Source organism: Enterococcus sp. HMSC061C05 (assembly GCF_001814765.1).
Classification (GTDB): Bacteria; Bacillota; Bacilli; order Lactobacillales; family Enterococcaceae; genus Enterococcus_B; species Enterococcus_B lactis.
Genome location: NZ_KV817751.1, coordinates 1 through 57,671, shown reverse-complemented (window position 1 = coordinate 57,671; position 57,671 = coordinate 1). Strand labels below are relative to the sequence as shown.

The 57,671-nt window shown below is 39.1% G+C and carries 50 protein-coding genes and 1 tRNA gene (1 of these 51 running past the window's edge); 38 read left to right on the top strand and 13 right to left on the bottom strand.

The genetic code is table 11. From position 1 onward, the window contains the following. The 7 genes from purL to HMPREF2988_RS10415 all read left to right on the top strand — a co-directional run. On the top strand, positions 1-361 hold the end of the coding sequence (gene purL, locus HMPREF2988_RS10445) for a phosphoribosylformylglycinamidine synthase subunit PurL (protein WP_070770609.1). 1,862 nt of this gene lie to the left of the window's left edge; the window shows 361 of its 2,223 coding nt (coding positions 1,863-2,223); its start codon lies beyond the left edge, outside the window; its stop codon occupies positions 359-361. Further along, the gene (gene purF / locus HMPREF2988_RS10440) at positions 346-1,785 is read left to right on the top strand and encodes an amidophosphoribosyltransferase (RefSeq protein ID WP_002292225.1); all 1,440 of its coding nucleotides are present in this window, start codon (positions 346-348) and stop codon (positions 1,783-1,785) included. Before purL ends, purF begins: the two co-directional genes overlap by 16 nt. Positions 1,786-1,807: 22 nt before the next feature. Then, entirely contained in the window at positions 1,808-2,860 is a 1,053-nt protein-coding gene (purM, locus tag HMPREF2988_RS10435) for a phosphoribosylformylglycinamidine cyclo-ligase (protein ID WP_180363532.1), read from the top strand. Beyond that, entirely contained in the window at positions 2,857-3,435 is a 579-nt protein-coding gene (gene purN / locus HMPREF2988_RS10430) for a phosphoribosylglycinamide formyltransferase (protein ID WP_070770608.1), read from the top strand. The genes purM and purN overlap by 4 nt, the downstream gene beginning before the upstream one ends. Next, on the top strand, positions 3,432-4,967 hold the full coding sequence (gene purH / locus HMPREF2988_RS10425; protein WP_070770607.1) for a bifunctional phosphoribosylaminoimidazolecarboxamide formyltransferase/IMP cyclohydrolase: 1,536 nt from the start codon (positions 3,432-3,434) through the stop codon (positions 4,965-4,967). The genes purN and purH overlap by 4 nt, the downstream gene beginning before the upstream one ends. Positions 4,968-4,982: 15 nt before the next feature. Next, positions 4,983-6,257: a phosphoribosylamine--glycine ligase gene (gene purD / locus HMPREF2988_RS10420; protein ID WP_070770606.1), complete on the top strand. Its 1,275-nt coding sequence runs from the start codon at positions 4,983-4,985 to the stop codon at positions 6,255-6,257. 122 nt (positions 6,258-6,379) lie between these two features. Continuing rightward, positions 6,380-7,294 carry an aldo/keto reductase gene (locus HMPREF2988_RS10415; RefSeq protein ID WP_070770605.1) on the top strand — a complete coding sequence of 305 codons (915 nt, stop codon included), beginning with the start codon at positions 6,380-6,382 and terminating at the stop codon, positions 7,292-7,294. A gap of 128 nt (positions 7,295-7,422) precedes the next feature. On the opposite strand, the gene HMPREF2988_RS10410 is transcribed toward HMPREF2988_RS10415, so the two are convergent. Genes HMPREF2988_RS10410 through HMPREF2988_RS10400 form a run of 3 tightly spaced genes read right to left on the bottom strand, consistent with a single transcriptional unit; the run spans position 7,423 to position 11,462 of the window. After that, on the bottom strand, positions 7,423-8,988 hold the full coding sequence (locus HMPREF2988_RS10410) for a response regulator transcription factor (RefSeq protein ID WP_070770604.1): 1,566 nt from the start codon (positions 8,986-8,988) through the stop codon (positions 7,423-7,425). Next, positions 8,981-10,432: a sensor histidine kinase gene (locus tag HMPREF2988_RS10405; RefSeq protein ID WP_002342667.1), complete on the bottom strand. Its 1,452-nt coding sequence runs from the start codon at positions 10,430-10,432 to the stop codon at positions 8,981-8,983. Before HMPREF2988_RS10405 ends, HMPREF2988_RS10410 begins: the two co-directional genes overlap by 8 nt. A gap of 13 nt (positions 10,433-10,445) precedes the next feature. Continuing rightward, entirely contained in the window at positions 10,446-11,462 is a 1,017-nt protein-coding gene (locus HMPREF2988_RS10400) for an ABC transporter substrate-binding protein (RefSeq protein ID WP_070770603.1), read from the bottom strand. Positions 11,463-11,681: 219 nt separating this feature from the next. Between HMPREF2988_RS10400 and chvE the strand changes: the two genes are divergently transcribed. From chvE to holA, 26 genes are all read left to right on the top strand, one after another. Next, positions 11,682-12,770 (top strand): multiple monosaccharide ABC transporter substrate-binding protein, encoded by a 1,089-nt coding sequence (chvE, locus tag HMPREF2988_RS10395; protein WP_070770602.1) that lies wholly within the window; start codon positions 11,682-11,684, stop codon positions 12,768-12,770. Between the two features lie 53 nt (positions 12,771-12,823). After that, the gene (mmsA, locus tag HMPREF2988_RS10390; RefSeq protein ID WP_070770601.1) at positions 12,824-14,350 is read left to right on the top strand and encodes a multiple monosaccharide ABC transporter ATP-binding protein; all 1,527 of its coding nucleotides are present in this window, start codon (positions 12,824-12,826) and stop codon (positions 14,348-14,350) included. 1 nt (position 14,351) lies between these two features. Continuing rightward, positions 14,352-15,557: a multiple monosaccharide ABC transporter permease gene (gene mmsB, locus HMPREF2988_RS10385; protein WP_070770600.1), complete on the top strand. Its 1,206-nt coding sequence runs from the start codon at positions 14,352-14,354 to the stop codon at positions 15,555-15,557. Positions 15,558-15,813: 256 nt separating this feature from the next. Further along, a complete protein-coding gene (guaC, locus tag HMPREF2988_RS10380; protein WP_002287992.1) occupies positions 15,814-16,791 on the top strand; it encodes a GMP reductase in 978 nt (325 codons plus the stop codon). 134 nt (positions 16,792-16,925) lie between these two features. Then, positions 16,926-18,350, top strand: coding sequence for an aminotransferase-like domain-containing protein (locus tag HMPREF2988_RS10375; RefSeq protein WP_070770599.1), 1,425 nt, complete (start codon positions 16,926-16,928; stop codon positions 18,348-18,350). A 460-nt stretch (positions 18,351-18,810) separates the two neighbouring features. Next, entirely contained in the window at positions 18,811-19,920 is a 1,110-nt protein-coding gene (gene pdhA / locus HMPREF2988_RS10370) for a pyruvate dehydrogenase (acetyl-transferring) E1 component subunit alpha (protein WP_002292209.1), read from the top strand. 2 nt (positions 19,921-19,922) lie between these two features. Beyond that, positions 19,923-20,900, top strand: coding sequence for an alpha-ketoacid dehydrogenase subunit beta (locus tag HMPREF2988_RS10365; RefSeq protein ID WP_002292208.1), 978 nt, complete (start codon positions 19,923-19,925; stop codon positions 20,898-20,900). Between the two features lie 24 nt (positions 20,901-20,924). Beyond that, complete coding sequence (locus HMPREF2988_RS10360) at positions 20,925-22,568, top strand: dihydrolipoyllysine-residue acetyltransferase (RefSeq protein WP_002315147.1); 1,644 nt, start codon at positions 20,925-20,927, stop codon at positions 22,566-22,568. A gap of 7 nt (positions 22,569-22,575) precedes the next feature. Then, entirely contained in the window at positions 22,576-23,982 is a 1,407-nt protein-coding gene (gene lpdA, locus HMPREF2988_RS10355; RefSeq protein ID WP_002289686.1) for a dihydrolipoyl dehydrogenase, read from the top strand. Positions 23,983-24,143: 161 nt separating this feature from the next. Beyond that, entirely contained in the window at positions 24,144-24,419 is a 276-nt protein-coding gene (locus HMPREF2988_RS10350) for a UPF0223 family protein (protein ID WP_002292206.1), read from the top strand. 5 nt (positions 24,420-24,424) lie between these two features. Then, positions 24,425-25,192, top strand: coding sequence for an inositol monophosphatase family protein (locus HMPREF2988_RS10345; RefSeq protein WP_002315144.1), 768 nt, complete (start codon positions 24,425-24,427; stop codon positions 25,190-25,192). 166 nt (positions 25,193-25,358) lie between these two features. Further along, positions 25,359-27,188, top strand: a complete 1,830-nt coding sequence (gene typA, locus HMPREF2988_RS10340) for a translational GTPase TypA (RefSeq protein WP_002292204.1) — start codon at positions 25,359-25,361, stop codon at positions 27,186-27,188. Positions 27,189-27,447: 259 nt separating this feature from the next. Continuing rightward, positions 27,448-29,220 carry a DNA helicase RecQ gene (recQ, locus tag HMPREF2988_RS10335; protein ID WP_070770598.1) on the top strand — a complete coding sequence of 591 codons (1,773 nt, stop codon included), beginning with the start codon at positions 27,448-27,450 and terminating at the stop codon, positions 29,218-29,220. Positions 29,221-29,332: 112 nt separating this feature from the next. Then, positions 29,333-29,635, top strand: a complete 303-nt coding sequence (locus tag HMPREF2988_RS10330; RefSeq protein ID WP_002292202.1) for an Fpa/YlaN family protein — start codon at positions 29,333-29,335, stop codon at positions 29,633-29,635. A gap of 2 nt (positions 29,636-29,637) precedes the next feature. After that, positions 29,638-30,801 carry an FtsW/RodA/SpoVE family cell cycle protein gene (locus HMPREF2988_RS10325; protein ID WP_070770597.1) on the top strand — a complete coding sequence of 388 codons (1,164 nt, stop codon included), beginning with the start codon at positions 29,638-29,640 and terminating at the stop codon, positions 30,799-30,801. Between the two features lie 25 nt (positions 30,802-30,826). Continuing rightward, positions 30,827-34,255 carry a pyruvate carboxylase gene (locus tag HMPREF2988_RS10320; RefSeq protein WP_002315142.1) on the top strand — a complete coding sequence of 1,143 codons (3,429 nt, stop codon included), beginning with the start codon at positions 30,827-30,829 and terminating at the stop codon, positions 34,253-34,255. A gap of 20 nt (positions 34,256-34,275) precedes the next feature. After that, positions 34,276-35,400, top strand: coding sequence for a CAP-associated domain-containing protein (locus HMPREF2988_RS10315; protein ID WP_070770596.1), 1,125 nt, complete (start codon positions 34,276-34,278; stop codon positions 35,398-35,400). Beyond that, the gene (locus HMPREF2988_RS10310; RefSeq protein ID WP_002292198.1) at positions 35,381-35,821 is read left to right on the top strand and encodes a YlbF/YmcA family competence regulator; all 441 of its coding nucleotides are present in this window, start codon (positions 35,381-35,383) and stop codon (positions 35,819-35,821) included. Before HMPREF2988_RS10315 ends, HMPREF2988_RS10310 begins: the two co-directional genes overlap by 20 nt. Further along, positions 35,811-36,149: a YlbG family protein gene (locus tag HMPREF2988_RS10305; RefSeq protein WP_002292197.1), complete on the top strand. Its 339-nt coding sequence runs from the start codon at positions 35,811-35,813 to the stop codon at positions 36,147-36,149. Before HMPREF2988_RS10310 ends, HMPREF2988_RS10305 begins: the two co-directional genes overlap by 11 nt. A gap of 130 nt (positions 36,150-36,279) precedes the next feature. After that, positions 36,280-36,840 (top strand): 16S rRNA (guanine(966)-N(2))-methyltransferase RsmD, encoded by a 561-nt coding sequence (gene rsmD, locus HMPREF2988_RS10300; RefSeq protein WP_002292196.1) that lies wholly within the window; start codon positions 36,280-36,282, stop codon positions 36,838-36,840. Next, on the top strand, positions 36,837-37,328 hold the full coding sequence (gene coaD / locus HMPREF2988_RS10295; protein ID WP_070770595.1) for a pantetheine-phosphate adenylyltransferase: 492 nt from the start codon (positions 36,837-36,839) through the stop codon (positions 37,326-37,328). The genes rsmD and coaD overlap by 4 nt, the downstream gene beginning before the upstream one ends. Beyond that, positions 37,318-38,361 carry a SepM family pheromone-processing serine protease gene (locus HMPREF2988_RS10290; protein ID WP_070770594.1) on the top strand — a complete coding sequence of 348 codons (1,044 nt, stop codon included), beginning with the start codon at positions 37,318-37,320 and terminating at the stop codon, positions 38,359-38,361. The genes coaD and HMPREF2988_RS10290 overlap by 11 nt, the downstream gene beginning before the upstream one ends. A gap of 329 nt (positions 38,362-38,690) precedes the next feature. After that, a complete protein-coding gene (locus HMPREF2988_RS10285; RefSeq protein WP_070770593.1) occupies positions 38,691-39,368 on the top strand; it encodes a helix-hairpin-helix domain-containing protein in 678 nt (225 codons plus the stop codon). A gap of 180 nt (positions 39,369-39,548) precedes the next feature. Next, positions 39,549-40,088 carry a ComE operon protein 2 gene (locus HMPREF2988_RS10280; RefSeq protein ID WP_002292191.1) on the top strand — a complete coding sequence of 180 codons (540 nt, stop codon included), beginning with the start codon at positions 39,549-39,551 and terminating at the stop codon, positions 40,086-40,088. Further along, positions 40,081-42,354: a DNA internalization-related competence protein ComEC/Rec2 gene (locus tag HMPREF2988_RS10275; RefSeq protein WP_070770592.1), complete on the top strand. Its 2,274-nt coding sequence runs from the start codon at positions 40,081-40,083 to the stop codon at positions 42,352-42,354. The genes HMPREF2988_RS10280 and HMPREF2988_RS10275 overlap by 8 nt, the downstream gene beginning before the upstream one ends. 36 nt (positions 42,355-42,390) lie before the next feature. Continuing rightward, entirely contained in the window at positions 42,391-43,437 is a 1,047-nt protein-coding gene (gene holA / locus HMPREF2988_RS10270; protein WP_002335668.1) for a DNA polymerase III subunit delta, read from the top strand. Between the two features lie 88 nt (positions 43,438-43,525). Here the strand turns inward: holA and rpsT are convergent, their stop codons facing one another. From rpsT to HMPREF2988_RS10235, 8 genes are all read right to left on the bottom strand, one after another. After that, entirely contained in the window at positions 43,526-43,780 is a 255-nt protein-coding gene (gene rpsT / locus HMPREF2988_RS10265) for a 30S ribosomal protein S20 (RefSeq protein ID WP_002292188.1), read from the bottom strand. A gap of 399 nt (positions 43,781-44,179) precedes the next feature. Continuing rightward, positions 44,180-44,449: a hypothetical protein gene (locus HMPREF2988_RS10260; RefSeq protein ID WP_002289125.1), complete on the bottom strand. Its 270-nt coding sequence runs from the start codon at positions 44,447-44,449 to the stop codon at positions 44,180-44,182. A gap of 244 nt (positions 44,450-44,693) precedes the next feature. Next, positions 44,694-44,822, bottom strand: a complete 129-nt coding sequence (locus tag HMPREF2988_RS13915) for a hypothetical protein (protein WP_002292186.1) — start codon at positions 44,820-44,822, stop codon at positions 44,694-44,696. A gap of 80 nt (positions 44,823-44,902) precedes the next feature. Next, positions 44,903-45,358, bottom strand: a complete 456-nt coding sequence (locus tag HMPREF2988_RS10255) for a DUF441 domain-containing protein (RefSeq protein WP_002315133.1) — start codon at positions 45,356-45,358, stop codon at positions 44,903-44,905. A gap of 134 nt (positions 45,359-45,492) precedes the next feature. Next, positions 45,493-47,421: a heavy metal translocating P-type ATPase gene (locus tag HMPREF2988_RS10250; protein WP_070770591.1), complete on the bottom strand. Its 1,929-nt coding sequence runs from the start codon at positions 47,419-47,421 to the stop codon at positions 45,493-45,495. A gap of 196 nt (positions 47,422-47,617) precedes the next feature. After that, the gene (locus HMPREF2988_RS10245) at positions 47,618-48,451 is read right to left on the bottom strand and encodes an undecaprenyl-diphosphate phosphatase (RefSeq protein WP_002309434.1); all 834 of its coding nucleotides are present in this window, start codon (positions 48,449-48,451) and stop codon (positions 47,618-47,620) included. Positions 48,452-48,640: 189 nt separating this feature from the next. Next, complete coding sequence (locus tag HMPREF2988_RS10240) at positions 48,641-49,345, bottom strand: histidine phosphatase family protein (protein ID WP_002329133.1); 705 nt, start codon at positions 49,343-49,345, stop codon at positions 48,641-48,643. Positions 49,346-49,368: 23 nt separating this feature from the next. Further along, positions 49,369-49,995 (bottom strand): MBL fold metallo-hydrolase, encoded by a 627-nt coding sequence (locus HMPREF2988_RS10235; protein ID WP_002315130.1) that lies wholly within the window; start codon positions 49,993-49,995, stop codon positions 49,369-49,371. A gap of 325 nt (positions 49,996-50,320) precedes the next feature. On the opposite strand from HMPREF2988_RS10235, the gene HMPREF2988_RS10230 reads away from it, so the two are divergent. Further along, on the top strand, positions 50,321-52,696 hold the full coding sequence (locus tag HMPREF2988_RS10230) for an ATP-dependent DNA helicase (RefSeq protein ID WP_070770590.1): 2,376 nt from the start codon (positions 50,321-50,323) through the stop codon (positions 52,694-52,696). 24 nt (positions 52,697-52,720) lie between these two features. Here the strand turns inward: HMPREF2988_RS10230 and HMPREF2988_RS10225 are convergent, their stop codons facing one another. After that, positions 52,721-53,212: a YajQ family cyclic di-GMP-binding protein gene (locus HMPREF2988_RS10225; protein WP_002309430.1), complete on the bottom strand. Its 492-nt coding sequence runs from the start codon at positions 53,210-53,212 to the stop codon at positions 52,721-52,723. 184 nt (positions 53,213-53,396) lie between these two features. Here HMPREF2988_RS10225 and HMPREF2988_RS10220 point away from each other — a divergent pair, with 184 nt between their 5' ends. Together HMPREF2988_RS10220 and HMPREF2988_RS10215 are read left to right on the top strand one after the other, a co-directional pair. After that, positions 53,397-54,317, top strand: coding sequence for a YitT family protein (locus HMPREF2988_RS10220; protein WP_002316215.1), 921 nt, complete (start codon positions 53,397-53,399; stop codon positions 54,315-54,317). Between the two features lie 152 nt (positions 54,318-54,469). After that, positions 54,470-54,814 carry a metal-sulfur cluster assembly factor gene (locus tag HMPREF2988_RS10215; protein WP_002292174.1) on the top strand — a complete coding sequence of 115 codons (345 nt, stop codon included), beginning with the start codon at positions 54,470-54,472 and terminating at the stop codon, positions 54,812-54,814. A 187-nt stretch (positions 54,815-55,001) separates the two neighbouring features. Here the strand turns inward: HMPREF2988_RS10215 and HMPREF2988_RS10210 are convergent, their stop codons facing one another. Beyond that, entirely contained in the window at positions 55,002-55,502 is a 501-nt protein-coding gene (locus HMPREF2988_RS10210) for a GNAT family N-acetyltransferase (RefSeq protein WP_070770589.1), read from the bottom strand. A 296-nt stretch (positions 55,503-55,798) separates the two neighbouring features. Here HMPREF2988_RS10210 and HMPREF2988_RS10205 point away from each other — a divergent pair, with 296 nt between their 5' ends. Beyond that, positions 55,799-57,319 carry a hypothetical protein gene (locus HMPREF2988_RS10205; protein WP_070770588.1) on the top strand — a complete coding sequence of 507 codons (1,521 nt, stop codon included), beginning with the start codon at positions 55,799-55,801 and terminating at the stop codon, positions 57,317-57,319. A gap of 21 nt (positions 57,320-57,340) precedes the next feature. Next, positions 57,341-57,424 (top strand) — tRNA-Leu (locus HMPREF2988_RS10200). Positions 57,425-57,671 lie beyond the last annotated feature (247 nt).

Sequence of the window (57,671 nt, the reverse complement as noted above, 5' to 3'; positions counted from 1 at the left end):
CCAGGAGTTAGTATTGACAGCCATCCAAAACGGATTGATCGAAAGTGCCCATGACTGTTCAGAAGGTGGCTTGGCAATTGCACTGGCAGAATCAGCTTTCAAATATCAGTTAGGTTTATCTGTGCAGTTTGGCTTGCCCTCTGCACAATTGTTTGCAGAAACTCAATCAAGATTTGTATTGACAGTTGCACCGGAAAACCAGACACGATTCGAAGAAATGATGGGAGATGCTGCTTTTTTAGCAGGTGAGGTGACGGATGAAGCGATAATCGAAATTTCAGCAACTGACGGTCAAATCAAAATAGAAACAGCAGTAGCAAGAAAGTGCTGGGAGGATGCAATCGTATGTCTTATGAAGTGAAGAGTTTAAATGAAGAATGCGGGATCTTCGGTGTTTGGGGTCATCCAGACGCCGCTAGTGTGGCATACTTCGGGCTCCATAGTCTTCAGCATCGAGGACAAGAAGGTGCGGGTATCGTGTCCAATGATCGAGGAAAGCTCATGGGTCATCGAGACCTGGGTCTACTTTCTGAGGTATTCAAAGATCAAAGAAAATTGCAACAGTTAACAGGAGAAGCTGCAATCGGACATGTACGTTATGCAACAGCAGGCAATGGAAGTGTGGACAATATTCAGCCTTTTCTATTCAAATTTCATGATCAGTCGATCGGCTTAGCGCATAATGGTAACTTGATCAATGCTCGCTCCCTTAGAAAAGAGTTAGAGGAAAATGGGGCGATCTTCCATTCCAACTCCGATACGGAGATATTGATGCATTTGATCCGACGAAGTGAAGAAACAGATTTTTTAAATAAATTGAAAAGTGCTTTAAATGAAGTCAAAGGTGGCTTTGCCTATTTATTAATGACAGAAACGGCAATGATTGCCGCTTTGGACCCGAATGGTTTTCGTCCATTAGCAATCGGACAAATGAAAAACGGAGCATACGTGATTGCCTCGGAAACTTGTGCATTAGAAGTTATTGGGGCACGTTTTATAAGAGATGTCCAGCCTGGTGAGATAGTGATCATCAATGACAAAGGAATCCAGATTGATTGCTTTACGAAGGACACGCAGCTTTCTATTTGTTCGATGGAATATATCTATTTTGCCAGACCGGATTCAAATATCGCAGGGATCAATGTGCATACTGCACGGAAAAATATGGGACGGAATTTAGCGAAAGAATCGCCAGTAAAAGCAGACATGGTCGTTGGTGTACCTAATTCTTCTTTGTCAGCCGCAAGCGGTTATGCAGAAGCAAGCGGTATCCCTTACGAAATTGGATTAGTAAAAAATCAATACATTGCCCGAACATTTATCCAGCCGACGCCAGAACTAAGAGAGCAAGGTGTCCGAATGAAATTATCTGCTGTACGCGGGGTAGTGGAAGGGAAAAAGGTGATCATGGTTGATGATTCGATCGTTCGTGGCACGACAAGCAGACGGATCGTCCATCTTTTGAAAGAAGCAGGAGCAAAAGAAGTACATGTGAGGATTGCTTCTCCTCCTTTGAAATATCCGTGTTTTTATGGGATTGATATTCAAACGCGTAAAGAACTCATTGCGGCCAATCACACGATTGATGAAATCAAAGAATGTATCGGTGCCGATTCTTTAGGTTTTTTAAGTGAAGAGGGCCTGATCGAATCGATCGGTCTGGAAAAAGATGCCCCGTATTCAGGATTATGTATGGCTTATTTCAACGGAGATTATCCGACGCCGTTATATGACTATGAAGAAAAATATCAGGAATCACTAAAAGAAAAAGTATCGTTCTTTTAAAAGCAGATCAAGAAGGGAGTATATGAAGCCAATGGCAAATGCATACGCAAAAGCTGGCGTAGATGTCGAAGCTGGATATGAAGTAGTAGAACGGATCAAGAAGCATGTCAGAAAAACGGAACGATTAGGCGTGATGGGCGCTATAGGAGGATTCGGCGGCTGTTTCGATTTATCGGTCTTTCAATTAAAAGAGCCAGTCCTTGTTTCGGGGACCGATGGTGTAGGGACGAAATTAGCAGTAGCAATCGAAGCAGACAAACACGACACGATCGGAATCGACTGCGTAGCGATGTGTGTCAATGATATCTTAGCACAAGGGGCAGAGCCGTTGTATTTTTTAGATTACTTAGCAACGGGGAAAAATGATCCGACACGTTTAGAAAATGTAGTAAAAGGAGTAGCAGATGGGTGTGTTCAAGGAAATATGGCACTGATCGGCGGCGAGACAGCTGAAATGCCCGGTATGTACTCAGGAAATGATTATGATCTAGCCGGATTTGCTGTAGGGATAGCTGAAAAATCTCAATTATTGACAGGAGAAACAATCAACCCAGGAGACGTGTTGCTTGGAATAGCATCTAGCGGAATCCATTCAAATGGGTACTCTCTTGTTCGCAAAATTTTCTTTGAGCAGCAGCAGCTTTCTTTATCATCAAAACTGCCAGAATTGAAAAAAACACTTGGCGAAGTATTACTTGAGCCAACGAAAATCTATGTTTCTGCCTTGCTTCCCTTGATCAAAGAAAAGAAAATCAAAGGAGCTGCACATATCACCGGTGGAGGGTTTGTAGAAAATATCCCGCGAATGTTGCCAGAATCTATGGCTGCTGAAATCAAACTTGGCACATGGCCGATCCTTCCGATCTTCGGCTGTTTACAAAAATATGGTGAGATTCCTATGATGGAGATGTATGAAATATTCAATATGGGCATTGGGATGGTCTTAGCAGTCGAGGAAGCAAAAGTAAAAGAAATCGTACACGAGATTGAGCAAGCTGGCGAAAAAGTTTATGAAATCGGAAAAGTGATCGCCAAAGAAAAACATCGTGTGGTATTTACAGGAGAAGAACGATGAGAATCGCTGTTTTTGCTTCTGGAAACGGAAGCAACTTTCAAGCGCTAGCCGATTATCTATCGAAAAAAGGAATGGAAGCTTCGATTGACTGGTTGTTTTGTGATCAGCCTGCAGCATATGTTTTGAAACGTGCAGTCGCATTGGATGTACCGGCAGATTGTTTTTCACCTAAAGAATTTGACTCCAAAAAAGAGTATGAAGAAGCGATTTTGTATAAATTGAAAGAAAAAAAGATCGATTTGATCGTATTAGCTGGATACATGCGAATCATTGGACCAGTATTGCTGGAAAATTATGATAAAAGAATCATCAATGTCCATCCATCTCTTTTACCTGCATTCCCTGGTTTGCATGGCATTCGTGATGCATTTGAAGCTGGAGTAAAAGAAACGGGTGTCACAATCCATTATATCGACCAAGGTGTAGATACTGGACCAATCATCCGGCAGGAAAAAGTGAGGATCGAACAGGAGGACACGTTCGATTCTTTAGAAGAAAAAATTCATAGAGTAGAGCATCGGATCTATCCAGAAGTGATTAGTGAAATTATTGAAAATGGAGGCTATCTGAAATGACAAGAGCATTGATCAGTGTATCAGATAAAACTGGGATTGTAGCATTTGCCCAAGGTTTGGTTGAACAAGGAGTAGAAATCATTTCAACAGGAGGAACAAAGCATGCGTTGGATCAAGCTGGGATCAAAACGCTTTCAATCGAAGAAGTGACAGGGTTTCCTGAAATGATGGATGGCCGTGTCAAAACACTTCATCCTAAAATCCATGGTGGTCTTTTAGGAAGACGCGATCGCTCTAGCCATATGGAGGCAATGGAGACGGAAAATATCCAACCAATCGACTTTGTTTGTGTCAATTTATATCCTTTCAAAGAAACGATTATGAAACCAGATGTCGAAATAGCAGAAGCTATTGAAAACATTGATATCGGTGGTCCTAGTATGCTCCGTAGTGCAGCAAAAAACCATGAATTTGTCACCGCTGTTGTTGATCCATCTGACTATGAAGAGGTACTTTCAGAATTACGTCAGTATGGGCATACTTCACTTTCTTTCAGACAAAAACTAGCGGCAAAAGTCTTTCGTCATACTGCTGCATATGATGCACTGATCGCTCAATACTTAACGGATTGGGTGGAAGAAAAAGAACCGGAAAAATTGACACTTACGTATGAACGAAAACAAACGCTTCGTTACGGTGAAAATAGCCATCAAGCCGCTGCCTTTTATCAGTCCGCTCTTCTGGAAAAATATTCGATTGCAGCAGCAAAACAACTCCATGGGAAAGAACTTTCTTATAATAATATCCGTGATGCGGATGCTGCGTTACGGATCATGAAGGAATATGACGAGCCAACGGTAGTCGCCTTGAAACACATGAATCCTTGTGGTATTGGGACAGCATCTACGATTTTAGAAGCGTGGGAAGCAGCATATGAAGCAGATCCTGTTTCAATCTTTGGTGGGATCATCGTTTTGAATCGAGAAGTAGATCTGCCAACAGCAGAACAGATGCATAAGCTGTTTCTAGAAATCATCATTGCCCCTTCTTATACAAAAGAAGCTTTGGAATTACTGCAAAAAAAGAAAAACATCCGATTACTGACAGTAGACTTTGCGCAAGAAGAAAATCAAAATCGAGAAGAAACGGTCTCAGTCTTAGGTGGACTTCTTGTACAAGATCAAGATCTGGCAATGGAAAACGAAGAAGAATGGAAAGTCGTGACAAAACGTAAGCCGACTCCAGCAGAAGCAAAAGCATTAGCGTTTGCTTGGAAAGCTGTCAAACATGTGAAATCTAATGCGATCGTACTGGCAAACGAACGTCAGACAGTAGGAATCGGAGCCGGGCAGATGAATCGAGTCGGTTCAGTAAAAATTGCGATTGAACAAGCGCAAGAGAAAATGGAAGGTACAGTTTTAGCTAGCGATGCTTATTTCCCAATGGATGATTCAGTTGAATATGCAGCCAAACATGGTATAAAAGCAATCATTCAGCCAGGTGGAAGTATCAAAGACCAAGATTCTATTGATATGGCGAATAAATACGATCTAGCAATGGTCTTTACTGATGTTCGGCATTTTAGACATTAGAGAGGAGTCGGATAAATGAACATTTTGGTGATCGGTGCAGGTGGTCGTGAACATGCAATAAGTAAAAAACTTTTAGCCAGTCCGAAGGTGGATACGGTGTATTGTGCGCCAGGAAATCCTGGAATGACAAAGGATGGCATCAATTGTGTCGCTATCAGTGAACAAGATCATTCAGCATTAATTCATTTTGTTAAGAACGAGGCGATTGATTGGAGTATCGTTGGTCCTGAAGTTCCTTTATTAAATGGGATCGTCGATGATTTCATGGCGGAAGGATTGAAAATCTTCGGTCCGACAAAAGCAGCAGCTCTGATCGAAGGTTCGAAAAGTTTTGCTAAACAATTGATGGAGACGTATCAGATCCCGACAGCTAAATCCAGAAGTTTTGAATGTTACGAAAAAGCAGCAGCGTATATCAAAGAAAACGGTGCGCCAATCGTAGTGAAAGCGGATGGCTTAGCAGCTGGAAAAGGTGTAGTCGTGGCTACAACAGTGAAAGAAGCGCTGGATGCGGCAGAACAAATGTTGAACCAGCATCGATTTGGGAACAGCAGCAAAAAAATCGTCGTAGAAGAGTTTTTGGCAGGAGAAGAATTCTCCCTTTTGGCGTTTGTCCGTGATACCAAGGTGTATCCGATGGTCATTTCGCAAGATCATAAGCGGGCATTCGATAACGATAAAGGGCCAAATACAGGCGGGATGGGTGCTTATTCACCAGTACCGCAAATTCCAAAAAAGATGATTGAAAAAGCTGTGGAAGAAGTTTTAAAACCAGCGGCTTTGGGAATGAAAGAACTAGGACGCTCTTTCACGGGTGTTTTATATGCGGGTTTGATTGCTACGAAGGAAGGACCAAAAGTGATCGAATTCAATGCGCGTTTCGGTGATCCTGAAACGCAAGTCGTTCTTTCTCGGTTGAAGAGTGACTTTGCACAAGTAATCGATGATTTATTAGAGAATCGTGCAGTAGAGTTAAAGTGGCAGCAAGAAGGATACAATGTAGGCGTTGTGGTGGCAGCTGCCGGTTACCCCGAAGAATATGAGACAGGAATGGTTCTACCAGATTTTCTGGAAGAAGAGCTTTCTGTTTACTATGCTGGAGTTTCCTCAAATAACGGCAAACTAGTTGGAACAGGAGGACGCCTTTATCTAGTAGAAGCATACGGTGAGACGATCAAAGAAGCACAGGAAAAAATCTACACCGCGTTAATGGATAAAACGACAGATGGAACATTTTATCGTACAGATATTGGAGAAAAAGCTGCCAATAGCGAACTGGTCGTGAAGTAAATCAGCTGCTTCCATTTATAAAAAAATACAACAAATATAGTCGGAAGCGCCGATTTTAGTGAAGCCTTTTCATAAAGAGTGTGGTACACTTTTGTTGTGTATATAAATAAGGAGGAGTTCAGATGAAAAAAATTCAATTAGGTACTTCTGATCAGAAAGTAGCTGCAGTGATCTTAGGCTGTATGCGTATCAACAATGCGGAAGCTCCAGTAAAAGTGATTGAGACAGCTTATGAAAACGGCATTGATTTTTTTGACCATGCAGATATTTATGGGAACGGTGAATGTGAAGAAATCTTTGCAGATGCTCTAGCAAAAACATCAATCAAACGAGAAGATCTTTTTATTCAAACAAAATGTGGAATCGTTCCAGGTGTGATGTTTGATTTTTCTAAAAAACATATCATTGAATCTGTGGAAAAAAGTTTGACCCGTCTGAAAATGGATTATGTGGATGCTTTACTTCTTCATCGTCCAGATACATTGGTGGAACCAGAAGAGGTAGCTGAAGCGTTTGATGAATTGGAACGATCAGGTAAAGTCCGTTATTTTGGCGTCAGCAATCAAAAACCAATGCAAATCGAATTGCTGAAAAAATATGTTCGTCAACCATTAGTAGCTAATCAGCTGCAATTTGGCTTGAAACATACTGGAATGATCGATCAAGGGATTCATGTCAATATGACAGATGAAGCAAGTATCGACCATGATGGTAGTGTACTTGATTATTCCCGTTTGCATGATATGACGATCCAAGCGTGGTCGCCATACCAGTATGGATTTTTTGAAGGTGTATTTATCGGGAACGAAAAATTCCCTGAATTAAACCAAACATTAGAAGAATTAGCAGCTAAATATCAAACGACACCAACTGGCTTGTCTTCTGCTTGGATTTTGCGCCATCCAGCCAATATGCAAGTAATCGCCGGTACGATGAACGTAGGGCGAATCAAGGAAATCGCTCAAGCATCAGAAATTAATATGTCTCGGGAAGATTGGTACGAATTGTACCGTGCTGCTGGAAACATTTTACCTTAAAAGTTGTCATAAGCAACGGTGCGATCAATTAAAAAGGCGGAATATCTTGAAAGCTATTTTCAGCTTCGAGATATTCCGCCTTTTTTTATTGCCAACGGGAAAGAGTATCGCTATACGGATTTTATTTATTATTTATTTTTGTTTTCAAGGAAAAGCTGTGTCCGATATTCTTTTGGGGAAATCCCTTGTTTTTTCTTAAATAAATAACTGAAATAGTTAGGGTCATTATAACCAATCTCAAAAGCAATATCTGAGATACGATAGTCTGATTGCTGCAATAATTTTTTTGCTAATTCGATTCTTTGTTCTGTCAGATAATCGATGAATGTTTGGTTAAACGATTGAGAAAAAATCGTACTGAAATGAGAGGGGCTTAATGCAACTTGTTGAGCGACCCAAGTTAAGGACATATCTGGATCGGTAAAATTTTCTTTGATAAAATCCAATGCATGGTTCAAAATTGGCTGATATTTGTTCTTTGAAGGCTGTGCGGGCAGAGCAGTTAAGAAAGAAATGAACATATAAACAGTCGAACGGTAAAGCGAGTCGTCGGCGCTGATTGCTAAGCGTTGGCTAGTGGATGTGCAATGAACCATTTCTTGCGGGATTTCCTTTTCTTTCAGGCGGACATGCTGGAGTAGCTTAGTCAAGACAAATAAACGATATAATCGTGTTCGGATTGGTGTGCCTTGTGGTTTCGTCAAGTGTTCGATGTACTTAGATACTTCGTTTTTCGATAATGAAGACAAATCAAGTGAGAGATCAAAGTAAAAGACAGAATCAACTGGAAGTTTTGCTTCTTTAATCAAATCCTCATAGCTGATAATTTGATCTTTAAGGGAACTGGCGGTTTCAAGTATCATCTGCGTGATCTCAAAAGATGAAGGTAATTCGCTGATTCTTTCTGCGACAGGACCGATGACGACAGAAAAATTATTTTTTTGTCCCTTTTCTAATTCATGGATCAACGTTTGGGCTACCTGATAACTGGTCTCAATCACATTTTCTTCAAGAGGATCAACTATTAAAAATTTGATGAATCGAGAGGAAACAGCAGAAAAAATCACTTGTTGATTCTCCCTAAATAAAAACTTCAAATAATCACTGAGATGAGCGTAATCTTCAAAGTCTGTACTGACTTGGTTTGCTGCTAATAATACGGTCATTTTTTTCCCTGCTAAAGAGCGATTGAAAGATTCAGCAAGTTTCAATGTTTCACTGATCGTAAGTGAGCCTTTGAACAAACCGTTCAAGAAATGATTTTTTTTCAATTCGAAAACAAGATCAGAAGAAGGGTGCGTTTCTTTTTGCTGCAAGTCTAACGCAGTCACTGCTTTTTCTATTGCTTGTTTCAATTCGTTGCTTTTAATTGGTTTAAGTAGATAATCATCTGCCTGTACTTGGATTGCTCCTTTCATATAATCGAAATCGTCGAATCCGCTAATAAATATGAGGCGAGTCCAAGGAAGCAGTTTCCTTGCTTCTTTTGAAAAAGTCAAACCGTCCATGAATGGCATTTGGATATCAGTCAGAATGATATCGGGCTGTAAGTCGATAATCGAAGACAGTGCCATCTCACCATCTCCAGCTTCCCCGACATAAGTGATTGGATAATAAGAACCAAGGGCAGTTATTTGTTCCCGCAAGTTATTGCGAATGAGGTATTCGTCTTCGATGATAAAAACTTTATACATGTTTGTTTCCTCCAATTGTTTTGGGAGATATAGGAATCGTCAGTGTGACAGTTGTCCCTTCTCGGTATTTGCTGTCAATCGTGATAGGTTTTTGATTATTTCCGTAATAGAGAAGGAGACGCTTGTTTACGTTGTAAAGCCCGTAGCCGATACTGAAATCTGAATCGATCCCTTTGGCTAACTCTTTACGTATTTCTGCTAGTTTTTCTACAGGAATGCCAATACCGTTGTCTATGACTTTGAATTGGATCATTTCGTCGATTTTGCATGCAGTAATACGAATAAATCCTTTGTGACGAACGTACTTTGTTCCATGGTACACAGCATTTTCGATCAATGGTTGCAAGATCATCTTTAAAATAGAAACAGGAAAAAGTGTTTCTGGTATATCGATCTTATAGTCAAGCATATGTCCGTATCTTATTTTTAAAATGACCAGATAATCATTGATATGGCTGATTTCTTTTTCAAGAGGAATCCAGTCTTGTCCTTTGCTTAAAGACGTACGAAAAAAGCCGGAAAGTGCATGGGTCATAGTCAGAGCTTCTTCAAAGCAGTCTTGTTCGATCAAAGAAATGATGGCATCCAAACTGTTATAAATAAAATGAGGAGTGATCTGAGCTTGCAATACACGAACTTCACTTTGTGCTAAATGGTATTGTTTCAAAGCGTTCTCCCGTAAAGACTGGTTTAGATCTTCCGCCATTTTGTTCATACTAGCGGTAAGTGTCTGTAGTTCTTGTGTTTCTGGCATGTTTAAACGAAATCCAAGATTTCCTGAAGAAAGCTGTTCGGACATTGTGATCAGCTGATTGATCGGCTCTTGGACCTTCTGCTCTAAAAAGCGGCGATTCTTTTTCGCATAGAAAAAAATAGTACTAAGAACCCCCAATTCGACTATCGTTAATAAAATGAGCGAGCGGACAAGCGTCGTATTTTTTTGACTTGCTAAGTCGATTTCCACACGAACAAAATCCTGTAAAATATCTGACAGTAGTTGAGTGACAGAATCGACCTGATTGATGATCTGTTCATTGGTATCCATAAAATCTTCTGCCAAGATATGATGAATGAGCTCAGCTTGATAATCTTCCAATGTATCGATCGTACGTAACGATACATCTAACGTACTAATTTCTTTAAGTGTATTTGTATTATTTTTGATCTCTCGAATATCATTCCTAAGTTCTTCTAGGATATTTTCCTCATTGAACTCATCTACGGTTACTTGGCCAGAAATCAAGTCCCACATACTTTCCAAAACTTTTTGATCAACCTTCAAAGCAATTGCATCTGCTTTTTGGATATTTGCGATCGTCTGTTGATAAATCAAAAGCTGTTGCGAATATAACAGTATGCTCAGTAGCAAAGGGATAACAGCAAATAGAAGCATGGCTTTGTTTGCTTGGGCAAAAATCTGTTTTATGCTTAAATTTTTGGTCATGATACTTCTCCAGTCAATAATTTCTGGTTGGGATGTTAGCTATATTCTGCTGGGAAAAGACAGTCTCGGAAATAAAAATATCTTTAGGTAATGTTTTTCCTGTTTGAAGATTTCCAAAATAACGAGTAACGGTATTGGCTACATACCAGCCGACATCAGGTTTACACTCGACTACGCAATTGACGATTCCTGAGCGTAGCTTCTCGATCATATCTTCTTGTCCATCAATCGTTACAATGATCAAATCTTCTCCAGGTTTGATTGATGTTTCTTTTATCGCAGCTAAAGCACCGTGAGTCATTTCATCACTATGGCTGTATAATACATCGATTTTGGATAAATCATTTGTTTCTAAATATCGTTTCATCTGGTCTTTTCCTTTCATCCGAATAAAATCACCGACAATTCGGTGAACAATAGTCATTGGAGGTTTATGGTCGATGGTTCCATCTTTTTTTAGGGTTGGTTTACGATTGATTGATTCCAAAAATCCTTCGGAGCGTAGCTTGGTCGGTGTGGAGTTCTCTGAACCAGCAAGTTCTAGGATTCTGATTTCCTGTTTCTTTGAATTTGTGAAGTGATTGCTGACAAATAAACCCGCCCGATTTCCTTCTGCTTTGAAACTGGGACCGATGTGGGTGACGAAAAGCTCGGGATCATTCGTTTGAATATGTCTGTCGACAAGTATGACAGGGATCCCTGCTCGCTTGGCTTCTTTTAATACAGAGTCCCACCCGGATTCTTGCAAAGGAGTAAAAATGATCATATCTACTTTATAGGCAATGAACGTCCGTATATCTTGGATTTGCCGTTCCTGATTCATGTAACCATTTCGGTAGAGAACTTGGTAATCTTCTTTTTCAAGCGCAGTGATAATTGATTCAGTATGCTTTTTCCGCCAGCTACTCTCCGTTCCTGATTGCGAAAAACCAACGACTAGTGGGTCAGGTGCTTCCTTTGTACTAGGTGTACACCCTATCATTTGGTAAGCGATTACAATAAGAGCTAAAAAAAATAAAACACGTTTCACTTTAGATCACTCCATCTGGATTTGTTAGTACTATCTTATCAGATAAAAGGGAAAATCAAAGTCAAAAGGAATCAATCGAAAAAAATCCAAGAAACTTAAAAAAATCCAAGACAAAAAAAGTACACCTAAAAAATTTAAAGTAAATCCCATAAAAAAATCAATGTTAACGCTTTCTTTATTAGCTATACTCGGTGTATCAATCGGAATGGGGGATAAAAAATGAAAAACAAATTTAGAAAGATTCTTGGGAGTATCGCTATTTTGACCGCAAGCATTCTATTAAGTGCGTGTGGCAATTCAGGATCTGCAGATGATAGTACGGGGTATGTAGGAATCGCTATGCCGACCAAATCAGCAGAAAGATGGATCGCTGATGGGAACAACATGGTCTCGGAATTAGAAAAACTGGGTTATAAAACAGATCTTCAATATGGAGAAGATAAAGTAGAAAATCAAGTAGCACAAATCGAAAATATGATTACAAAAGGGGTAGATACACTTGTGATTGCTTCTATCGATGGTTCGGCTTTAACTGATGTGTTAGCTAAAGCAAAAGAAGCAGATATCAAGGTGATTGCCTATGATCGTTTACTGATGAATTCAGAAAATGTCGATTACTACGCGACTTTTGATAATTTTGGAGTAGGTGTATCGCAAGCAGCTTATATTGAGGAGCACTTAGGATTGAAAGAAGGAAAAGGGCCATTCACGATTGAATTATTTGGTGGCTCGCCTGACGACAACAATGCACTAATTAATTACAACGGAGTGATGTCTGTTTTACAACCATATATGGACAACGGTCAGTTGGTCGTGCCATCTGGACAGACGAGTTTCAGTCAAATCGCTACGCTTCGCTGGGATGGTTCTACGGCGCAAGCAAGGATGGATAATCTGTTAAGCGCAAATTATACTGACCAAACATTGGATGCTGTTTTGTCGCCATATGACCCAATAAGTTTAGGGATCCTTTCGTCATTAAAAGGCGTGGGGTATGGGAGTGAAAGTAAACCTTTACCTGTGATTACTGGACAAGATGCGACAGTTGCTGGCGTCAAATCGATCATTGCCGGGGAACAAACACAAACGATCTTTAAAGACACACGTATCTTAGCAAAAAATACGATTGAAATGATCAAAGCAATCAGTGATGGAGAAGAGGTTCCGGTCAATGATACTGAAACTTATGATAATGGGGTGAAAACTGTTCCTACGTATTTAGCAAATACAGTATCTGTCGATAAAGATAATTATCAAGCAGAGCTGATCGACACAGATTATTATAAAGAATCCGATCTGAAAAATTAAGAGGAACCAAACAAGGAACTAAAGAGATCTAAGTCAGAGAGAGGATAAGAATTATGGCGGATTGTATTTTAAAAATGGCAGATATCACCAAAAAATTTTCTGGAATCCGAGCGTTAGATTGCGTGAATCTGATGATTGAACGTGGGGAAATCCATGCATTGTGCGGAGAAAACGGAGCGGGAAAATCAACATTGATGAATGTCTTGAGCGGCTTGTATCCATATGGCTCCTATGACGGGAAAATCTTTTATGATGGAAAGCTGTGTCAATTCAAAGATTTGAAAGATAGTGAAGAAAAAGGCATCGTCATCATTCATCAAGAATTAGCACTAAGTCCTTATCTTTCAATAAAAGAGAATATTTTTCTCGGAAATGAACAAGCAGAAAGAGGCGTGATTGATTGGGAACTGACAGAAAAGAAAACGTATGAATTGCTGAATAAAGTCGGTTTGTCTATCGACCCGAATCTTCTAGTATCCCAGATCGGCGTAGGGCAACAGCAACTAGTTGAAATAGCTAAAGCATTATCAAAATCCGTCCGTCTGTTGATTTTGGATGAGCCTACCGCTGCATTGAATGAAGAAGAAAGCGCGAATTTGCTGAGATTGATCCGAGAATTGAAAGAGCAAGGTGTAACCTCCATCATTATTTCACATAAGCTGAATGAAATCGTGGATATCGCAGATCGAATCACCATTTTACGGGATGGACAGACGATTGAGACGCTAGAAAATGAAATGATCAGCGAAGAGCATATTATTCGCGGGATGGTGGGCAGAGATTTAGTTGATCGTTATCCTGAAAGAAAACCGGATATTGGAGAAGTTTATTTTAAAGTAGAAGACTGGACGGTCTATCACCCTCTTGATCATGAGCGAATCATAAACGACCATATCAACTTGCATTTGAAAAAAGGAGAGATTGTAGGAATAGCTGGGCTGATGGGAGCGGGCAGAACTGAATTCGCTATGAGTCTATTTGGACATTCTTATGGAAGCAAGATATCCGGACGTATATTAAAGGAAGGGGCAGAGATATCAGTTAAGACCGTTCCTTCAGCCATTGCAAACGGACTCGCTTATGTCTCGGAGGATCGAAAATCTTTAGGACTGAATCTGCTGATGGATATTCGGGAAAACGTGACGCTGAGCAGTTTGGATAAAATAAGTCAAAAAGGAGTATTAGATAAAGAAAAAGAAGTAACTGAGGCAGAAAATTTCCGGAAAAAGATGCGTATAAAAACAAACTCCATCCATCAAATTGTCAGTAGTCTTAGTGGTGGGAATCAACAAAAAGTCGTTTTATCCAAGTGGCTGATGACACAACCCGATATTCTTTTTTTAGATGAGCCAACCCGAGGGATAGACGTTGGGGCAAAATATGAGATCTACACGATTATCGAAGAAATGGCAGCAAATGGCAAAGCTGTCTGTCTTATCTCTTCTGAACTTCCTGAAATCTTAGGAATGTGTGATCGAATCTATACGATGAACGAAGGACGTATTACAGGAGAAGTCTCGCGAGAAGAGGCAGATCAAGAAGTCTTGATGAAATTAATGACGAAAGAAGAGGTGGGTTAAGTTGGAACAAGCAAAAAATCTTACGGATAAAAAAGAGAAAAAACTAAATTTGAAAAGTAGAGCAGCTGATCTTTTTGGTCGCTACAGCATGGTGATCATTTTAGCGGGACTACTTATTGCGTTTCAATTGATGACGGATGGTATTTTCTGGCGTCCGTTGAATATAACTAACCTTGTTTTGCAAAATAGTCATATATTAGTACTAGCTGCAGGGATGTTATTAGTTGTGCTCTTAGGTCATGTGGATTTGTCGGTAGGGTCAGTGATGGCGTTTGTTGGTGCAATTGCGGGCATGATGATGGTCAATCGCCAAATGAACCCGTGGGTGACAGTCATCGCATGTCTTGCAGTAGGCGGGCTGATCGGCGCATGGCAAGGTTTTTGGGTAGCTTATGCTGGGATACCGGCGTTTATCGTGACTTTAGCAGGATTGCTGATGTTTCGTGGACTGACACAAGTTGTTCTAGGCGGTCAATCTCTAGCACCTTTTCCAGCTGTTTTCCAAAAAATGTCTACGGGTTATTTACCAGACTTAAGCGAAGGAAGCATCCTTCACTTCTTGACATTGATTTTAGGAATGATCATCACCATCGTGTTAGTTGTTGGACAATGGCGAACAAGAAATCGTCGGAAAAATCATTTATTTGAAGTGGAATCTCCAGCAGCTTTCTTGGTAAAGGCAGTATTTACAGCAGTCGTTGTACTAGGGATAACTTACATCTTTGCCTCTTATCAAGGATATCCGATCATTTTGATCATTCTCGGTTTGATCGTCGCAGCATATGGGTTTTTGACAAATAAAACAGTAGCAGGTCGCCAGATTTATGCGACGGGCGGAAATCGAAAAGCGGCTGAATTATCAGGGATAAAAACAAAGCGGATCACGTTCTGGGTTTTCGTCAACATGGGAGTCATGGCAGCTTTAGCTGGATTAGTTTTAGCTGCTCGGTTAAATGCGGCGACACCTCAAGCGGGTACTTCGATGGAACTAGATGCGATGGCGGCAGTATATTTTGGCGGTGCTTCAACATCCGGCGGCATCGGAACGATTATGGGTGCGATTGTCGGTGGCTTGGTCATGGGTGTATTGAACAATGGCATGTCGATTTTAGGCGTCGGGGTAGATTGGCAGCAGGCAATCAAAGGGTTGATCTTGCTTTTAGCCGTTGTATTAGACTTGTATAACAAGAAAAAACGGACAGCGTAGGAGAACACCGTTTATTCAGAAAAAAGACTGTGACAAGACATTTGTCACAGTCTTTTTTTCGCTAAAAGCGAACATTCATTGCTTCGTTTGTTTAGACAAAAAATAATGTATGTTTTTTTACCATTCGTATAAATTCTCTTTTTGCTCTTGATTTTTTCGCTTAATTGAGTTAAATTACATAGGGCGCTAAAAAAAGCCTTGATTAAATTAATAATGTTCGTGTTTTGCTGGATGTGAACATCAGGAGGATAATGTAATGAAAGTATTTGATTACGAAGATATTCAGTTAATTCCTAATAAATGTATCGTAAATAGCCGTTCTGAATGTGATACAACGGTCACATTAGGTAAACATACATTCAAAATGCCAGTAGTGCCTGCCAACATGCAGACGATTATTGATGAAACGATTGCAGAATTCTTAGCGGAAAATGGTTATTTCTATATCATGCATCGGTTTGATGAAGCAGCTCGAATTCCGTTTATCAAAAAAATGAAAAAGCGCGGATTGATTACCTCGATCAGTGTTGGTGTCAAGAAAGAGGAATATTCCTTTATAGAGAAGTTGGCAGAAGAATCGCTAAATCCTGATTATATCACTATCGACATCGCGCATGGACATGCTAACTCAGTTATTGATATGATTCAGCATATTAAAAAATATTTGCCTGAAACTTTTGTGATTGCCGGTAATGTTGGTACACCGGAAGCCGTCCGTGAATTGGAAAATGCGGGCGCAGATGCAACAAAAGTCGGGATTGGTCCAGGAAAAGTATGTATTACAAAAATCAAGACAGGCTTTGGAACTGGAGGCTGGCAACTGGCCGCTCTTAGATGGTGTGCGAAAGCAGCTCGCAAGCCGATCATCGCTGACGGTGGGATCAGAACACATGGCGATATTGCAAAATCTGTCCGTTTTGGAGCGACAATGGTTATGATTGGCTCATTGTTTGCCGGTCACGAGGAATCTCCTGGCGAAACAAAAGTCGAAAACGGAATTGTATATAAAGAATACTTTGGTTCTGCTTCAGAATTCCAAAAAGGTGAAAAACGAAATGTTGAAGGAAAGAAAATCTGGATCCAACATAAAGGATCTTTGAAAGATACACTAGTGGAAATGCAACAAGACCTTCAATCATCTATTTCGTATGCTGGAGGAAGAGATCTGGAAGCCATTCGGAAAGTTGATTATGTCATCGTGAAAAATTCGATTTTTAACGGAGATACGATCTAAATAATGAGCAAAATATCAGCGGAAGGTTCATAACAGAACCTTCCGTTTTTTATGTTTTGCAAAAAAAGCTTTTCTTTTTTCTCGTAAATTCGGTAAAATCAATAGAAAGAATGGACAACAGAAAAGAGAGGACTATGTGGGAAAAAGTAGAGAAAAAACAAGGACCGATTTATCGTCAAATCATGGAACAGATCATGAGAGAAATCGAAAGTGGAAGAATCAATCCTGGAGATCAACTTGAATCGGAACGAAAACTAGGGCAATTTTTTGGTGTAAATCGTTCCACCGTTGTTCATGCATTGGAAGAACTTAGAGAGCTTGGCGTATTAACAAGTAAACGTGGTAGCGGTTGGTTCGTCAATCAGACTGAATGGGGGAAATTCGCCGTTCCAAGAATCGATTGGCGACAAATGATCTCACCTCGCTATGAACAGACGGATTGGTATGAACAAAAAATAAAAGAAGCAAAGCAGAGCCAAAAAACATTGTTCCTTGACTTATATGCGAGTGAGATGCCAAATGAGCTTTTGCCGAATTTTGAGTTTCCTTCTTATTCTCTTGAAGAAATCTTAGCGGAAGAAAAAGAAATGGATCTTTTAGGCTATACTCCGTTACGTAACAAAATCAAACGGTATTTGGAAAGTAAATTTGAACTGACCTTTTCCCTAAACCAGCTTCTGGTGACTGGTGGTGGCCAGCAAGCAATCTTTTTGATCTTACAAACGATTCTTTCTGCTGGAGAGGGGATAGCTGTAGAGTCACCTTCTTTTTTTTACCGATTACCTCTTTTCAAAGCTTCAGGAACGCGTTTATTTGGGATACCGATGGATGAAGAAGGGATCGACTTAGAAAAACTGAAAGAATCGATCCATAAAAATAAATTGAAAGCAGTGCTTATCAACCCGAATTTTCAAAACCCTACAGGAAAGGTGATGAGTCAAAAGCGACGAGAAAAGCTAGTAGAATTGTGTCGGCAGTATCGGCTTCCGATTATTGAAGACGATGTATTTACGGACCTTTCATTTCTAAAGCAAGATGAAGTTCTTCCTATACGGACGATTGATCCGGATAATGTATTATATGTCGGTTCGTTATCTAGGATTTTAGGAAAAACAACGAAAATCGGTTGGTTGATCGGACCAGAGACCTTTATCTTGCAACTCGCTAAAGCGCAAGAAATGATGGAGTTTCCGATGAACATCCTTACACAAATCACGGCCGCTAATGTATTTGATGAAGCAATTGATTTGAAAATGTTGGATGTAAGAAAAAAATTGAAAGAAAAAAGCCAACTGATAAGTATTTGGGCAGAGTCTCAATCGTTTTTCAAGCTTCATTCGATTCTAGGTGGTTATTATGCTTGGATCACTTGGGATGGAAAAAAGCTGGACCCCGAACTAGCAGAAAAAGTAGTAGATATGGGTCTAGGAATCGCACCAAGTCTACTTTTTGGGCAAGATATAAATGGAATCAGAATCAATTACAGTCGTCTAGATGAAGCCAACATATCGTTGTTTTATTCAAAGATGAAAATTTTAGAACAGTGGTTAACAGAATAATTTCACAAGGTAAAAAGATTAAAGAATATAACAGCTGGGATTTAAATTTCCTGCTGTTTCTTTTTTTTCTTAAAAAGAAGACGAGACAAAGTATTAGGGAAAAAAGCACTTTTTGTATAACCGTTCACGATGTCTTAAGAAAATAAATAGTTGCAGCAAAACTGTATAACACCAGCGTTTCTAAATAGAAACAGATCATTATAAGTTTGATTAGAAAATAGAAAAAACACAGTCTAAATATAAAACGCTTTCCTTATTGTGATTATATTCACTAATGCTGTTAATATGCGGATTGGCATAATTTCCTTTCATCGTGAAAATTTGTGCTTTTAGCTTGTATTTCTCATAAATCCATGATAATTTATTAATGAAGACGGTTAAATAGTGATACAGTTTTATTCGCTGTTTCAATCGCAGAATGAAGAGATTTTCTTATAGATGAGAGAGGAATGTGTGACAAATGGCAAACAAAAAAGCACCAATCGACTTCCAAGCACTGCTAGATGAAGTCAATGCAGATTTCCCAGTATATCAAGCACTTGATCAAGATGGAAACGTAGTTAACAAAGATTTAGTACCTGATTTATCCGATGATGAACTCGTTGAATTAATGACTCACATGGTATGGTCTCGTGTATTAGACCAACGTTCCACAGCGCTGAACCGCCAAGGACGCCTAGGCTTTTTTGCACCAACTGCCGGACAAGAGGCAAGTCAGCTGGCCAGTGCGTATGCATTTGATAAAGAAGATGTTCTTCTTCCAGGTTATCGAGATGTCCCTCAATTAGTAAAACACGGCTTACCTTTATCACAAGCATTTTTATGGTCTAGAGGACATGCTGCAGGTAATTCTTATCCGGAAGAATTGAAAGCTCTACCACCACAAATCATCATCGGTGCACAATATGTACAAGCAGCCGGTGTTGCATTAGGTTTGAAGAAACGCAACAAGAAAAATGTTGTCTTCACTTATACTGGTGATGGCGGTTCATCACAAGGTGATTTTTACGAAGCAATCAATTTCGCTGGTGCTTACCATGCAAATGCTGTATTTTATATCCAAAACAATGGGTATGCGATCTCTACACCTCGTGAAAAACAAACCGCAGCAAAAACACTTGCACAAAAAGCTGTCGCAGCTGGGATTCCAGGAATTCAAGTCGATGGAATGGATCCGCTTGCAGTATATACTGTATCTAAAATGGCACGGGAATGGGCAATCAGCGGAAATGGACCAGTCCTAATTGAAACACTGACTTATCGTTACGGACCACATACACTATCTGGGGACGATCCAACCCGCTACCGTACAAAAGACACAGATGACGAATGGCAGAAAAAAGATCCATTGATCCGCTTCCGTAAATATCTGACGGAAAAAGGACTTTGGTCTGAAGAAAAAGAAGAACAAGTGATTGAAGCAACTAAAGAAGAAATCAAAGCAGCTATCGCAGAAGCCGACAAAGTTCCAAAACAAAAGGTTTCAGATTTCTTGAAAAACATGTTCGAAGTATCTCCACAATCAATCAAAGAACAAATTGCAATTTATGAAGCGAAGGAGTCGAAATAATCATGGCACAAAAAACAATGATCCAAGCAATCACCGATGCCTTAGCACTTGAACTAGAAAATGACGAGAATGTCGTTGTTTTTGGTGAAGATGTTGGGAAAAACGGAGGAGTTTTCCGGGCAACTGAAGGATTGCAGGAAAAATTCGGAGAAGACCGAGTATTCGATACTCCTTTAGCTGAATCTGGAATCGCAGGGTTGAGTTTCGGACTTGCGTTGGAAGGATTTCGTCCAGTTCCTGAAATCCAATTCTTTGGTTTTATTTTCGAAGCAATGGATGAAGTAGTAGCTCAAATGGCTCGTACAAGATACCGAATGAGCGGTACTAGAAATCTACCAATCACGATCCGTTCACCATTTGGTGGCGGTGTTCATACACCAGAACTGCATTCAGATAATTTAGAAGGTTTGATTGCCCAGTCTCCTGGTATTCGAGTAGTGATCCCATCAAATCCTTACGATGCAAAAGGACTATTGATTTCTTCTATTAGAAGTAACGATCCAGTTGTTTTCCTAGAACACATGAAACTATATCGCTCATTCCGAGAAGAAGTGCCGGATGAAGCTTACGAAGTTCCTTTGGACAAAGCAGCAGTTACTCGTGAAGGAACAGATGTATCTGTTATCACATACGGGGCAATGGTGCGTGAAGCAATCAAAGCAGCAGACAATCTTGCAAAAGAAAATATCTCTGTTGAAATCATTGATCTTCGTACAGTTGCGCCATTAGATGTAGAAACGATCATTCAATCCGTGGAAAAAACAGGTCGCGTAGTCGTTGTCCAAGAAGCGCAACGACAAGCGGGTGTTGCTGCGCAAGTAGTTTCTGAGATCTCAGAACGCGCTATCCTTTCATTAGAAGCCCCAATCGGACGAGTTTCTGCACCTGATACAGTCTTCCCGTTTGGACAAGCAGAAAATGTTTGGTTACCAAACGCAAAAGATATCGAAGACAAAGTAAAAGAAATCGCGGAATTTTAAGAAAAGAAGGGACGAAACAAAGTCATGGCTTATCAATTTAAATTGCCGGATATCGGTGAAGGAATTGCAGAAGGTGAAATCGTCAAATGGTTCGTCAAACCAGGAGATACGATTAATGAAGATGATACATTATTAGAAGTTCAAAACGACAAATCAGTAGAAGAAATCCCCTCACCTGTAACAGGAACGGTTAAAAATGTCATTGTTCCAGAAGGTACAGTAGCAAATGTTGGGGATGTATTGGTAGAAATCGATGCACCAGGACACGAAGACAATGAAGGGGACAGTGGTGTAGCCGCAGAATCCCAAACTCCAGCTAACCCAGCTGCTGAACCAACCGTTGATACAGGATCAGCTGGATCGTCAAGCGAAGGAGTCTTCCAATTCAAGTTACCGGATATCGGTGAAGGAATTGCAGAAGGTGAAATCGTCAAATGGTTCGTCAAACCAGGAGATACGATTAATGAAGATGATACATTATTAGAAGTTCAAAACGACAAATCAGTAGAAGAAATCCCGTCACCTGTAACCGGGACAGTTAAAAACGTGATTGTCCCAGAAGGAACAATAGCAAATGTTGGGGACGTGTTAGTAGAAATCGATGCTCCTGGACACAATGGCGCACCATCAACTAGTGCGCCATCAGCTGAAGCACCAAAAGAAAAAGTAGAAACATCAGGTTCAGCAAGTGTCGTTGAAGCTGCCGATCCAAATAAACGTGTATTGGCTATGCCATCTGTTCGTCAATTTGCCCGCGAAAAAGATGTAGATATCTCACAAGTAACTGCAACTGGAAAAGGTGGCAGAGTAACAAAAGAGGACATCGAAAACTTCTTGACAGGTGGTCCAAGCAGTGCACCAGCGAAATCAGAAGCGCCAGAAGCGGCAGCGCCGAAAGAAGCAGCTCCTGCAGCAGAAAGCAAACCATCTGCACCAGCAAAACCATTCAAGTCCAACTTAGGAGACTTGGAAGAACGTGTAGCAATGACACCAACACGTAAAGCTATTGCTAAAGCAATGGTCAACAGTAAGCATACAGCTCCACACGTGACATTGCATGATGAAGTAGAAGTGTCTAAACTATGGGATAATCGGAAACGATTTAAAGAAGTTGCTGCTGCAAATGGTACGAAACTTACTTTCTTGCCATATGTCGTGAAAGCTTTAACAGCGACTGTTAAGAAATACCCAGTATTGAATGCATCTATCGACGATGCAAACCAAGAAATCGTTTATAAACATTACTACAATATCGGTATTGCAACTGATACGGATCACGGACTATATGTACCAAATGTGAAAGATGCAGACCGCAAAGGAATGTTTGCTATTGCAGACGAAATCAATGAGAAAGCAAAATTAGCTCATGACGGCAAACTATCTGCAGAAGATATGCGCAATGGAACGATTACGATCAGCAATATCGGATCTGTAGGTGGCGGTTGGTTTACACCAGTCATCAACTATCCAGAAGTAGCTATTTTAGGTGTAGGAACGATTGCACAACAACCAATCGTAAATGCTGAAGGCGAAATCGTTGTCGGTCGTGTGATGAAACTGTCATTAAGTTTCGATCACCGTATCGTAGATGGAGCAACTGCGCAACAAGCAATGAATAATATCAAACGTCTTTTAGCTGATCCAGAGCTATTAATGATGGAAGGATGATAAACAAATGGTAGTTGGAGATTTTGCTGTAGAATTAGATACAGTTGTAATCGGTGCGGGACCTGGTGGCTATGTAGCTGCCATCCGCGCTGCTGAAATGGGACAAAAAGTAGCAATCATTGAAAGAGAGTATATTGGCGGTGTTTGTTTGAATGTCGGCTGTATTCCTTCAAAAGCACTGATAGCTGCAGGACACCATTATCAAGAGTCACTAGATTCTGAAATGTTTGGAGTAACTAGTGAAAATGTCAAACTAGATTTTGCGAAAACACAAGAATGGAAAGAAAACAAAGTTGTCCATACGTTGACTTCTGGTGTTGGTTTCCTATTAAAAAAACATAAGGTTGAAACAATCGAAGGAGAAGCGTTCTTCGTAGATGATCACACACTACGCGTCATCCATCCAGATTCAGCTCAAACTTATTCGTTCAATAACGCAATCATCGCAACAGGTTCCCGTCCAATCGAGATTCCAGGATTTAAATTCGGAGGACGTGTGTTAGATTCTACTGGCGGATTAGCATTGAAAGAAGTACCTAAGAAATTTGTGATCATCGGTGGCGGTGTGATTGGTGCCGAATTGGGCGGAGCGTACGCAAACTTAGGAGCAGAAGTAACGATCCTTGAAGGTTCACCACAAATTTTACCAACTTACGAAAAAGATCTAGTAAAATTAGTAGAAGATGATTTCAAGAAAAAAGGTGTAACAGTCGTAACGAATGCAATGGCGAAAGAAGCAGTCGATAACGGTGACAGCGTGACAGTGAAATATGCAGTGGACGGGAAAGAAGAATCCGTTACTGCTGATTATGTGATGGTCACTGTAGGTCGTCGTCCGAATACGGATGATATGGGCTTAGAACAAGCAGGAGTCGAAGTAGGAGAACGAGGATTGATTACGGTAGATAAACAAGGACGTACGAACGTACCTAATATCTATGCCATCGGTGATATCGTTCCAGGGGCGGCATTAGCACACAAAGCCAGTTATGAAGCAAAAATCGCTGCTGAAGCAATCTCTGGCAAAAAAGTAGCTGTAGATTATAAAGCAATGCCGGCAGTAGCCTTCACTGATCCTGAATTGGCTTCTGTAGGTATGACGATCAAAGAAGCAAAAGATGCTGGTATCGAAGCAAAAGCATACAAATTCCCATTTTCAGGGAACGGTCGGGCATTATCGCTTGGTAAAACAGAAGGATTCATCCGTCTAGTTACGACGATCGAAGATAACGTGCTGATTGGTGCACAAATCGGGGGAGTCGGTGCAAGCGATATGGTTTCTGAATTAGCTTTAGCAATCGAATCAGGAATGAACGCTGAAGATATCGCCTTGACGATTCATCCGCATCCATCTCTTGGCGAAATCGTCATGGATGCTTCGGAATTAGCATTAGGCTTGCCAATCCATATTTGATTTGAATAATACAGGCGAAACGCAACTGAGAAATCGGTTGCGTTTTTTTCTTTTTTATTATCAATAATTTAATTATGTAAACTTAATAATACGACTACTTCTTGGTTTATTACCGTCTCCTATGCTACACTAAAGAAGAATATGAAATAGGAGAGTTGAAGATGCAAGAATATCAGTATCCACTTGATTTAGACTGGACAACAGATGAAATGGTCATTGTAATGAAGATGTGGGAAGATCTGGAACGTGCGAATGAAAAAGGGATAAACAATGAAGCTTTTTTGAAGACCTATCAGCAGTTCAAAACAGTTGTCAAATCCATCGGAGAAGAAAAACGGTTGGGACGGGAATTTGAAAAAGCTTCCGGGTACTCCTTATATCGAACAGTGCAGCAAGCAAAAAAAAATCCAAACAAAACTTTGAGAATGAACGGGTGAGATAAATGGAACAGATGATTGATCATATCAAATCCTGGCTAGAAGAAGCTGGTGAGAAAATCAAATCTTCTCAACAAACATTAACGATCTCGCAAAAATCAAATCGAACGGATCTAGTGACAAATGTCGACCGAAACATCCAGAATTTTCTAATCGAAAAAATTCATTCCTATGATCCAGAGGCGAAAATATTGGCAGAAGAAGAAGGGTGTAATCAACTAGCAGATCTCGATGGAAGAGTCTTTATCATTGATCCTATTGATGGCACATTGAATTTCGTGATTGAAGGGGAAAATTTTTGTATCATGCTCGCTGTTTATGAATCCGGTGTTGGAAAACTTGGTTTCATTTATGACGTCATGAGAAATGAGCTTTTTTGGGGTGGAAAAGGAATAGGTGTCTATAAAAATGATAAACCAATGCCTAGACCAGCAAATAAATCTTTATCAGAAGGCTTACTTGGTGTGAATAGCTATCTTTTCGGTCATAATAAATATGGAATCCGAGAGATTGCGGAAAGCAGCATGGGAACACGTATGTACGGGTGTGCAGGGCTTGAACTAGCCGCAATCTTGAAAGGAAACCATATTGCTTACATTTCGAACCTCAGCCCTTGGGATTATGCAGCGGGAAATGTTTTATTGGAAGAGTTTGGTATGGTAACAAGCGGTCTTTTTGGCACTCCATTGACCTTTGATAGAAGGGAATACTATTTAGCAGGTACTCCTTGTGCATATGCAGAAATCGCAGACCTTTTGAAAAAAGAAGGCTAAAAAAAGGTAGAAATCATTCACAAAAATGATAAAAACGGGCAAAAGATTAATTTTCTCGAAAAAATGAAAACATTTTACTATATTTCATGAAAAAAGTCTGCTATAATTAGCAGTCGAGTAAAATTTGCCCTGTCATAAAGAACCAATAAAAAAGGAGTTAGTTACATTGAATTATAGAAACGATATCCGTAACGTCGCAATTATTGCCCACGTTGACCACGGAAAAACAACATTAGTTGATGAACTATTAAAACAATCAGATACATTAGACGCACATACGCAATTGCAAGAACGTGCGATGGACTCAAATGCGCTAGAAAAAGAACGTGGTATCACGATTTTAGCCAAAAACACAGCTGTAGACTATAAAGGAATTCGCGTAAACATCATGGATACTCCAGGACACGCGGACTTCGGTGGCGAAGTAGAACGGATCATGAAAATGGTTGACGGCGTTGTGTTGGTCGTAGATGCGTATGAAGGAACAATGCCTCAAACACGTTTTGTATTGAAAAAAGCATTGGAACAACATATCACACCAATCGTTGTCGTAAACAAGATTGACAAACCTTCTGCTCGTCCTGAGCATGTCGTAGATGAAGTTCTTGAACTATTCATCGAATTGGGAGCAGATGATGATCAGTTAGACTTTCCTGTGATTTATGCGTCTGCACTGAATGGTACGTCAAGCTTATCAGACGACCCAGCAGATCAAGAACCAACAATGGCACCTATTTTTGACACGATTATTGAAAAAATTCCTGCTCCTGTCGATAATAGCGACGAACCATTACAATTCCAAGTTTCATTACTTGACTACAACGATTATGTAGGTCGTATCGGAATCGGACGTGTATTTAGAGGAACAATCAAAGTAGGCGACCAAGTAGCATTAATTAAATTAGACGGAACAGTTAAGAAATTCCGTGTAACGAAATTATTTGGTTTCTTTGGACTAAAACGTCTAGAGATTCAAGAAGCAAAAGCTGGAGACTTGATTGCTGTCTCAGGTATGGAAGACATCTTTGTCGGTGAAACAGTTACTCCTGTGGATCATCAAGATGCGTTACCTATCCTTCACATTGACGAACCAACATTGCAAATGACTTTCTTAGTTAATAATTCACCATTTGCCGGTCGAGAAGGGAAATACGTAACTGCTCGTAAAATTGAAGAACGTTTGATGGCAGAACTTCAAACAGATGTATCTTTGCGAGTTGAACCAACAAACTCTCCAGATGCTTGGACTGTTTCTGGTCGTGGAGAATTGCATTTGTCTATCTTGATTGAAAACATGCGTCGTGAAGGATACGAATTGCAAGTATCTCGTCCAGAAGTTATTGAAAAAGAAATCGACGGTGTAAAATGCGAACCGTTTGAACGCGTACAAATCGACACACCAGAAGAATACATGGGTAGTGTCATCGAATCTTTGAGCTTACGTAAAGGTGAAATGCAAGATATGGTCCATACAGGAAACGGACAAATCCGTTTGACATTCTTGACACCTGCTCGCGGTTTGATCGGTTATTCAACTGAATTCCTTTCAATGACACGCGGTTACGGAATCATGAACCATACTTTTGATCAATACTTGCCAATGCTTCCTGGTCAAATCGGTGGACGTCACCAAGGTGCGCTTGTTTCAATCGATACAGGAAAAGCAACGACCTATTCTATCATGAGTATCGAAGAACGCGGTACAGTCTTCGTAGAACCAGGTACAGAAGTATATGAAGGAATGATTATCGGAGAAAACAGCCGTGATAATGATTTGACTGTCAACATCACAAAAGCAAAACAAATGACAAACGTACGGTCTGCTACTAAAGACCAAACATCTGTCATCAAAAAACCAAAACAATTGACGTTGGAAGAATCTTTGGAATTCTTGAATGATGATGAATATTGCGAAGTAACACCAGAAAGCATTCGCTTGAGAAAACAAATTTTAGAGAAAAATGCTCGTGAAAAAGCATCTAAAAAGAAAAAATAATCTGTAAAAGGATGAAGAGAGAAACCAGCTTGTTATAAAAAATAGCTGGTTTCTTTTTTTGTCCAACTTATTTCTGTGGAGAAGTCATCTTTGTCAATGGACTTAAATTCAGAAAATACGCCAAAAGACATTTAAAAGACTTTTAAAGAACTTGATTCTGGTGTGATTTTGTTTCATATCGTGCGTATGTTTCACAAGAGGGATCAACTTGTCCTTCGGAGAAAACCGAAGTAAAATGGCAAGGGAAAGGAGCGGGAAGATGAACGACTTATTAAAACAATACTTTGGTTATGATGAGTTTAGACCTGGTCAAAAAGAAATTATTCAGAAAGTCATTGATCAGAAAAATGTATTAGGGATCATGCCTACCGGCAGTGGGAAATCAATCTGTTACCAGCTTCCATCTTTACTATTAGATGGGCTTACTGTGGTTGTATCCCCTTTGATCTCTCTGATGAAGGATCAGGTGGATGCAGCGAATCAATTAGGTATACCCGCCACTTTTATCAATAGCTCGTTAGATGGTTACGAAACAGCTAGACGCTTCCAAGAAATCGATAGGCAGCAGTATCGTTTACTTTATATTGCTCCAGAACGTTTTATCATGCCGGATTTCATTCAAGCGATGAATCGATGGAACGTCTGTATGATTGCCATTGACGAGGCGCATTGTATCTCTCAGTGGGGGCATGATTTCCGTCCAAGTTATTTACAAATGGCGAAACAGCTAGATCAACTGCCAAATCGACCTGTTATTGTTGCACTGACAGCTACAGCAACTATACAAGTAGCCGCTGACATAAAAAGACTTTTAAAAATCCCTGACGGCAATCACATCCAGACTGGTTTTGGACGGGAAAATCTCCGCTTTCAAGTAGTGAAAGACCAAAAAAAAGAACAATATCTAGTCGAGTATTTGAAAATCAACAAAAATCAATCGGGCATTATTTATGCAGCGACGAGAAAAGAAGTAGACCGAATCTATCATTTGCTTAAAAAATTTGGATTTTCTATAGGCAGATATCATGGTGGCCTAAATGAGAATGAACGAACGGCAATGCAAGAGGCCTTTTTATACGATCGCTTACAGCTAATCGTAGCGACCAATGCATTCGGCATGGGCATAAATAAAAGCAATGTCCGTTTTGTTATCCATTATCAAATTCCTGGCTCTCTAGAAGCATACTATCAGGAAGCTGGTCGTGCGGGAAGAGATGGTCTTTCCAGTGAAGCCATCCTACTTTTCGCTCCTCAAGATATTCAGGTCCAAAAGTTTTTTATCCAGCAGTCCCAAAGAGAAGAGGAGCAAAAGCAAAAAGAATATGAAAAATTAAAAGCGATGACAGAATATGCGTATATAGAATCCTGTCTTCAGCAATACATCCTAAACTATTTTGGCGAGACAAGCAGTCCGTGCAATCGTTGTGGTAATTGTTTAGATGACAGAGAAATAGTAGAAGTAACGACACAAGCACAGATGGTCCTTTCTTGTTTGAAACGTATGGGGGAGAATTATGGCAAGCAGATGCTAATGAAAGTCTTGGCAGGATCGAAAGAACAAAAGCTGCGAGCCTTGGGGTTTGAACGTTTATCTACCTATGGACTGATGAAAAACCAATCGCAAAAAGAAACGATGCAATTGATTGAATATTTGATATCGAATGGCTATCTTCTGACCGTTAATGGAGAATATCCTATCTTGAAAGTAACAGAAAGAGGGATCCAAGTATTAAAAGGACAAGAAGCTGTTTATCGAAAGGAACCCAAGAAAGTCCAGCAGCTGTCGGATGAAGAGACCGATACACTATTTGAAGTGTTGCGGGAACTTCGAACGGATCTAGCATCAGAAGCAGGCGTTCCCCCGTATGTCGTATTTTCAGATTCCACCTTGAAAGAAATGAGCCGAATACGTCCATCAAGCAGACTGGAGATGCTTCAGATAAAGGGAGTTGGTCAAAGCAAGCTTGATAAATACGGAGAAGCCTTTTTATCTCGGATAAAAAATACGGATCCTAACGTTCTGGACAAGTAAGAAGGACCATTACGTAAAAATGAATAAAAACAACTGGTTAAATCTGTTTTTTTGCTCCCTATGAAAATCAAATATGTTATAATTAAGGAATTAGAACGGGAGGTAAGCACAGATGGATTCTTTGTCGAAAAAACTTGCGATCCAAGTATTAAATGATGAAGCAGAACGGATCAAACGATTAATCCGAAACCAAAATAACAGTCTCTGTATCTCGCAATGCAAAGCCTTCGAAGAAGTGGTAGATACACAGATGTACGGTTTCTCCCAGCAAGTCGGGTTTGCTGTTCGTATAGGAGTAATCGAAAAAAACGAGGGACAGCTGATGTTAAGTGAGCTGGAACGAGAATTGAATCAGTTATACAGTGAGGTTTACCAAGAAAATTATGATAAAAAAGAAGTTGGCAAGGAGGAATAGACTTGCCTAAGAAAGTAAAAAAAAGGCATCTATTAGACTATAGTATCTTGATTCCCTATTTGATTTTATGTGTTTTGGGTTTGATCATGGTATATAGTTCTACGTCGTATCTATTATTAGAAAACGGACAAAATCCGTCCGCATCAGTCATTAACCAAAGTATTTTTTGGGTGCTCAGCTTGATTGCTATCGCACTACTCTACAAAATGAAAACAGATGTTTTAAAAAACCAGCGTTTGATTATGGCAGCCATCGCAGTTTTGACGATTTTGCTGCTGATCGTTGTGTTTTTCGGTAAAGAAATCAATGGTGCAAAAGGTTGGCTTCAAATTGCAGGATTTTCGATCCAACCTGCCGAATACCTAAAGATCATTTCTATCTGGTATCTGTCTCTGACTTTATCAAAAAGACAAAACAGTGTGCAAAAAGATTTCCTAGGGACTGTAAAACGTCCACTTGCAATGGTTATCGGACTGACTGTTTTGGTCGCTATCCTTCCCGATTTTGGGAATGCGGCAGTTATCTTTTTGATTATTTTGGTTCTGCTTTTAGCCAGCGGAGTCAATTATGTGTATACTTTGATTGTAGGAGTAGGCGGTTTTTGTTTAAGTACTTTTACGATCTGGCTAATCAATATTACAAATGGAAAAATCTTGCCTGGACGTTTACAGTATATCTATAATCGCTTTGCTATTTACCAAAATCCTTTCTCGGATGAATTAAATAAAGGCCATCAATTAGTTAATGGTTACTATGCCATGTTCAATGGCGGGTTATTTGGCAGAGGATTAGGTAACAGTATCCAGAAAAAGGGATTTTTACAAGAAGCACAAACCGATTTTATCTATGCGATCGTAGTGGAAGAGCTCGGAGTGATTATGGGGATTTTGATATTAGCGTTGCTATTCTTTATGATTGTGCGCATTATTCTTGTAGGGATTCGTTCAAGAGATCCGTTCAATTCGCTTTTGTGCATTGGGATCGGCGCAATGTTTTTGATCCAAGTGTTTGTCAATCTGGGAGGAATCACTGGTGTCATTCCTTTGACAGGGATCACGTTCCCATTCTTAAGTCAAGGAGGATCCAGTTTGCTGATGCTTTCGATCTGTGTCGGCTTTGTCCTCAACATTAGTGCGGATGAAAAACGCAAGAGCTTAGGTTTATAATAAAAAAAGATGTAGGAGTGGTTCGATGAAAAAAGTTTTAGTTGCTAACAGGGGTGAAATCGCTGTACGTGTATTTCGTGCTTGTACAGAATTAGGAATTAAAACTGTTGGAATCTATGCAGAAGAAGATGAATATTCCGTACACCGTTTTAAAGCGGATGAAGCATATTTAGTAGGACAAGGGAAAAAACCGATTGATGCGTATCTAGATATTGAAGGGATCATTTCTATCGCGAAAGAATGCGGGGCTGATGCCATTCATCCTGGTTATGGTCTTTTATCGGAAAACTTGAATTTTGCGCAACGGTGCGAGGAAGAGGGCATCACTTTTGTTGGACCCAAACTGCATCATTTGGATATTTTTGGAGATAAAATCAAAGCAAAAGCTGCAGCCATCGAAGCAGGAATTGCTTCAATTCCAGGCACAGATGGTCCAATCGCTTCTGTAGACGATGCATTGGAATTTGCTGAACGATTCGGTTATCCGATTATGATTAAGGCAGCTCTAGGCGGCGGAGGTCGCGGAATGCGTGTGGCTCATGATGAAAAGAGTGCAAGAGAAGGTTACGAACGTGCAAAAAGCGAAGCAAAAGCTGCCTTTGGTAGCGATGAAGTGTATGTTGAAAAATACATCGCCAACCCTAAGCATATCGAAGTACAGATTCTTGGTGACACACATGGAAACGTCATCCATCTTTTCGAAAGAGACTGTTCTGTTCAGCGCCGCCACCAAAAAGTAGTAGAAGTAGCGCCTTGTGTCTCTATGAACGAACAGCAACGTCAAAAAATTTGTCAGGCAGCTGTCCAATTGATGAAACATGTTGGGTATGTCAATGCGGGTACGGTAGAATTTCTTGTTGAAGGAGATGATTTTTACTTTATCGAAGTCAATCCTCGCGTCCAAGTGGAACATACGATCACAGAAATGATTACAGATATTGATATCGTGACAACACAACTATTGATTGCCCAAGGGTTAGATTTGCATAAAGAAATCGGATTGCCTCAGCAAGAAGAAATCAAATTGAATGGGTCAGCTATTCAATGCCGAATTACTACGGAAGACCCGTTGAATAACTTTTTACCAGACACAGGAAAAATCGATACGTATCGTTCACCTGGCGGATTTGGCGTACGTCTGGATGTAGGGAATGCTTACGCTGGCTATGTGGTGACGCCGTATTTTGATTCATTGTTAGTAAAAGTATGTACGCATGGCGCTACTTTTGAAACAGCCATTCAGAAAATGGAACGTTGCTTGAAAGAATTCAGGATCCGTGGAGTAAAAACAAATATTCCATTTATGCTAAATGTCATCACACATCCTGAATTCCAATCAGGAAATGCAAAAACAACTTTTATCGATAGTACAGCAACATTATTTGAATTTCCTCGACTACGAGACCGCGGAAATAAAACGATGAAATATATCGGTGAAATTACTGTCAATGGTTTTCCAGGTATCGAAAGTGGCGAAAAACCATTTTATGAAGAACCACGTATGCCTAAAGATCTAATCACAAGAACTGATTACGTAACGGCTAAGAACGTATTAGATGCGAAGGGTGCCGATGCTTTGGTTGAATGGATCAAAGGACAGGAAAATTTATTGTTGACGGATACGACATTTAGAGACGCTCATCAAAGTCTGCTAGCAACTCGTGTTCGGACAAAGGATTTCAAGCAGATTGCACGCTTAACGGGAGAAGGTCTTCCTGAACTCTTTTCAAGTGAGATGTGGGGGGGAGCAACATTTGATGTGGCTTACCGCTTTTTGAATGAAGATCCTTGGCAACGATTGAGAAAAATCCGTTCTTTAATGCCTAATACATTGCTGCAAATGCTTTTCAGAGGTTCAAATGCCGTTGGGTATTCTAATTATCCTGACAATGTACTGGTGGAATTTGTCAAAGAAGCAGCAGCACAAGGGATTGATGTTTTCCGAATCTTTGATAGTTTGAACTGGACTCCTCAAATGGAAAAAAGTATCCAAGCAGTACGGGATACTGGTAAAATCGCAGAGGCAGCTATCTGCTATACTGGCGATATCAACGATCCAAGCCGAGCAAAATACAATGTTCAGTATTATAAAGACATGGCAAAAGAACTAGAACAACTGGGTGCGCATATCATTGCAATCAAGGATATGGCTGGGTTGCTTAAACCGCAAGCAGCTTATCGCTTGATTAGTGAATTGAAAGAAACGACGGATCTGCCAATCCATCTGCATACTCATGATACTAGTGGAAACGGGATTATCACTTATTCCGCTGCTTCAAAAGCAGGAGTAGATATCGTTGACGTAGCAATGAGTGCAATGAGTGGGAACACGAGTCAGCCTAGCATGAGCAGCTTGTATTATGCGCTGGTCAATGGTCCACGGCTGCCAGAAATCACAATTGAAAATGCACAGAAATTAAACCATTATTGGGAAGATGTGCGTATGTATTACAAACCATTTGAAAATGGCTTGAATGCTCCTGAAACAGAAGTGTATATGCATGAGATGCCAGGAGGACAGTATTCAAATCTGCAACAGCAGGCAAAAGCTGTCGGACTAGGTCATCGCTGGGATGAAATCAAACAAATGTACCATACTGTCAATTTGATGTTTGGCGATATCGTGAAAGTAACTCCATCATCTAAAGTCGTAGGAGATATGGCACTATTCATGGTCCAAAATGATCTCACAGAACAAGACATCTATGAAAAAGGCGAAACACTAAGTTTCCCTGAATCTGTAGTGACTTTCTTCCAAGGAGAACTAGGACAACCAGTCGGCGGATTTCCTGAAAAACTGCAAAAGATCATTCTTAAGGGCAGACCCGCGTTGAGTGAACGTCCAGGACTGTTGGCGAAATCAGTCGATTTCAACGAAGTGAAAAAAGAATTGGCAGAAAAAATCGGCTATGAACCAAAACAAGACGAAGTATTAAGTTATTTGATGTATCCGCAAGTCTTTTTGGACTATCAAAAAGCGTATAATCAATTTGGCGATGTTACATTACTGGATACACCAACATTCTTCCAAGGGATACGTTTAGGTGAAACGATCAATGTACAAATCGAACGTGGAAAAACGCTTATCATTCGTTTAGATGAAATCGGAGAACCCGATATCGAAGGAAATCGCGTACTGTTCTTCAATCTGAATGGGCAAAGACGGGAAATCACTATCAAAGATAATTCAATCATCAGTGCGGTTCAAACTCGATTGAAAGCTGAACCAACAAACCGAGAACAAATCGGAGCAACGATGTCTGGTTCTGTGCTTGATGTATTAGTGAAAAAAGGCGATAACGTCAAAAAAGGCGACACGTTGATGATTACTGAAGCAATGAAAATGGAAACAGCCATCGAAGCACGTTTTGACGGAGAAGTTGCACATGTATATGTATCTTCAGGCGACACGATTTCGTCTGGCGACCTTTTGATTGAAGTGACTGAAAAATAATAAGTGAAAGGTGGGGAAACATGAAAAGACTGGGTTTGTTTTGGCTGATTCTGCTATTAGTTATTGCGGCATTCTATATGGAACCAGTCTTGTTCCCGCCAAAACTTGAAGTGAAGGAAAACTCTGATCAACAAATCTCAAATCAAATGACAACGTGGAAATACCAGGAGCTTAAAGCAACTGGTTTTTCTACTTATATTGGAAAACCGATCGAACAGCTAGAAAAAGATTTTGGACAATCCTATGATCGATTAACTAGTGGGTTTGGTTTTGAAACAAGATATTATGAAAACAAAGCCAGTCATCTCACGTTTGAAGTAAATGTCCAAGATAGCATGGTCACAACTGTTAAAGTACTGCAAACAGGACCTGCTGATATCACGCCGTTTTATTTAGGGATGACGATGCAGGACCTAACGAAACTCACGACTATCTATACTAATTTCACTTTTGAGTATCACGACACAGAAGTTGGAATCGAACTGATGGAAGAGGATATGAATTATCGGCCACTGATTGCTTTTGATAACGACACTTTTGCTATTTTGTTTTTTGATCAAACAACAAACGGTCTGTTTTCAGTTGTATATTTAGATAAAGATAGTCTTTTGAAACTTTTACCGTATCAAGTGTTTGGTGAAGGTCTCCCACATTATGAAGCAGATAAATCGGCTGACTGGGAATCGATCAATCGCGGTAAAGAACGAAAAAGTACGACTTTACTAAACATGCTTAGAAGAGAAGACGAACTTCCTATATACAACCAACCACTTGCCTTTCAAAGCCACAGTCGGCTGCTGCTACATGATTTCTTGACAAAGCCTGAAGAAATCTTGTCAGACGAACGTATGGCTGATTGGCAAAAATCGCTAGGCAGCGGGCAAACGACAATAAAATTCTCCTTGACGAATGATGAATTGGAGAAGTTAATCAGTAAACAGAAATTAGAAAATACTAGTGGACTGTTTATTCATCCAGCAATCGACGCTACTTTTTCGTTTTTATATTGGTACAGCGATCCATATAATCATGACCGCTTTATGGATCCGGGAACGGATTCATTAGGCATTGCTTTTTCTAAAGAAAATATGTTAGTCTTATTGCAAGAAGAAAACGGAGAAAGTAGTGATAGCAGTGATCGTTAACGAAGAGCTGTTTCAACTGGAGGATCAATGCCTCCGAGTCGCTGAAATGATAAAAAAGAGTAAAACGATGACTTCTTATTTCAAACATAAACAGTCAATGAAAGAATCTGCAGAAGTCTGCCAATTAAAAGAGGCGTTCCTGTCGAAGAAAAAGGCGTTTGAAAATGTAGCGGCATATGGCGAATATGCACCTGATTATCGTGAAAAAAAACGTGCTCTTCGAAAAGCAAAAAGACAGCTTGACCTGAATGAGCATGTCGCAGCTTTTAGGTATAGTGAAACACAGTTACAAAGTCTGTTGGATCAAATTGTCCAAGCACTTGCCGAAGAAGTTTCTAATGAGATCAAGGTAGATGCAGGTAGTCCGTTCTTTGAAACGAAAAAACACTTTGGATGCGGAGGGAATTGTCATGCAAGTTGACAATAGTGAATTTGAAATAATAAAACGACGCGGGCTGATCGTATGGGTCTACAGCTTAAAACAATTAAAGAATCTAAAAAAGTTCGGCTTGTTGCATTATGTCTCAAGAAGAATGAAATATGTCGTCCTTTACTTGAATGAAGAGACATTTGAAGAGACAGAAGAACGAATCCGTAAATTACATTTTGTTCGAAACGTAGAACGTTCTTACCGACCAGATATCGAAATGAATTTTGCTGATAAAATAGGTAATAAAACGGTATTAAAAGAAGAAGGTTTCGAAATCGAAGAGCTGAATACAGAAATCAGATTAGCGGAACATCTTTAAAAATCTCTTATGAGCAGTTTTTTAATAAAAAAATAACTTGGACAACTATCAAAAATTGATCATTGTCCAAGTATTTTTTGGTCTTTTTTTTGGTATACTAGTACCAGTACCATTTCTAAGGAGTGAGTAGATGCGGATAATATCAGGAAATTATGGCGGACGCCGCTTAAAAAGTTTAGCAGGGGCGAACACCAGACCAACTACAGATAAAGTAAAAGAATCCATATTCAATATGATTGGACCCTATTTTGATGGAGAGACAGTATTGGATCTGTTTGCAGGAAGCGGCGGTCTAGCTATCGAAGCCGTATCCAGAGGCTGCAGTCATGCAGTATGCGTAGACAAAAATTACCAAGCGCTAAAAATCATCAAAGAAAACATCGAGATTACGAAAGAACCAGAGAAGTTTACAACAATAAAACTTGATGCAGACAAAGCAATCGAACGGTTAGCAGCAGAGAAACAACAATTTGATTACTTGTTTCTTGATCCGCCGTATGCAAAACAAAAAATCATTGATCAAATCCATAAAATGGAAGAACTGGGACTTTTTTCTAAAACCGCAGTTATCGTATGCGAAACGGATAAAACAGTCGAATTGCCAGAATCTGTGGCTGGATTTCATCAAATAAGAAAACAGATTTATGGCATAACAGCTGTGACTATCTATAGAAAAGAGGGAAATCGATGAAACGTGCATTATTCCCAGGAAGTTTTGATCCTTTTACAAAAGGACACTTAGATACAGTGGAGCGTGCGGCTAAATTATTCGATGAGGTGGTAATTGGTGTTTTTATCAATACTTCAAAGAAAAGTTTGTTTCCTCCAGAAGAAAGAATGACATTGATCGCAAAAGCTGTGGCACATCTTCCTAATGTAAAAGTCATGCATCAGGAAAATCAATTGACGGTGGAAACGGCAAAAGAAATCGGCGCGGGTGCCTTGGTCAGAGGAATACGGAGTATCAAAGACTTCGAATATGAACGAGAAATCGCTCAGATGAACCATCATCTAAACGAGGAATTGGAAACGGTGTTCTTATTGGCAAAACCAGAATATAGCCATGTCAGTTCCAGTATTTTAAAAGAAGTACTGCACTTTGGTGGAGACGTGAGCAGTTATTTACCGCCAGTTATCAACGAAGCTTTAGCTGGAAAGCGTGAATCAAATGAAAGCTAAACAATGGTTGAAAACAGTACTGATTATCATATTTGGAATGTTGGTCATCGGATTTGTAGTAGTTCCTCTGCCATATTATGTTGAATCACCAGGAGCAACGATTGATCTGAAAGAATTAATTACAGTCAATGACAAAGAAGACAAAGGTTCTGGCTCTTTCTCTCTTACATCCGTCGGTATCAGGCAAGCTACCGGATTTTTGGCTCTAAAGGCTAAACTAGCCCCCTTTGAAGAATTGATTAGTAAAGAAGAATTGACTGGTGGGGCAACAAATGAAGAATATAATCAAATGCAACAGTATTATATGGATTCTTCCCAAAACGCAGCAATCGAACAAGCGTTGAAACTTGCAGGCAAGCCTTATAAAATGGAATTCAAAGGCGTATATGTCATGAGCGTAGAGAAAACATCGAACTTCTTTGGCAAGCTTTCAGTAGGAGATACAGTAACAAAAGTAGACGGCAAAAGCTTTCAAAGTACAGAAGCATTTATGGATTATGTAAAAAGCCAAAAAGTTGGACAAACAATCGAAATCAGTTATTTGCATAATGGTGAAGAAAAAACAGCTTCTGGTGATCTGATTGAGTTGCCAACAGATAAAAAGGCAGGAATAGGCATCACACTTACTGATCATACAGAGATCGAATCAGATACAGACGTCCGCATTAATTCTGGCTCTATTGGTGGGCCGTCAGCAGGATTGATGTTCACTTTAGAGATCTATGAACAAGTCACTGGTAAAAATTTGCGACACGGTAAGCAAATTGCCGGAACTGGAACGATCAACAGCGAAGGAGAAGTCGGCCGAATCGGAGGAATCGATAAAAAAGTAGCAAGCGCGGATAAAGCCGGCGTAGAGATTTTCTTTGCACCAGATGATACGATCTCAGACGATGTTAAGAAAGAATATCCTGAAATAAAAACCAACTACGAAGAAGCAAAAGCCGCCGCCAAAAAATTGAATTCCTCCATGAAAATCGTACCAGTAAAAACAGTACAAGATGCGCTTGACTATCTAGAGAAAATGAAATGAAGCAACTAAAAAAAAGTGAAAAAGCTGCTCTGTATCAAGTAATAAGAATAGCTAAGCAAAAACAGCTTCTCCTCTTTTGTTTGGATTTATTTACCGCAGATGCAAGCTTTTGAGCTAATTGAATACTATTTATTTTGAATAAGGGATTGTGACATATTTTCTGTCACAATCCTTTTTTTTCGTCAAAATATCTTTCTGCTAAAAAAAAAGAAAAAATTGACGTAATTAGATGTTGAAGGGACGATTTTGCCAGAGCACACTGTTTCTTCGATTTCAAATGAAAGGAGTAATGAATGGTTTTTACTGATCATTCTTTGTAAAAAGAAATAATGATAGAAAAAATCAGCAAGAAAATACTCACCTCCCCTAAGTTAATCGTTTGTATGTCTACGGTAGTTCTTATTTTTTGTATAGCCAGTGGTTTTTTATTGTCAAATCTGTTATTTCATAGAGAACAAGAAGAAATCGCTGCAAAAGAAATGCTTTCTCCATTTAGTTCCAGTGAAGAAAATCAATTGCCTGAAGGAAATACTGTAGAAGAGGATGCTCGTCCAAAGGTTATGTACACCGATATCAAAGGAAGTGTGAAGGAGCCTGGTATCTATTCGTTTTCTTCAGAAGAACGGGTCTATGATGTACTAAAGCGCGCAGGAGGATTATTAGAAGAAGCGGATAGCGATCGAATCAACTTTTCTGCGAAAATAGAAGATCAGCAAGTCCTATATATCCCTGCTGTAGGTGAAGAGCTGCCAGAACATCTTGATCAGTTGGCATCCTCAGAAGGAAAACAATCTACAGCAGATTCCGAGCCTTCAAAAATAAATATCAATACAGCCAGTCCCTCAGAACTCCAGCAGATTCCTGGGATCGGATCAGTCAAGGCGCAAGAAATCATTCGATTTAGAGAAGAAAACGGATCCTTCCAGAAAGTGGAAGACTTGCAGGAGATCTCTGGTATCGGTGAAAAGACAGTTGAAAAACTAAAAAACTTCGTTACAATTAAATAGAATGATTCAGAATCAACTGAAAAGAGCAATAAATGGAGGCTAATGGATGACGGACTTCATTTTGGCAGTGAAGGATATGCTCTTTTGTCAGACATGATGATTCGATATATTTAAAGAATATTTTGTTTAAGCAATGGAGTGCTTTTTTGACTAACTTGAAAAAACGGAGGAATGTAAACCATGTTAGAAAAATCTTCAAAACCATGCGATACGAACAAAGAAAAAATTACTGATAAGACTCAAAACAAACGCATTCCCTGGGACCAATATTTTATGGCTCAGGCAGTATTGTTATCTTTACGCAGCACATGTACACGTTTAGAAGTAGGAGCGACACTTGTTAGGGAAAAACGGATCATTGCTGGCGGCTATAATGGAGCAGTCAGTGGAGATGTCCACTGCATAGATGAAGGCTGCTATGTTGTGGATGGACACTGTTTGCGAACGATCCATGCAGAGATGAATGCGCTGCTACAGTGCGCGAAACTCGGTATCCCAACGGAAGGTTCGGAAATCTATGTCACACATTTTCCATGTTTAGCTTGTACAAAAGCTTTGCTGCAAGCTGGTGTCAAAGGGATCAATTATCTCCATGACTATCGAAATGATCCGTATGCTCAAGCGTTGATTGAACAATTAGGCGTATCTGTACACCAAGTTGCTTTAGACTCGCAGCATTTTTCAAAACTTCAAAATGAATTAACAGGAAAACATGTTTAGCGTTTTAGAAAGGCATGTTCGAAATCGGTTGATTTTTCCGGCAATTACGTCGATGATTATTTGTTTGTTGTATGATACGGACAATTGGATTTATCGTTTGTTTCTTGCCGGAATTTTTTTGTGGTTTTCGCTAAAAGAAGGACGTTTTATCGCGTACTTCTGTATTGTTGGTAGCATAATGGTATCCGTTTCTTATAAGCTACAAGAATATTCATTTTTAGAGGAAAAAGAAACTTCTGCGCAAGTGACTTTATCTACAGATACGATTCGTGCAAATGGCAGTTTTTTGACAATGGAAGGAAGGTTGTCAGAGAGTAAACAGAAGATACAGCTTTCTTATCAAGCAAACACCGAAGAGGAATTGAAAACTTGGCTTGGGTTCCGAGGGAAGGGGATAGAATTGACAGCTGAAGGTGAGTTTATTTCTCCCGAAAAAAAGCGAAATCCTTATACTTTTGACCAAGAAGCTTACTTCAGGAACCATAGAATCTCTGGTCGATTCCAAATTCAAAGGGTCGAAAAAATCAACATACAAAATCATTGGCGAAATTGGCTCCAGAGAAAAAGAGGCGCTTTTATTTCTTTTGTCCAATCTGAATTTCCGCAAAAAACAAGTGTATATATCAATTCTTTATTATGGGGTTATAAAGATTCAGGATTCAGAGAATCAGAAGAAATTTTTAGAGAGAGTGGTTTGCTGCATCTATTCAGCCTATCGGGATTACACATCCAATTTTATTTAGGGTGGCTGTATTATTTGTTTCGACGTATCGGATGGCCACTGCACGTCAGCATCATTCCGTTGAGTCTGCTAACTATCTGTTATGTTTCTCTTGCAGGCAGTTCTATTTCTGTCTTGCGTGCTAGTCTGTTGTTTTTATTGCGGTTGCTAGTCAAATTATTGAATAAACGTTACTCCTCTATGGACTTATTTGCAGTTGTCTTTTGGCTTCTTTTGCTATTTGATCCTCGATTTCTTTTTCATGCGGGCGGGCAGCTTAGTTTTTTCATGAGTTTTTTGTTTATCCTGATTTCTTTTGATGGAGATTGGATGAAAAAAACGGCTTCTCATGTCCTATTTACCATGATCACGATGCCATTGATTGTATGGCATTTTTATGAGTGGCCTCTTTTAGGCAGTCTTTTTACATTGCTGGTTGCGCCGGTATTCAAGTTTCTTTTTCTTCCTAGTGTGTTCTTTCTGACGCTTTTCAATCGCTGGTTGCCGAAAACCTTACTTTTGCTGATAGAAGAGGGACTGATCTTGTTTGAACGAATGATCGATTCGTTTTCAGGATCGACTCTTGTTATAGGGCGTCTACCTCTTGTGCTATCAGGGGTATATATTTTCGGATTGCTGATTTGTATGGATAGATTGAACGAGCAGCCGATGAAACTCTTGTTTTATGTTGGTCTGTTTTCTTTGATGCTATTGACTTTGCCATTTTTACGTTTTTCTTCAACGATCGCTTTTATCGATGTTGGTCAAGGAGATAGTATCTTTTTGCAAAGTCCTTTTCGAAAAGAAACGATTTTGATTGATACGGGTGGTAAGTTGCACTTTGAAAGGGAAAAGTGGGCGCAAGGTATCGTACGACCTCCTGCTGAAAGGAATATCGTTCCATACCTAAAAGGACAGGGAATAAGTGTGATCGATAAACTCATCTTGACACACGACGATACGGATCATGTGGGAGAATTGTCCACATTATCTCAGCATTTCACCATCAAAAAAATTTATATTGGCTGGGGTGCTGGACGAAATGAGCCGTTGCGAAGGCATTTAACAGAAGCTCAAAAAAATGGCACTAAAATCATTGAAGTCAAACATGGCGACAGGATCAAAGGCTATTATGATCTTTATGTATTGACCCCTTTTGAAAAGGGAGAAGGAAGAAATGAAGATTCGGTTGGTTTATGGCTGGACTATAATAATCAGCGTTTTTTGTTTTTAGGCGATTTGAATCAAGCGATGGAAGAACAGCTGCTTTCTATTTATCCTAATTTGAAAGCCGACGTAGTCAAATTAGGTCACCACGGTAGCCGCACATCAAGTAATACGGATTTTCTTTCCCGTATTGAAGCGAAACATGGAATTATATCCTGCGGAGTAAATAATCGTTATGGTCACCCTCACAGCGAAGTATTGGAGGCACTAGAAGAAAATCAGATAAGAACATGGCGAACCGATCAGCAAGGAATGATCACCTATCGCTGGCATCCAGTTTTTCATCCTCACGGTCTAGTGGAAACAATGATAGACTAGTAATTCTCATCTTCTCATGGTAGGATAATTTTGAAAGTGGTGAGTAATTTGAGTATACAAGCAGAGTTACAAAAAATACGTAAAGAAAAACTTGCATCTTGTTACTTGATCTTAGGAACAGAAAAGTTTCTCCAAGATCAAGTTCGGGCAGAAATAGTTAAAAAAATCAAATTAGAGGGCGAAGATGATTTAAATTTTTTAAGTTTTGACATGGAAAATGCAAGTTTAGAGGAGGTAGTGGCTGAAGCAGAGACATTGCCGTTTTTCGGAGATCAACGATTAGTATTTGTGGAGAACCCATATTTTTTAACAGGTGAGAAAGTAAACAACGGGATCGAACAAAATACTGATTTACTGACAGCTTATTTGAAAGAACCACTAGAATCGACTGTATTAGTATTTTTTGCGCCATATGAAAAGTTGGATGAACGGAAAAAAGTAACGAAACAATTGAAAAAAACAGCAACCATCATCAACGTCCAACAGCTGAATGAAAAAGAAGTACGTCAATATCTGATGAATACCTTAGAGAACTCTTCAATCAAAATGGAACGAAACGCCATTGATTTATTCTTGCGGTTGACCGACTTAGATTTATCCAAAATGATGAGAGAGTTACAGAAATTAATTCTTTATGGACAAAATCAACAGCAAATCACTGTTCGAGAAGTAGAACAATTAGTTCCTAAAACATTGGAACATAATATTTTTGACATGACCCAATATATTTTAAAAGGGAAGACAGAACAAGCCTTGCGTTTATATGAAGATTTAGTCATGCAAGGGGAGGAAACAATCAAAATCAATGCGATTTTACTTTCTCAATTACGTTTGTTTTTACAGACAAAATTTCTTGTAAAGATTGGCTATCAGCAGGCCAATATTGCAGAAACATTAAAAATCCATCCCTACCGTGTAAAACTTGCCATGCAAGAAGTAAGGAAATTCGATGAACAGTTGCTGGTACAATTATTTGATCAATTAGTCGAAATGGATTATCAAATCAAAACGGGGCAAATCGAAAAAGAATTAAGTTTTCAACTTTTCGTTTTGCGCACAGGGCAGTTGTTGAGAAATCGATAGGAAGAAAGAAGAAGCCAAAAGCATGCAAGAATATCGGTTGCTTTTGGCTTTTTTTGCCAAATAAAAAAACCGGCCGAAGCCGATTCTTTTACTTAGCGATTTTTTTGCTTAAACGAGATTTGTCGCGGTTAGCTTTGTTTTTGTGGATTAGACCTTTTGATTCAGCCATATCAATAGCTTTAACAGCTTCTTTATATAACGCATCTACGTTGTCAGCACCTGAAGCTACAGCATCTTCAAATTTTTTGATTGCAGTACGCATAGCGCTTGTTTGAGATGAATTTTTCACATTAGCGTTTTCGCTTGTACGAACACGTTTGATTGCAGATTCAATGTTTGGCATTAGTTTCACCTCCGATAACTTAAGTTCTTACGCGTGTGACCGCATAATTCAACATTCATTATTATACCTAAAGGCAGCGCGCTTTGCAATATGAACATGACAAGTTTTTTTCCTTAACAGTCTTTTATTTAAACTTTTTTATCAGTAAAAACAGATAAATCAAGCTGAAAAAATCAAAAAGACGCTATTGTGGGAGGCAATAGCGTCAAACCAAACTAGATTTTTATTTATCTATTTAAACAAAGATTGAATGGGAATGTTTGGTACTAAGTCATTATATAACAAAGAGAACCGTTTGCAAAGTTTTTTTTGAAAAGGGATACGATTCCCTGTTGTTCTTTGTTTTTCTATTAAGAAACTGCAGTTATTTTATAACCAGTCACCTTTGATCGGTAAAGGTTATTCTGGTGTACCGATTATTTTAATGTATTCATCAATATTTTTTATCAACATTTTTTTAATGACTAACTGATTCCGACGGTTCCATTTGCCACTTACTTCCAGTACATATTTATTTAGTGGCAAACGTAAGATGTACTTTGCCAAATAGCGATCTTTAAGCAGGCCATTGATCACACGGTCCTCAAGCTGCAAGTTGATTCCAGTCAGCATCATTGGCTGTTCTTGTAAAACATACGTATCAATTAAAAGACCTTCAAAAGTTTCCACAAGCGTCTTCCTTTCTTTCCAAAGTAACCTGAGAACAGGTACTATTTCTTCCATTTTGATATTCGTTAAAGTGGATGCAATCATTCCTTCTTTTGTCCACTGTAATCTAGTATAACAAAAAAGAGGAGAAGAGCCAAAAAGAAAAAAGAGCATCGATTTCAATAGGAAGTCTCATTCGCTCGGTCATTGTTTAAAAAAAGCTCCTGCATCGCAGGAGCATCCCTATATCATTCTAATAGGTCAATCAAAAAGCAGTATCTAACACATTTTGTATCAAATCAGGAAATAAAAGATAAGCTAAGCCCAGAATCAAAAGTACCGCTAAAAGAAACCAGCCAATTGTTCCTATGAAATACTTCAATTTTTCGAACATTGTATCACCTCGTTGTCAGTATATCACGGATCAGTAAATTGGGGGTGTTAAGAATCTCCTAAAAATAGGCAAAATTTGATCTATTTTCCTAAAGCAAATACTTGTAAGATACAGTAAGTAATGCCAGAAGCAATGACTGGTCCGGCGGCGATTCCTCTTAAGAAGACAACTCCTAAAATCGTGCCAAAAACAAGCGCAACAGTGATTTGCGGATCAGAAGCAATCAATCCTACGCCCTTGGAAGATAAAACAGCCACTAGCCCACCGCAAAAAACAGCTACCCAGCCGATAGGGGATTTAAAGGCTTCTAATAAATCACGTAGACCGATTTCCCCTGTTGCGATAGGGATCAGAATAGCTGCAGTGATGATCGTCACACCAATATTGATTCCTTTGCCTTGAAGCCAAGGGAAAAAGGAACGGGAGGCTGGTACGAGCTTCATAATCAGCACAAAAGCTGCCGCTATCATTAGACTTTGATTCTTAGCTAAAATTGCTACAAGTAAAATAATACCTAAAAAAAGCCAACTTTCCATGAAATAATTCCTCACTTTCTTCGAAACAATCATAACATGTTTTTAGAAAGTTGCAAAAGCAGGAATTTATCCTTCGAAATCTATTCATACGCTGATTTTTTCATAAAATAAACAAAATCATAAAAAAATTTCACTTATTTGGCAGAAGACAGCCGTGCTTGGTATAGTGGACAAGACTTACATTTTTTTGAAGAATCAGAAAGAGCAGGTAAAGGTCTTAGCAAGCGCAAGCCATTCAGAATAACCAATATCGTGCTTCCTTCGTGTCCTACTACTCCAAGAGGTAGATTTAAAAATTGCAAGAAGTTAGAAGCAATCAACAAGAGAATAACAAGAATCGAAAAAATGATATTTTGTTTGATGATCCGCCGCATTTTTAAAGATAGCCGATGACTGTAGACGAATTTATCTAAGTCATTTTTCATTAAGACGATGTCTGCGATATCCATTGCGGCGTCTGTTCCTTGTCCCATAGCGATACCTAATGAAGCAGCTGCTAAAGCAGGCGCATCATTGACTCCATCACCAACCATCGCATTTACTTGGTAACGTTCATTTTCTTTTTTGACTAGTTGTGTTTTTTCTTCCGGAGTACAGCTGGCATAGTAATGTTCGATTCCTACTTGTTCAGCAATAGCCTTTGCTGTGCCAGAATGGTCGCCAGTTATCATACTTGTATGGATGTTTTGGGATTTAAAGTAGGAAATCACCTGTTGGGCATTTGCTTTTGGAATATCCAACAGACCTAAAACAGCGATTAACTGTTGATCTTTAGAAAGATAGATTACAGTTTTTCCTTGATTTTCTAAACGTTCGATCATTTCCTCAATCTCTTTGCTGATTCTCATCGTCTCAGGATCATATGCGTGTTTGCCAACTTTCCATTGCGCCCCTAAATAGGTAGTTTGTAATCCAAAACCAGTAATTTCTTCTATTGATAGGCATTGGATTGCTTCGGGTATTGTGCAATCGAAATATTGTAAAATCGCATGAGCAAGAGGGTGTGTCGTTTTTTGTTCCATAGCAACAAGAAGTTGTTGTGCCAAATCCTTCTCATCAAAGAAAAAGCTGTCAGTCACAACTGGTTTTCCTTTAGTGAGTGTTCCAGTTTTATCAAAGGCAATCGCTTTTAATTCAGAAAGCTTCTCTAAATGGATCCCGCCTTTGATTAGAATCCCATTTTTTGCAGAATTTGAAAGAGCAGCTAGAGAAGCAGGAGTAGCAGATGCGACAAGCGCACAAGGAGAAGCCACGACTAATAATACCATTCCTCGATAAAAGCTTTCATCCCAACTCCAACCTAAGAAAAAGTGGGGGAGAAGGATCATTAGAGGCACAGCAAGCAAAATCAATTTTACATAATTGTTTTCGATCCGTTCGATAAATGAAGCTGTTTGAGTTGGCGTATTCTGCGCTTCTTCCACTAATTGGATAATCTTAGCAAAGACAGTTTCGGTACTCGTTTTTGTTACTCGAATTGTAATGGGATTTCCTTGATTCAGCGTTCCTGCAAACATCTCATCTCCTAAATATTTTTCTACAGGTACAGATTCACCGCTTAATGCAGACTCGTCGATCGTTGCCTGTGTGCTTTCTAAACAACCGTCGATCGGAACAGCCGCTCCTTTAGCGACGAACACCAAGTCATCCACCTTTAATTGCGAAACATCTACTTCTTGCATTTGTCCGTTTTCTTTTAGTAACTGAGCTTTTTGTGGCTGAAGATTCATCAAAGCGGTAATTTCTTTTTGACTTTTATTGGTCGTGTATTCCTCTAATGCACCGCTTAAACAAAAGATGAACGTCAACATTGCTCCCTCAAAGTAATTACCAATCAAACAGGCACCAATAGCGGCTAAAGCCATCAATAAGTCCACATTCAGTGTTCGGTCATTCCACAATTCTTTCAAGCCTTCCGATGTTTGTTTGTATCCACCGATGATAATAGCGCTGATATAAAAAAGCGGGGTGATGGTGAGAGAGAGGCGGTCGAAAATAAAACCGGCAATCATAAATAAAAGACAGCCAATTGTTGCTGCAAAAGCTTTTTTCTGATTAGTCATCGTTATCAGTCCTCCTTGTCAAAACAAGGATAGCATAATAAAAATGTAATTGATAATAAAAACAGCTAAATGAGAACGATAATGGTTATCATTTGACTATGGAGCTTGATGCGGTTTTTATTATTTATAATAATTATCATTAAATAAAATAAAAAACCAGAACATTTCTCATACAAGAGAAGTGTTCCGGTTTTTCTTACATTGCGATAAACCAATAACCAATTAAAATGATACCAAGGATAATACGATACCAGCCAAAAGCGGTAAAGTCGTTTTTCTTCAAGTAACTTAATAAGAATTTAATAGCTAAGACAGAAACCACAAAAGATACGAATGTTCCTACAAGAAGAACAACAGTTTCTTCCATTTTGAATGAATTCCCTTCAGCTAAATATTTGACGATCTTCAAGCCGCTTGCGCCAAACATGACAGGAATCCCTAAGAAAAATGAGAATTCTGTAGCGACAAAACGCGAAGCGCCAATCAAGATAGCTCCTAGGATCGTTGCACCAGAACGAGATGTTCCGGGAACAAGTGCCAAGACTTGGAATAATCCAACAAGAAGAGCTGCTTGGTACGTAAAGTCATTCAGCGAAGTCCAACGAGGTGTTTTGTTTTTGTTGCGTTTTTCGACAATAATAAAGGCAATACCGTAAACGATCAAAACAATGGCAACGGGTAAGAACTTGTGGAAATTTGCTTCTAACCAATCATCCAAAGGCAAACCAATGATGATGGCTGGTATACAAGCAACGATCACTTTAAACCAAAGTGTCCAAGTATCTTTTTTTTCTATCGTTGATTTACTTGGAGAAAAGGGGTTTAATTTGTGAAAATAAAGAACGACGACAGCTAAGATCGCCCCTAATTGGATAACGACATTGAACATCGACATAAATTGTGAACTGGCATCCAGTTTGATGAATTCATCTGCTAGGATCAGATGACCAGTACTACTGATGGGCAGCCATTCCGTTATTCCTTCAATAATACCGAGAATCACTGCTTTGATAATATTTGCAAAAAACATAAATTCCTTCCTTCCCAATTAAGATACATCTTATAGTATACCGTTATTTTTTGATAAACCCAATCTGTTTTTTAATATTAAGAAAAACTTGAGAAATGAAGCAGATAAGTATACGAAGAAAAAAAGAAGACAAAGCCCTCGTTCAGACTTTGCCTTTTATGATTCTCTGTTAAAAATTAAAATATCCCATCATAAAAACGAGTCTCGACTATGTGCTTTCCCGTTTTCGATATAAGACGTATCGTTGATACCATGGATAGAAAATCGACCGTTTGCATAAGTAACCTTTGTTACACTGCCATTTAAAAGACCAGCACGAACAGGCTGTTTAGGATCAATCAGATTAAGCAAGAAGGCAATCGTCAAACCATGTGATACGACTAAAACATTTCCGCCGCCGTTTTTTTCGCAGTGATGGGCGATATCTTCAAATCCTGTCCACACACGATCTCGTAATGTTTCATAAGTTTCTGCCCATCCAGCCGTATCCAAGTTGTATACAGCATTGGCAATTTGTTCAAAAGAAACTTCTGTGGTAAACATCTCATCATAGGTTTTAAAATTCAATACGCGAGGAATCACACCCCACATTTCCATGTCATAGCCGCCTTCAAGAGATCCGAAGCACCATTCTCTGATCCGTTTCTCGATAAAATAAGGAATTTCTTTTCCCTTAGAATGTTCTCCTAGAATAATACGGGCAGTTTCGATCGCCCGACCACTGTCACTAGAATAAGCAAAAGAAAAGTCGACATCTTTTAACCCGCGCCCTAAATAATGGATGCCTTCTTGTCCTTGTTTTGTGAGTGGCGTATCACACCAGCCTTGTACGCGTTCGATTGTATTGAACATCGTTTTTCCATGCCGTACGATATAAAGTGTAGTTTCTGTCATTTTATTCTCCTCCTAAATCATTTTTAACGATTGAAAAAAGGATTTGTCCTTTTTTCCTGTTCAATCGTTGTTGCATCACCATGTCCTGGATAGACTGCAAATTCATCAGGTAAAACAAACAGCTGGGTCCGAATACTGTGAAGTAATTGTTCTAAATTCCCTGTATACAGATCGGTTCTACCGATACTTCCTCTAAATAGGGCGTCGCCAGAAACGACAAAATCATCAAAAATAAAGCTAACGCTTCCGATGGAGTGTCCTGGAGTAGGGACTACACGAAAAGACATGTTCCCTAAAGTATAAGTTTTCATTTCAAATTCATATTCTGCAGGCGAGACAATAATATCAGCAATATCATCATGTCGTCCGAGTCCAGAAAGGTTCAAAATCGGATCACCTAGCCATTTTTGCTCTAGTGGGCTGACATACACTGGGATTTGATAATATGCGCGTAAAGGTTCTACTGCACCGATATGATCGTAGTGGGTATGGGTAAGCAAAATCGCTACCGGCTGTTGGTTTGTTTTTTTGATTTCTTGTTTGATTCGTTCTGCATCTTCTCCAGGGTCAATGATCAAAAGTGCTTCTTCGTTGTAGACCAAATAACAGTTTTCTTCAATCATTCCTGTTTTTAATCTTTCGATATGCATGTGCATTCCTCCTTGATAGCCAAAACTTCTTTCATCCATTAGTATAACGCATTCATTGCTAGGAAACAAAAACAGGTACTTATTTCTCTTTACTTATCTGAATTATCAGACTATATGAAAAGTATTTGGATATTCTAAAGAGAAGGAAAGTAAGTTTTCATAGCATTTTAATATGTCCTTGTTACATTAGACTCATCCAAAAATCCAAATTCTATATCCTATATCCCTGCCTAATCAGCAGGGTGTTTTTTTATGCTTGAAAAGAGAGCTCTTTTTGCTAAACTAGGCTTTTTCAGGTAATCTTAGAGAGAAAGAGGTGGTGGAAATGATCAAACAGTCAAAAATATCTGTGCGGCACTTAGTAGAATTTATTTTGCGACGTGGAAGTATCGACAATCGTAAAAAAAGTAGCCATACTGCATTAGAAGGAGCAAGAATCCACCGCAAGCTCCAAAAAGATGCGGGAGAAGACTATGAAAAAGAAGTCTTTTTAAAAACAACAGTTCCATTAGATGAATATCACCTGATCGTTGAAGGCCGTGCAGACGGTATTTTCAAAAGAGATGGTATTTATTATATAGATGAAATCAAAACCTCCGAGCCACGATTTGAAGATTTAGAACCAGAACAAGTGGAACTTTTCTTTCATCAAGCAAGGGTGTATGCCTATATCTATAGTCAAGAACATGATTTACAAGAAATAAATCTGCAATTGACTTACTTTCAGACGGCTGAAGAAGTGATTACGAGAAAGGTCGAACATCAGACAAGAGAGCAGTTAGAAACTTTTTTTAAAAAACTGACTGAAGATTATAAAGAATGGCTTGTTTTTCAAGAAAACTGGCGCACTGTACGCAATGCCTCTTTGATGGCTTTGAAATTCCCCCATGATGAGTATAGGAAAGGCCAGCGTGAACTAGCGGTAGCTGCTTATAAAACGATCCGTACGAAACAGAAATTGTTTGTAGAAGCACCTACCGGAACAGGAAAAACAATCTCTACGTTATTCCCCGCTTTGAAAGCTGTAGGGGAAGAAGAGGGAGAAAAGATCTTTTATCTAACGGCCAAAACAATAACTAGACAAGTAGCTGAAGATGCCATGATAGCATTAAAAGATACTGGAGCTGAAGTAAAAAGTGTCACTTTGACGGCTAAAGATAAGATCTGCTTTTTAGATGAGACGACCTGTAATCCAGATCAGTGCCCGTATGCCAATGGTTATTACAATCGTATCAACGAAGGGTTATGGGATCTTTTGAATCATGAGAATCAGATCACTCGAGAAGTCATCGAAACTTATGCAAGAAAGCATACACTTTGTCCTTTCGAACTATCATTAGATGTCAGTATCTGGTGCGACGTGATCATTGGGGATTACAATTATTTGTTTGATCCCACTGTTTATTTAAGGCGTTTTTTTGAAGATGAAAAAAACGAGGATTATCTGTTTTTGATTGATGAGGCACATAATTTGGTGAATCGTTCTCGAGAGATGTATTCGGCAGAACTATCTTATGAAAAAACGAAACGAAGTAAGGAAGCTATACCAAAGGAATTCAAAAAACTCCATCGTCGTTTCAACAAACTATTGAAAGAATTTGATACGATCCGAGAAATAGCAAAAGAAGATCATTGGGATTATCATCATCAAAAAGCACCAGCTGAATCTTTAGTAAAGGCAGGTTATCAATTAAGCGAAAAAATCAAAGAATGGCTAGCAGAATTTCCTGAGCATCCATCGCAAGAACAATTGCTTCCTTATTATTTTGATTTGCTTCATTTTTTGAAGGTCAGTGAATTTTATGATGATCACTATGAAACAACGGTCGAAAAAACGTATCACGATCTGATAGTAAAAGAGTTTTGTATTGATCCAAGCTTGTTTCTTGAGCAGTCGTTGGATAAAGGAAGAAGCAGTATCCTTTTTTCTGCGAGTTTTTCACCTCTATCTTATTATCAGGAAACACTGGGCGGACAAAAAAGTCTCGCTTACAAACTGCCGAGTCCTTTCCCAGAAGGAAACCAGCAAGTTTTCATTGCAAATTACTTAGAGACGACTTATCGAAACAGGGAACAAAGTCTGGCAAAATTAGTTGAGACGATCCATGCTTTTGCTGATGGAAAGGTCGGAAATTATTTCGTTTTCTTTCCTTCTTATCAATATTTAGACCTTGCGGCGGAAGCATTCAAACAGCAATATCCTGACAGCAATGTGCTGATCCAAGAAACGGACATGAATGAAGAAGAACGCGAACGATTTTTAGCAAAATTCCAAGCAGATCCCGATGAAACATTGATAGGATTTTGTGTACTTGGTGGGATTTTTTCAGAAGGAATCGATTTGAGAGGGAACCGATTGATCGGCAGTATGATCGTAGGTGTAGGGTTGCCGCAGATGAATCATGAGCAGGAACTGATCAAATCATATTATGATGAGAAGGAACACCTTGGATTTGCTTACGCTTATCAGCTTCCTGGAATGAACAAAGTCTTGCAAGCTGGTGGTCGAGTGATTCGTGGCATGGCGGATCAAGGAATCGTGGTATTGGCAGATCAACGATTTGCTCGTTTCTCTTATCGACGTTTATTCCCACAACATTGGCAAACAGCAAGAGAAGTACGAAGTGTTGGAGAATTGGAAGAAGGAATACAGCGTTTTTGGTCATCCAAAGAAGCAGTAAATGAAAAAAACGAGGGATGACAGATGTCAGCCTCGTTTTTTTCATTAACGATAGTTAGTGAATTGCAACTCGATTGGTAAGTCAAGTTTACGTAATAAAGCAATCACAGCTTGAAGATCATCACGGTTTTTACCTGTCACTCTAATCTGATCTTCTTGGATTTGTGCTTTTACTTTCAGTTTTTCATTTTTGATAGCTGTAGTGATTTTTTTCGCGTTTTCGCGATCGATTCCGTTGACCAGATCGGCAGTTTGACGAGCTTTGCCACCTAGCGCGTGTTCCGATTCGGAAAAATGGATATTTTTGATTGGCACATTTCTTTTGATCAACTTACCAAATAATACATCTTTGATCTGTTCGATTTTGAAATCATCATCGCTCAAGACAACTAGATTGCTGTTCTCTAATTTGATTTCTACCGTAGAATCCTTGAAGTCAAATCGATTAGTCAATTCTTTTGTTGTTTGCTGAATCGCATTTTTTACTTCTTCTGTATTGACTTCTGATACAATGTCGAAGCTAGCATCTTTTGCCATAAGAACCCTCCTGATATACGTATAAGTTTACTATATATCTATCTTATCATAGGAATGGGGCAGATTCTTACTTGTTTGCTAAAATTCTTCTCATTTGAGTTCGAAGTATTTTATTTTAATAGATAAACTGTTATTCTTACATTTGGAATAACAAAGTAGAGGAGAGGTGCTTGTGAGCAAAATTATGACTGCGTATCATAAAAATGAAAGATTAAAGAAAATAGTGGTTATTTTGATAACCGGATTGACCGCTGCGGTCGCTTTAAATTATTTTTTGATTCCAGCCAATGTCTTTTCTGCAGGGATGAATGGGATCGCTCAAATCATTTCCTCGCTTTTATATGAATGGTTTCATATCAAGGTAGACACAGGAACATTTATTTTTATTTTGAATATCCCTGTGTTTGTATTAGGGTTCCTCAAAGTAGGAAAACGAGCAACGATCCTTAGTTTTGTGAACGTTGTATGCGTATCAGTGATGACGATGCTACTTCCAGTCGGACAGATCACTGATAATATTTTGATGAATGCCTTAGTAGGCGGTGTTTTATTAGGTCTTGGCGTAGGGTTATCTTTAAAAATGGGCTTTACAACTGGTGGGATGGACATCATCTCTCTTGTGCTTTCACAAACAACTGGAAAAACAGTCGGAAATTACATGCTGATTCTAAATGGGATCATTGTAGTCATCGCAGGCTTCTTCTTTAACTGGGAAAGTGCCTTGTATACGATTATTTCCATTTATGCAATGACTCAAGTGATTGATGCCATCCATACGAGTCATCAAAAAGTAACAGCGATGATCGTGACCGTCAAACCGGAAGAGGTAACAGAAGAACTAGCGAAACGGATGGTACGTGGAATGACATTGCTTCCGTCTGTCGGTGGCTATTCAAAAAAACAAGGAAATATGATCATGATGGTCATCACCCGCTATGAAATGTATGATCTTGATCAGATCGTTCATGAAATCGACGACGATGCATTTATCAATATTTTACCAACTCATTCAGTATTTGGCCGATTTGCAAATGAAAACGAACAAAAAATGTATCGAACAACAGGTGTATTGCCAGAAATAAAAAATCGTTCACAAAAAAAATGAGGAATCAGATTTATTTTAGAATGAATTTAATGTATTCCATCTAACAAGGACATTTTATAAATTTAAACGAGAATCTTCCTTCTAAATTCTCATTTACAAGTAGTTAAAAAAAGAGTATGATAAATAAAAATCGTGTTAAGGAGTGTCGTACGATGAGCGAAGCAAACCAAGAACGGTCTGCGCAAGAAATAGAACTGATCAAAGAACGTATTCTTGCTGCCTTGGAAATGGTGATCGATCCTGAATTAGGAATCGATATTGTCAACTTAGGCTTGATTTATGATATAGAATTCAATCCTGAAAACGGAGAAACAGTCATCAAAATGACGCTAACAACTATGGGCTGTCCACTAGCCGATATTTTAACAGAATCTATCCATGACGCATTGAAAGAAGTGCCAGAAGTAACGAAAGCAGAAGTAAAACTTGTCTGGTATCCAGCATGGACGACCGATAAGATGAGCCGTTATGCACGGATTGCGTTGGGGATTCGATAGGAATCTTGACTGACTAGCTATGAGAAGCAAATAGTAAAAACAAAAAACCTTTTATCCTTTCTTGAAGAAAAGAGATAAAAGGTTTTTTGTTTATAAAATTTTGTCTGCTATATTAGAAGTTAATCAAATAATTGTGTTCTATTGATAAAGGACATTCAAATCCCTTTTCTTTTGCCATCCATCTTTTTTACATCAATTTGATTTTCGTATAGTATTCTTTCTCATCTTCGCGATAAATCGTGGCCCCATTTTTTTGCTGCGCCTTAAGACTGCCAAGATTTTTTTTATTTACAGACAAAAGTGCCTCATCGATGCCGAGTTTTTTTGCCTCTTGCAGTACTAATGCTAAGCCTTGTGTTGCATATCCTTTTTTACGATAGTCAGGGGAGATGCCGTAACCGATATGGCCAGCGCCGTTTCTTAATGATTCGTTCAGTTTATGGCGCAGATTAAAAATTCCTACATACTCATGTCCATCATTTTCCAAAATAAAGACGGTTGCGGGAACGTAATTCTCAGGAAGATCGATCCCTAAAGAAGTGTTTTCGCATTTTTTTACATAATCTAAAAATTCAGCAAGTGTATAGCCGTAAGCATTGTTGATAAATCCATTCTCGTTTGGTCCGAAGCTAATTTGCAGCCGATAAGCTTTCTCCAAATCTGCTTCCCATAGTTTGATCAATTTCATCGAATCCGCCTCTTCCTAAGTAAACATATTTTTTTCTACTATAGCACTATTTTGGTGAATAGCCATTCTTATTTTTATTTTTTGTGATGTATCGTATTAAGAATAATTTAACAAAATAAACGATTGCAGATTTTTGTTATTTATTGTATTGTTTTTATAATAGATGAATGCTCGTTATCTTTTAAAAAATGATCTTATTGATCGATATTGAAAGTTCAAGTTAAATTGAATTTTTAATAAATGTGTTATTTAAAGTTTTTTCGTCCGTTGCTTATGATCACTAGAAAGGAGATCTCGTGAACTACTTTAGCGGTTATAAAAGAATTCCAGAAAGATGGCAACAAGCAGAAATAAAAAATAATCAGTATCAAAATGAAAGAAGAAGACAGTTGTTGGAGAAAATGCAGCAAAAACAGCTGAATCGAGAGAAAAAGAAGAACAAAGAAACGAAGAAAAAGCAGCAAAATAAAATAGCTACCGATCCCAGAGTCGTTCGTTTAAACAATGAAATGAATCAATTGAAGCAAGAATTGAGTAAAGCAAAAAAGCAAGTAGCTACTGTGAGCAAGAAAAGAAGAGAGGACAAGAAACACATCAGAGAGCTGTCACAGCAACTCGAACGACAGCAACAGCAAGCAAAAGTAGAAAAAGAAGAGATGAGACAAAAAGTCATCGAACAGCAGAGGAAAACAGAACAATTGTATCAAAATTTAGAAGAAGTGGGCTGGGATACAGATAATCACGCACTTCAGGAACTCCAAAAACGTAACCAGATCATCATTTATTTGCTGCAAAAAAATAGCCAAATGCAACATTATCTAGAGAGAATACATAAAGCGTCAGATTTATTAAAGAAAAGAAATGATCGACTGAACAAGAAATTAGAAAAGCTTTCAAATAGAAATGCTACGTATCTGAAAATCATGGAGAAGAAAAAACAAGAACTGCAGCAGTTGTCTAAAGTCAACCAGCGACAAACAGAACAATTAGCAAAGGAAAAACAAAACTTCGTACAAGCAGCTCCTCAAGATCTGATCCATGCATTGATTCAGCAGTTAGACACCCAATCATTTTATAAGTTCAATCAGCTGAACAAGCTGTTCAATAGGTATCAATGGATCTTTGAACAACAAGCGAATGATTTGCAGTATCAAGAAACAAATATTTTTTATGGTTTTGTAGAAATAGAAGAGGGCAGCATTTATTTCCACGAGGTCAATACGGAGCAAAGAAGACCGCTGATAGTAGAAGAGAGCTTTAAACGCAAAGATCTTTTAACAGATGGGATAGCAGTACGAGTACATCAAAAAACAGTAGACGGTCCAGTATATCTAAGGTATTGCTATCCTATCGTTGAACAGAATAAGTCAAAAAGAAGAAGCGACAAATATCTAAAGAGAATAAGTCAAAAATCTAAACAGCCAAGTAAAAAGCAATTGAGCATAGATGCTGAAAAGTGGGCATCATCACTCAAAATTGCTGTGATCGGGAACAAACAAATAAAAGGATTCGTAAAAGGATTGCAGAAATATGTAAAAACTGTCGAAAGAATCGACGCATATGAGTATGGGGAGAAAGCACTATTTGAAAGAATCCGTGCTGTTGACTATGTCTATGTTTGCATCGATAGCGTCCCGCATCATGTGACCAATTTTCTGAAAAGTGAAATTGAGCTTATGGAAAAAACAGAATTTTTTTATCGCCCTTCAATAGATGATGGAGTTACTCGGATGAACTATTTGTATTGGTTGCAAGAGGGAAAACGCGTAGAGATAAAAAAGAACAAAAAATATGTTCTTGACAAAAAACAAATGTAATCCTAAACTAGAACATGTGATGCGGCTATGGCGGAATTGGCAGACGCGCTAGCTTCAGGCGCTAGTGAGGGCGACCTCGTGGAAGTTCGAATCTTCTTAGCCGCATAATTTTTTTATATATTGAGAAAAGATATCGAGAGAGAGATCCCATCGGTATTTTTTTATAAAATCTGATATAAAATAGATTTCGGCAAGAAAGGCATAGAAGTAATAGATAAGCAAAAAACTCGCTCTGATGTGACAAAACAACTCAAAAAGAGGCCATGCGATGTATTCTTTCGCATGGCCTCTTCCTATTTTGAATGTGTTTAAACGTTCAAATAATGAATCTTAGTACCAACCGTTTGCTTCC

What these genes read in the sequence shown, in the direction of transcription:
- HMPREF2988_RS10225 (WP_002309430.1), bottom strand. Translation starts at nt 53,212, where the DNA reads ATGGCAAAAGATGCTAGCTTCGACATTGTATCAGAAGTCAATACAGAA.
- purN (WP_070770608.1), top strand. Translation starts at nt 2,857, where the DNA reads ATGAGAATCGCTGTTTTTGCTTCTGGAAACGGAAGCAACTTTCAAGCG.
- HMPREF2988_RS10405 (WP_002342667.1), bottom strand. Translation starts at nt 10,432, where the DNA reads ATGACCAAAAATTTAAGCATAAAACAGATTTTTGCCCAAGCAAACAAA.
- HMPREF2988_RS10220 (WP_002316215.1), top strand. Translation starts at nt 53,397, where the DNA reads ATGACTGCGTATCATAAAAATGAAAGATTAAAGAAAATAGTGGTTATT.
- rsmD (WP_002292196.1), top strand. Translation starts at nt 36,280, where the DNA reads ATGCGGATAATATCAGGAAATTATGGCGGACGCCGCTTAAAAAGTTTA.
- HMPREF2988_RS10320 (WP_002315142.1), top strand. Translation starts at nt 30,827, where the DNA reads ATGAAAAAAGTTTTAGTTGCTAACAGGGGTGAAATCGCTGTACGTGTA.
- mmsA (WP_070770601.1), top strand. Translation starts at nt 12,824, where the DNA reads ATGGCGGATTGTATTTTAAAAATGGCAGATATCACCAAAAAATTTTCT.
- HMPREF2988_RS10415 (WP_070770605.1), top strand. Translation starts at nt 6,380, where the DNA reads ATGAAAAAAATTCAATTAGGTACTTCTGATCAGAAAGTAGCTGCAGTG.
- guaC (WP_002287992.1), top strand. Translation starts at nt 15,814, where the DNA reads ATGAAAGTATTTGATTACGAAGATATTCAGTTAATTCCTAATAAATGT.
- HMPREF2988_RS10275 (WP_070770592.1), top strand. Translation starts at nt 40,081, where the DNA reads ATGTTTAGCGTTTTAGAAAGGCATGTTCGAAATCGGTTGATTTTTCCG.
- HMPREF2988_RS10285 (WP_070770593.1), top strand. Translation starts at nt 38,691, where the DNA reads ATGATAGAAAAAATCAGCAAGAAAATACTCACCTCCCCTAAGTTAATC.
- HMPREF2988_RS10280 (WP_002292191.1), top strand. Translation starts at nt 39,549, where the DNA reads ATGTTAGAAAAATCTTCAAAACCATGCGATACGAACAAAGAAAAAATT.
- chvE (WP_070770602.1), top strand. Translation starts at nt 11,682, where the DNA reads ATGAAAAACAAATTTAGAAAGATTCTTGGGAGTATCGCTATTTTGACC.
- HMPREF2988_RS10230 (WP_070770590.1), top strand. Translation starts at nt 50,321, where the DNA reads ATGATCAAACAGTCAAAAATATCTGTGCGGCACTTAGTAGAATTTATT.
- HMPREF2988_RS10250 (WP_070770591.1), bottom strand. Translation starts at nt 47,421, where the DNA reads ATGACTAATCAGAAAAAAGCTTTTGCAGCAACAATTGGCTGTCTTTTA.
- purH (WP_070770607.1), top strand. Translation starts at nt 3,432, where the DNA reads ATGACAAGAGCATTGATCAGTGTATCAGATAAAACTGGGATTGTAGCA.
- HMPREF2988_RS10365 (WP_002292208.1), top strand. Translation starts at nt 19,923, where the DNA reads ATGGCACAAAAAACAATGATCCAAGCAATCACCGATGCCTTAGCACTT.
- purD (WP_070770606.1), top strand. Translation starts at nt 4,983, where the DNA reads ATGAACATTTTGGTGATCGGTGCAGGTGGTCGTGAACATGCAATAAGT.
- HMPREF2988_RS10245 (WP_002309434.1), bottom strand. Translation starts at nt 48,451, where the DNA reads ATGTTTTTTGCAAATATTATCAAAGCAGTGATTCTCGGTATTATTGAA.
- HMPREF2988_RS10330 (WP_002292202.1), top strand. Translation starts at nt 29,333, where the DNA reads ATGGATTCTTTGTCGAAAAAACTTGCGATCCAAGTATTAAATGATGAA.
- HMPREF2988_RS10360 (WP_002315147.1), top strand. Translation starts at nt 20,925, where the DNA reads ATGGCTTATCAATTTAAATTGCCGGATATCGGTGAAGGAATTGCAGAA.
- recQ (WP_070770598.1), top strand. Translation starts at nt 27,448, where the DNA reads ATGAACGACTTATTAAAACAATACTTTGGTTATGATGAGTTTAGACCT.
- HMPREF2988_RS10290 (WP_070770594.1), top strand. Translation starts at nt 37,318, where the DNA reads ATGAAAGCTAAACAATGGTTGAAAACAGTACTGATTATCATATTTGGA.
- HMPREF2988_RS10215 (WP_002292174.1), top strand. Translation starts at nt 54,470, where the DNA reads ATGAGCGAAGCAAACCAAGAACGGTCTGCGCAAGAAATAGAACTGATC.
- lpdA (WP_002289686.1), top strand. Translation starts at nt 22,576, where the DNA reads ATGGTAGTTGGAGATTTTGCTGTAGAATTAGATACAGTTGTAATCGGT.
- HMPREF2988_RS10235 (WP_002315130.1), bottom strand. Translation starts at nt 49,995, where the DNA reads ATGCATATCGAAAGATTAAAAACAGGAATGATTGAAGAAAACTGTTAT.
- HMPREF2988_RS13915 (WP_002292186.1), bottom strand. Translation starts at nt 44,822, where the DNA reads ATGTTCGAAAAATTGAAGTATTTCATAGGAACAATTGGCTGGTTTCTT.
- rpsT (WP_002292188.1), bottom strand. Translation starts at nt 43,780, where the DNA reads ATGCCAAACATTGAATCTGCAATCAAACGTGTTCGTACAAGCGAAAAC.
- purM (WP_180363532.1), top strand. Translation starts at nt 1,808, where the DNA reads ATGAAGCCAATGGCAAATGCATACGCAAAAGCTGGCGTAGATGTCGAA.
- purF (WP_002292225.1), top strand. Translation starts at nt 346, where the DNA reads ATGTCTTATGAAGTGAAGAGTTTAAATGAAGAATGCGGGATCTTCGGT.
- pdhA (WP_002292209.1), top strand. Translation starts at nt 18,811, where the DNA reads ATGGCAAACAAAAAAGCACCAATCGACTTCCAAGCACTGCTAGATGAA.
- HMPREF2988_RS10305 (WP_002292197.1), top strand. Translation starts at nt 35,811, where the DNA reads ATGCAAGTTGACAATAGTGAATTTGAAATAATAAAACGACGCGGGCTG.
- HMPREF2988_RS10255 (WP_002315133.1), bottom strand. Translation starts at nt 45,358, where the DNA reads ATGGAAAGTTGGCTTTTTTTAGGTATTATTTTACTTGTAGCAATTTTA.
- HMPREF2988_RS10345 (WP_002315144.1), top strand. Translation starts at nt 24,425, where the DNA reads ATGGAACAGATGATTGATCATATCAAATCCTGGCTAGAAGAAGCTGGT.
- HMPREF2988_RS10210 (WP_070770589.1), bottom strand. Translation starts at nt 55,502, where the DNA reads ATGAAATTGATCAAACTATGGGAAGCAGATTTGGAGAAAGCTTATCGG.
- HMPREF2988_RS10375 (WP_070770599.1), top strand. Translation starts at nt 16,926, where the DNA reads ATGTGGGAAAAAGTAGAGAAAAAACAAGGACCGATTTATCGTCAAATC.
- HMPREF2988_RS10240 (WP_002329133.1), bottom strand. Translation starts at nt 49,345, where the DNA reads ATGACAGAAACTACACTTTATATCGTACGGCATGGAAAAACGATGTTC.
- HMPREF2988_RS10315 (WP_070770596.1), top strand. Translation starts at nt 34,276, where the DNA reads ATGAAAAGACTGGGTTTGTTTTGGCTGATTCTGCTATTAGTTATTGCG.
- HMPREF2988_RS10410 (WP_070770604.1), bottom strand. Translation starts at nt 8,988, where the DNA reads ATGTATAAAGTTTTTATCATCGAAGACGAATACCTCATTCGCAATAAC.
- coaD (WP_070770595.1), top strand. Translation starts at nt 36,837, where the DNA reads ATGAAACGTGCATTATTCCCAGGAAGTTTTGATCCTTTTACAAAAGGA.
- HMPREF2988_RS10350 (WP_002292206.1), top strand. Translation starts at nt 24,144, where the DNA reads ATGCAAGAATATCAGTATCCACTTGATTTAGACTGGACAACAGATGAA.